We start from the raw sequence: 57,147 nt of genomic DNA, 5'->3' as shown, positions 1-57,147 counted from the left end.
CTCGGGCCGCACGTCGGCAAGTCCCCAGTGGGTTATGGCCTCCAGTGCGCGGGCCTCGAGTGCTAGCAGCAGATGTTGTGGCAGATGCTCGGCCATGGCGCGTTCACAAGCCTGAAAGCACGTCGTCGAGGGTCGACAACATCAGGTCGGCGTTCTCCTTGGAGAACGGCATCGGCGGGCGGATCTTTGTCGCGCATTGATGGATGCCGAGCTTGCCCATCAGCACGCCACGCTCGCGCATGTCGTTGATGACCTTGGTGGCGAGTTCGGCGGCCGGCGTCTTGTTACCCCGGTCGAGCACGAGTTCCGCTCCGAAGAACAAGCCGCTGCCGCGCACGTCGCCGATGATGGCGTGCTTGTGCCTGAGCCGGTCGATGCCGGCCTTGGAATAGGCGCCGACCTCGCGGGCATTATCTACAAGCTTTTCATCCTCGATGACGTCGAGCACGGCCATTGCCGCGGCGCAGGACACCGGATTGCCGCCGAAGGTGTTGAAGTAGCGGAACGCCTTGCGGAACGCGTTCAGCGCATCGCTGCCGGCAACGACGCCGCCGATCGGATGGCCGTTGCCCATCGGCTTGCCTAGCGTGACGATGTCGGGGGTGATGCCGGCCTTCTGGTGGCCCCACATGTGCCCGCCCGTGCGGCCGAAACCGGGCTGGACCTCGTCGGCAATCACCACGCCGCCGGCTTTCCGCACGGCCGCAACGGTCCTGTCGAGGAAGCCCTCAGGTAGATCGGGGAAGCCCTCATTGGCGAAGAACGGGTCGATGATCAGCGCGGAAAAACCAAACGGGCTTTTCTGCAGCTCGGCGATCGCCTTTTCCACTTCGGCCGCAAACGCGATCGAAAAGGCTTCGCCGGAAACGCCGCCGAGTGGCCGGTAGCTATCCGGTGCCGGCACGTGGCGCACATGGCCGCCGGAGCCGCCGACCGGCGGCATCCGGGTGGAAAGCTGCGAAACGGAGGCAGTGTTGCCGTGATAGGTGTGATCGGTGGCGATGACCCCGGTTTTTCCGGTCACCGCCTGAGCCATGCGCAGGGCAATGTCGTTGGCCTCGCTGCCGGTGCAGGTCAGGATCGCTGTGTCTAGACTAGGATCGAACGTCGCGGTCAGTCGTTCGACATAGTCGAGGATACCCTCGTGCAGGTAGCGCGTGTGGGTGTTCAGCGTCGATGCCTGCCGGGTGATCGCTTCGACCACGCGGGGATGGCAATGGCCGACATGCGGCACATTGTTGTAGCAGTCGAGATAGCGTCTGCCGTCGGCGTCAAAGAGCCAGACGCCTTCTCCCCTGATGATATGGACCGGGTCGCTGTAAAACAGCGACATGTTCTTGCCGAGCAGCCGTTCGCGGCGTGCCAGCAGCGCTGCCGTGTCGCTCATGTCATTTGCCCCCGGCAGCACTCAGGCCGGCGTCGAGCGCCGAAAGAATGCGCGTGACATCCTCGGCAGTGATCACGAGTGGCGGCGACAGGATCACGTTCGGGCCGGAGGTGCGGACCATGACACCAGCCTCATAGGCTGCGTCCTGGACCTTCTGCACCACGTCCTTGGCAGCCGGCGATTTCTTTGCCTGGTCCGACACCAGTTCGAGCGCGCACATCAGGCCCTTGCCGCGCACATCGCCGATGAGGTCGTGGTTGGCCTTCAGAGCTTGCAGGCCGGCCATCAACTCCTCGCCGCGCGCGCCCGCATTGGCCGCCACATCAAGGCGTTTTGTTTCCTTGAGGGTTGCAAGGGCGGCAGCCGCACCGACCGGGTGACCGGAATAGGTGTAGCCATGGCCGATCGAACCGGCAGCCGTCCTGTTGGTCTCGAAAGCCTCGGCAACCTTGTCCGAGATCATCACCGCGCCGAAGGGATAATAACCGTTGGTGATGGCCTTGGCCGTCGACATCAGGTCCGGCTTGACACCCCAAAGACGCGAACCGGTCCAGGCGCCGGTGCGGCCGAAGGCGGTGATCACCTCGTCAGCAATCAGCAGGATGCCGTGGCGATCGCAGATCTCGCGCATTAGCGGCATGAAGGTTTCGTGCGGCACGATCACGCCGCCGGCACCGAGCACCGGCTCCATGATCAGCGCGGCGATGGTGTCGGCCCCCTGGAAGGCGATCTCGTCTTCGAAGAGGCGGGCAATGCCCCTGGCGATCTCGGCGCCGTCCGTCGTCGCGAACGGATTGCGGTAGGTATAGGGGGCGGGAAGGTGGAAGACGCCCGGCAGCAGCGGCTCGTAGTTGCGGCGGAAATTAGAGTTGCCATTGACCGACGCGCCGCCGAAATGCGTGCCGTGGTAGCCCTTCTTCAGCGCGACGAATTTGGTGCGCTCCGGCTGGCCGTTGAGCTTGTGGTACTGGCGGGCGAGGCGAAGGCAGGTCTCGACCGAGTCCGAGCCGCCCGAGGTGAAGAACGAGCGGCTGAGGCCATCCTCCTTGAACCATTCGGCAAGTTCATAGGAAAGCTCGATCAGCGGCGAGTTGGTGGTGCCGCGGAAGGTCGAATAATAGGGCAGGTCGTCGAGCTGATCGCGGATCGCCTTCTTCACCGGCTCGCAGGAATAACCGAGATTGACGTTCCACAAGCCGCCGACCGCATCGAGTACCTTCTTGCCGTGGATGTCGACGATCTCCACGCCCTCGCCGGCATTGATGATGCGCGGCGGCGTCGCGTGCATTTCGGCGGGGTGTGCCATCGGATGCCACAGGTGGCGGGCGTTGTTCTCGATGAGGAAATTGGTTTCGCGCATGTCTTGCTCCTGGTCAGTTCAAATGCCGAGCATCCGGAGGGCTCTGGCGTAGCTTTCGGCGGGTCTGGTGACATCGAAGTGCACGTTGGGCAGGGACACTGCCTCGGCGCCCTCAATGTTCTTTTTCTGGTCGTCGACGAAGACGCAGGCCTCTCGCGGCAGGCCGAGCTCGGAAAGTGCGAGTTCGTAGGCCCGCGGGTCCGGTTTCAGGATGCCGGTGTAGGTGGCATCGACGATGACGTCGAAAAGCTGGATCAGCGGGAAGCGCTTGCGAAACTCGACCCCGTAGAAAAGATCGAGCTCGTTGGAAAGAATGGCGAGCCTGATACCGGCGTCCTTGGCCTGTAGGATCGCATCGCGCGCTTCCGGGCGCAGCACCAGTTCCGGCTCGGCGCCGCGCGCGCGCTGGACGAAGGTCTTCATATCCGTCCAGTCTTCACCGACGAGGTGCCCGACTTCGCGGGTGCGCTCCGTCCAATAGTCGCGCTCGGTGATCTCGCGCCTCTGCATCGACACCCAGAGTGGATCGGTGGCGGTGTCGAACGGCCCCCGCCAGGTCAGGCTGCCGGGGGCAAGGCCGAGCGCGCGCTCGGTGACATCGTGGGTTTCAAACAGCGTGCGTGTAACGACGCCGCCGAAGTCGAGGATGAGAGCGCGATCCGTCACGGGCGGCCTCCCGGGATCACGCCGCGGGCGATCCAGTCGTCGAAGATGGCGAGCGCCTTTGCCGAAAACTCCGGTGCGTTGATGTGGCTGTCGATTTCATGAAGGCTGACGGAGGAGGGGACGGCGCGGCGCATCTCGTCGATGAAGGCGTCGAGCGCTTCAGGTTCGTGCAGCGGTTCCTCCGGCTTGTCCCATTCCTGGATGCCCTTGAGCGGCAGGATGAAGGCGACTTCGGCGCTGGTCACGGCGAGCTTGCCGCCGATGATGCGGGCGATCTCGCGCCGGCCTTCTGGCGATGTCGTCACCGAGCCCAGCAGCCGGTTGTGGGCATGATAGGGCCGGCCAGCTAAGGCTGCGGGCAATGCCTGCCAGGCGGGCAGGTCGACCATATCGACTGCTCCCGGTGCTACAAGCTGCGGAATTCCGGCGCGTCCGGCATTTTCCAGCCGATCTGGCCCTGACGTGACGACGGTGCCGTGATGATGGTTGCTGACTTCCTGGATGCAGAAGTCGAAGACGGCGGTAAAGCCGTTCTGTGCGGCAATCGCCTCGAAGGCGCGGCCGCCCATGCCGGTCGCATGAAACACTGCGACGTCATAGCCGCGGCGCTCAAGTTCGGGCTTCAGGTATTTCATGTATTTGAGGCAGCTCGATCCGAGCGAGGTCATGCCGATGAGCGGCCGCTCCTTGTCCGGTTTGGTGCCGAAGCGCGCCGCCCCGACGACGGCGCCACAGGCTTGCGAAAGCACCGATCGGCAAATGCCGTTGAGGCCGTAAAGTCCGCCCGCCCACAGGATCATCATCAGATCGGGCGCGATGCGTTCCGGCGGCAGCAGGTGCGAATAGGCGATCGTCGAGACGACGAACTTCGGCACGCCGAGCGGCAGGGCTGCAGCGACGTCGAGTGCCAGGTCCGTGCCCATCGAACCGCCGAGAATGATGACGCCATCGGCCTGGCCCGCATCGTAGAGGCTGCGGGTGAGGGCCGCCGCACCCTTGGCCATCAACTCCATCGCACTGTTTTCGTCGCCGCTTGCGGCAATCGCTACGATCGACGTGCCTGCCGCCTTGGCGATATCGTGACGGGAATATTCCGGCGCATAGGGCGGATCACCGAGAACGCTGACGTCGATCATCACAGGCAGGCCACCGGCCTCGCGAATGACGGATGCCATGAATTGAAGCTCTTCGCATTTGGTGTCTCCCGTCCCAACGACAAGGATGTTGGGTAGACGGTTCATCGCATTCATCAGCCGGCCCTCCTTGCCAGCGGATTGGCAGGCACCTGCTCCAACCCAAAGAATTTCTCCGAAATGCGTTTCGCGATCGCCGCCGTTGCCGGTCCGAGTTGCTCGATCGTGTCGGCATTGGCGCGCACCTGCGGGGCTGCAACGGCGATCGCGCCGATCGGCACGCTGTCCGGCGCACGGATCGGGGCGGCGACACTGATGACGCCGCTTTCGAGCCCCTGCTGGCTGATCGAATAGCCGCGGTGGGCGGTCTCTACGAGCAGGCGGCGAAGTTCTGTTTTCGACGTGATCGTGTACTCGGTGAAGGCTTCAAGGGGCATGGACAGTGCATCTTCGATCTGCCTTGCCGGGCAGAAGGCGAGGAAGGCGTGGCCGGATGCGGTCGCATGGAAGGGCAACGCGCTGCCGATGTCGACGATGACCCGATGGGCGCGCGGCGAATCTTCCACGTGAACGGTCGAAAGCCGGTCGGCGACGAATTCCGAGAGATGCACGGTCTCGCCTGATGTGCTGGCAAGCTCTTTTACGAATGGAATGGCGAGCGTGAGAAAGGGGAACCGTGCTTCCCGGATGCGGGCAAGCCGGACCGGCGCGCCGCCGATGCGGTAGCGCTTGGTATCCGGATCCTGTTCGACGAAACCGTGTTTTTCAAGCTCGACGAGAAAGCGTCGCGCCGTCGCCTTGTCGAGCACGCAATGCCTGGCGATGTCGCTCAAGCCCACTTCCCTGTCCAGTCGCGAGATCGCGTCCAACAGGGTCAGTGCCTTACCGATGGTGCTCATCCAGTCCTCCGTCGTTGAGCGCCGCCGTCAGTGATCCCGATGCCTGTTCCCTTGATTCCCAGGCGGTTTGGTCGCCCGTATCGCGTTTTTATCCGGCCGAGATACTTAACATGCGAAATAACTTGACAGGTCGCCGTGGCATTTGCAAGTCTATATTTGAAGCAACGGTTTGAATATTGAACCGATTATTGCGCGCGGCCAAGAACAAAAAGCAACATGGTCAGCAGCAGCTTCGCGGAGGATGCCTTTGGAGAGATGGACCTGAGGCGAAGGCAAATAGTGCCAAGAAAAGGGGAGCTAAGAAGCTATGGACAATCAATCGTCGCCCGCAACCGGCGCCAACCAGCTGCGCAGGAATGCGCTCGGAGTCGGTGCCGTCACATTTCTCGTGGTATCGGCCGCCGCGCCGTTGACGGCGGTCGCCGGCGGTGTGCCGCTGGCAATGCTGCTCGGCAACGGCGCCGGCATTCCCGGCACGTTTCTGCTGGTCACGCTGATCCTTCTGATGTTTTCGATCGGCTACGTCGCCATGGCGCGGCATATCCGCAACGCCGGCGCCTTCTACGCCTATACCGCGCAGGGGCTCGGCGGGTTGATGGGCGGTGCCGCCGCGATGATCGCGATCCTTGCCTATAACGCGATGCAGATCGGCGTCTTCGGCCTGTTCGGCGCGGCGACCGCCGGCCTCTTTGCCGGGCTCGGCCTCGACCTGCCCTGGTGGGTCTGGACCTTCATCGGCATCGCGATTGTCGGCGTTCTCGGCTACCGCCGCGTCGACCTGTCAGCGAAAGTGCTGACGGTGCTCGTCATTCTCGAATATCTCGTCGTGCTGGTCATCGACGTTGCGATCATCGCCAAGGGCGGCGACAGCGGCCTGACGATGACGTCCTTCGCGCCTTCGGCCCTGATGTCCGGCTCGCCGTCGATCGGCATCCTGTTCTGCTTTGCAGCCTTCATCGGCTTCGAGGCGACGACGATCTACAGCGAGGAAGCCCGCGATCCGCACAGGACCGTGCCGCGCGCGACCTATATTTCCGTGCTGATTATCGGCGTTTTCTACATGCTGACATCCTGGCTGATGGTGAATGCGGCCGGTGCAGACAAGCTGGTGCCGGAACTGCAGGGCCTTGCCGATCCGACCACCTTCCTCTTCGGTCTCGCCGAGCGCTATGCCGGAGGCTGGCTGCCGCCGATCATGAATGTACTCTTCGTCACCAGCCTGTTTGCCGGCGTGTTGGCGTTTCACAATGGTGTCGCCCGCTATCTCTACGTCGCTGGCCGCGAGCGCCTGTTGCCGGCTTCGATCGGCGTCACCCATCCGGTCTACCATAGCCCGCACGCCGGCTCGGTCATCCAGACGATTACAGCTGTGCTTGTCGTTGCGCTGTTTGCGGCAACCGGACAGGATCCGGTGCTGGCGCTGTTTTCCTGGCTGACCAATGTCGGCACGCTGGCCGTGATGGTGCTGATGGCGTTTACCGCCTTTGCCATCGTCGCTTTCTTCAATCGCAATCCGGGATTGGAATCGAATGCGCTGGTGACCAAGATCATCCCGGTCATCACAGGCATCATCCTGATTGCAGTGATCATCGCCATTGCGATCAACTTCGGCGACCTCGCCGGCGCCACCGGTCTGCTTGCGGTCTTCCTGCCCGGACTTGTCGTTATCGCTGGCGTCATCGGGCTTGGCTTGGCGGCGATGCTCAAATCGGGCCGTCCGCTCGAATTTGCCCGGCTTGGCGCCGGCCAGGAGATCTGATCCGATAGGGGCGGCCGAGCAATCGGCCGCTCTTCTGCCTGACACATGGAACGGAAAACATGCAGGAAAAAATCGACCAGTTGCGCCGCAATGTGGTGCCGCCGCAAAAGCTCTTCATCGGCGGCAACTGGCGCGGCGCCCAGTCCGGCAGGATGCTGGATGTCATTTCCCCGATCGATGGCACGCGCCTCACGACCATCGCCGATGCTGATGTCGACGACGTCGATGCCGCTGCGCGTGCCGCCCGGGCGGCCTTTGAGAAGGGCACATGGTCGAGGGCTGCACCGGCGGAGCGCAAGAAGGTGCTTCTGCGCATAGCCGAACTCATCGAGAAAAATGCTCTCGAACTTGCCGTTCTCGGCGTACGTGACAATGGCACCGAAATTTCGATGGCGCTGAAGGCTGAGCCAGGCAGCGCCGCCGGTACCTTTCGCTACTACGGCGAGGCGATCGACAAGGTCTACGGCGAGATCGCGCCGACCGCTGACAACGTGCTCGGGCTCGTTCTTCGCGAACCCGTCGGTGTTGTCGCCGCTATCGTTCCCTGGAACTTTCCGCTGATGATCGGCGCCTGGAAGATCGCGCCGGCGCTCGCGGCCGGCAATTCGGTCATTCTGAAGCCTGCAGAGGGCGCGTCACTGACCTTGCTGCGGCTCGCCGAACTTTGCGCCGAAGCCGGCCTGCCTGAGGGCGTGTTGAATGTCGTGACGGGCAGGGGGGCGGTCACCGGCGAGGCGATCGGTCTCCATGCGGATATCGACGTGCTCGCCTTTACCGGCTCGGGCGGCGTCGGCCGGCGACTGCTTGAATATTCGGCGCGCTCCAACCTCAAGCGCGTCTATTTGGAGCTAGGCGGCAAGTCGCCCAACATCGTCTTTGCCGATGCCCCGGATCTCGATCAGGCGGCGAAAATCTCAGCCTATGGTATCTTCCGCAACTCCGGCCAGGTCTGCGTTGCCGGCTCGCGCCTGCTGGTGGAGCGATCGATCCACGAGGCCTTTACCGAGAAGGTTGCGGCGATCGCAGCAAACATGAAGGTCGGCGATCCGCTACTGCTGACAACCGAGGCCGGTGCGATCTCCAGCGAAATCCAGCTTAAGAAGAATCTCGGTTTCGCCGAGCAAGCGATAGCCGAGGGCGCGCGGCTGAGGGCCGGCGGCAAGCGTATCCTCGAGGAAACGGGCGGCTTCTACATGCGGCCGACGATTTTTGACGTCGATCCGGGCATGACGCTCGCCAGAGAAGAAGTCTTTGGGCCGATCCTCTCGATCATCCCCTTCGACGATGAAGCCGACGCGCTCCGCATCGCCAATGGCACCGAATACGGGCTTGCGGCGGCCGTCTGGACCGCGAACCTGTCGCGGGCGCATCGCATTGTGCGCTCTATTCGGGCCGGCGTCGTGCACGTCAACACCTATGGCGGCGCCGACAATACGGTGCCGCTTGGCGGAGTGAAGCAGTCGGGCAATGGCCACGACAAGTCACTGCACGCGCTCGACAAATACACCGACCTCAAGACCGCCTGGATCCAGCTCTGAGGGCAGCGAATAATCGCCACCAAACGAAACGGGCCGGAGTTGAACACCGGCCCGTTTCGTTTTTGTATTTCGGTATTCTACCCGCCGAAACTGCCGAGCTGTGTTGGCACGTGCACGTAGTTGCGATCGAAGTAGAGGAGCGCGTTGCCGTCGCTACGCGATCTTATGCCGACGACGCGGCCGATCAGGATGTGGTGGGTGCCGAGCAATCTTGCTTCCGCCAGTTCGCAATCGAGCGAGACGATCGCATCCTTCACAGCGAGACTTCCCGACTGCATCTCGACCCAGTCGGCGGCGGCATAGCGGGTTGCCATGTCCTTGGTGGCGCCGGCGAAATGGCCGGCGAGCTCGGTGTGGTCGTGGCTGAGCACGTTAACGCAGAAGCGCCGGTTGTCGATGAACAGGCCGCATTGCGTCGAGTTCCGGTTCATGCAGACGAGCAGGCTCGGCGGGTCGTCGGTCACCGAGCACATCGCCGTTGCAGTGAACCCGCCGCGCCCGGCGGGTCCATTGGTGGTGACGACATTGACGGGCGCACAGACCCGCGCCATCGCGTTGCGGAATTCGGTCTTGGAGATAGCCGTTTCCATGGCAATCGCCTCACTCGGCCGCATTGCGGATCGGCGCCTCGGCGCCAATTGGCGGCAGCCAGGTGTCGCCGGTCCAGCCATGCTGGTCGTAGTCGCTCATACAGGTGTCGACGAGGGCTTCCATCTCTTTCAGACGCCCGCCGCGCTCGGCGCCCTTCAGCACCTGCAGGCGGACTTCTTCAGGCGCGCCGGCATAGTTGAGTTCATAGAGCGCATGGCGCCCGCCGAACTCGGTGCCGGTCGCGTCCCACAGCAGCTTCATGATCTTGATGCGCTCGATATGCCCCATGTCGTTGGAGCCGCGGACATATTGCGCGAGGTAGCGATCGATCTCGCCATTGCCGAAATCCCTGACCGAGGACGGCAGGTAGATGAGGCCGGACGCGATAACCCGGCGAATGGTGTCGACCACTCGCGGATAGGCTTCCGACATGAACGTTCGGTAAGAGAGTGCGGCTTCGAGATTGGGCAGAACGGCGCCATCCGCCCACGGGATGGGGTTGTAGGCCATGGCATTGGAAAAGCTCCAGAACATGTGCCGAAGCGCGATGACCTCGCCAAGGGCTGCCTGGTTGCCGCGAAACGCGTCGCCGCCGGTTGCCCGCAGCGCTTTGGCCAGCAGGCCGGCGAGGAAGTCGAGCTTGACGGCAAAGCGGGTGCAACCCTGGAAGCAGTAGCCGTGCATGAAGCCCGATGCCGGATGAAACGAAAGGATCTTGGCGGCATCGCGCAGCACGAGCACGTCCTCCCAGGGCACGAACACATTGTCGAGCACCAGGATGGCATCGTTCTCGTCGAAGCGCGACGACAGCGGATAGTCGAAGGGATGGCCGACAGTGTTGGCCGTCTGCTCGTAGGAGACGCGGCAGAACATCTTGATTCCAGGCGCATTCATCGGGACGATGAACATCACCGAGAGCGACGGATCCTCGGTCACTGTTGCCGAGCTCTGGGCAAGGAAATTATAGTGCGTCAGCGCCGACGACGTCGCCACCACCTTGGCGCCGGAGACATAGATGCCGGCATCGGTTTCCTTGGTGATATGAACGAACACGTCTTTCACCGCATCGGCAGGTTTATGCCGGTCGATCGGCGGGTTGACGATCGCGTGGTTCATGAACAGCGCCGCCTCCTGGGCGCGCTTGTGCCAGGCGAGCGCATTGTCCTTGAACGGGCCGTACCAGGAGGCGTTGGCGCCAAGCGTGTTCATCAACGCCGCCTTGTAGTCGGCCGTGCGTCCCATCCAGCCGTAGGACATGCGCGCCCATTCGGCGATGGCGCCCTGCTGGGCAACGAGGTCGGCAGACGATCGGGCGACGCGGAAATATTTGTGAGTGTAGCCGCCGGAGCCGGTGTCAGTGGGGGCGGTCAGGGTCTTTTTCCTCGCCGGGTCGTGCAGCGCATCGTAGAGCCTTGCCAGCGAGCGGGCCGAATTGCGCATGGCGGGGTGGGTGGTCACATCCGCGATGCGCTCGCCGTTGATATAGACCTCGCGGCCATCACGCAGGCTTTCGAGATATTCGGCCCCGGTAAACGGGCGCGCCTTGTCGGCGCGAAAATCCTCAGCTCTCATGGTTCTCCTCCTTGAGTTTCGTCAAGACTAGGCATTGATTGTCGAGGCAGCCATGGACAGAATGCCAAAATGACTTGCACTTTTTCGGGTGGTTGATGGCCGACATCATTCCAAGCTTCTTTGTCTACGGCGAACCGGAACAACAGCTCGAACCGGGGTTCTTCCACGTCGAAACGGTGATGGCTCGGCGTGGACTGCATCAAGGACAGGTCAGGGCCCATAAGCATGATCAACTTGCCCAGGTGACCTACTGGTTTCGCGGACGTGGGTCGTATTTCATCGAAGACAAGGTTTTGGACTTTTCCGCGCCAGCCGTCAGCTTCGTGCCAAGCGGTATCGTGCACGGTTTCTCCGTCGAACCGCTGGAAAGCGATGCTTTCGTAATATCGATCGCCGACGGCTTGATGCTGTCCGCCCGGGAGAGAACAGTCCTGGCGCTCGATGCGCCGATCATGGTTGCCGGCGCCCGGGACGACCGGCAGTGGCAGCGCCTATCGTCATTGATGGACATGATCGCAGAGGAGTACGGCACGGGAGCTTTCGGTACCCAGTCGATGATGGCATCGCTGGTATCGGCGATCCTGACGCAGATCGCGCGCCTTGCCACCGCCGCGCCATCGCCGTCGCAGTCCCCCGATATGATGCTCGCAACACAGTTGCGGCGCATGATCGATGCGCATTTTCGCGAGAACTGGACGGTTGGGCGCTATACGAGTGCTCTTGCGACCACCCCGCACCTGCTTGCCAAGGCCAGCAATGCCGCGTTCGGGATGCAGGTGAAGGAACTGATCAATGAGCGCCGGCTGCTGGAAGCCAAACGTCTGTTGCTTTTCACCGTTCGATCACTGGAAGATATAGCCTACGAGATCGGACTGAAGGATGCCGCCTACTTCTCCCGTTTCTTCCGCTTGCGTACCGGCATGGCGCCAAGCGACTGGCGACGGCTCAAGCTGGCGGACGCGATGGTGCCATCCTGATTACGACTTTGCCTATCTGTCCCGACAATGCGTTCATCCATGCTTCATTACGGACCGCCGAGTGGAAGAAATCCCGATCGGATCCGGCCCGACAAAGTGTCTTTGCCGTGCCGATCAAACAATTTCCGGGATAATCATGATTGGGCCTTGAAAACCCTGAGCCACTGACTATCTAGGGCATCACTACCCGTATCGATGGCGTCCTGCAGCGGCTAAGCCCGCGCGTTTGACGTTGTCCGGGTCAAGAAAAGGCGCTCCCCGTCAAGGGTCGAGCGCCTTTTCTATTTCGGGGCTCTCCCGCATCGGGCGGCGGCGGGCCTGCCGTTCGTCAGCTTGCAGGTGCTGTGGTCACGAGACGTCTGCCGCCCTTCGCGTTTTCCGGGCGGTGAACCGTGTTGTGATGGAACAAACGCGTTTCCGGTGTATTGTTGTTACGGGAGGCCCCAAGATGTCAGTCCGTCACCCGAAAGGCAGACGCACGTCCGCAATGCTGCTGCCGTCAGCGCAATGGCCACGTCACGCGGCGACGGCTCAGGCGCGCCGTGCCTGGCTTCACGCGCTGTTGGGACGACCGGAGCCGGAGGATCGCGTGTTGCGTGAGAGCCAGGTGGCAGATGCCGGCGACGGCGGGATTGTCAGCGCCGGGGTTTATTTTGACGAATCCACAACGGTGAACCGGCAGCCGCGTCCTCACGATTACAGTTCGGCAGTGTCAGCGCAACAAGCGCCGGCGTCTGCGGCAACCACCGACGTCGATGCTTCCGGCGGAGCCTTGTGGAACGCGCTTTTGGGCGACGACACATCCCACGGCATGCAGCGCTTCGCCAGGCTGATCGCCCTTTTCATCCTTCTTTCCGGGCTGGTGTTCTGGTTGCTTGCGCCCTGAAGGGCTTGCAGAAGGTCGGAACCATTTCATTCGCAGCCGGTTCTACCCCTGGGTTCACAAACCGGGAAGGACTTCGCCATGCCATCGATCGACACAGCCAAAATTCTGATCCTCGCTACCGACGGCTACGAGCGCTCGGAACTGCACGTCCCGCGCGACGAACTGTCAAAGCGCGGCGCCAAAGTGACCATCGCATCGCTGGAAAAACGGGCCATCAAGAGTTGGGACAAGGGCGACTGGGGCGACACCGTTGACGTCGACCTGACGGCAAAGGACGTGTTCGTGCGAGATTTTGATGCGCTTGTGCTGCCAGGCGGGCAGATCAACCCGGACCTGCTAAGGAAGAACCCCGACGCGATGCGCGTCGTCACCGATTTCGTGCAGTCGGGCAAGGTGGTGGCAGCCATCTGTCATGCGCCGTGGCTGCTTGTCGAAGCCGACGCCTTGAAGGGGCGCAAGGCAACGTCCTATGCCTCCATCCGCAAGGATGTCGAGAATGCCGGCGCGCAATGGGTCGATCTGAAGGTCGTCAGCGACCACGGTATCGTCACCTCCCGCTCGCCAGACGATCTCGACGCCTTTGTTGCCAAGATCGTCGAGGAGATCGAAGAGGGTCGCCACGATCGGCGTGCCGCTTAAACTCGACAGAAACGAGGGCGACCGCCATCAGGTATCGCCGCATCTCGAGACACCATGGCCGGCCGGCGTTTGCTTCCGGTCGGGCCATTGACGCTCGTTACTGCAGCGCCTTGGCAAGGAAGGGCAGGCTGACATCCATGCGGTAATCGACCGAATTGTGGTTGTCCTCGAACTCCTCATAGGTGTGTTCGATGCCGAGTTGCTTCAGCGTCCGATGGATGCGGCGATTGCCGTAGAGCAGATTGTACTGATCCACAGTGCCGCAATCCATGTAGAAGGCCTTGAGCTTGCCGATGTTGTGCCCATGGGTCTTGGCGAGCTCAACGGGATCGCACGCCATCCAATTCTGCCAGCGGTCGTCGATCAGCTCGCAGGTCTCCAGATCGACCGGGAGCCGCAGGCCTTTGAAGGCCTCGAGGTTGGGATCGGGGTCGTAGCTTGCCGCCTGGGCCAAAACGAGGAGGACGGGGATGTCCTCATCGGCATGTTTCTCCCGGGCCTCATAGGCTCGAAACCAGCTTTCAATCGAGAGATCATGCCGCGCAAGCGCGCGCAGCACCATGGGAAAGTCAGCCGCCATCAGGTCGAAGCCGGCGTCTCCGGAATGGCTCGCTGCCGCAGCCCAGACATCCGGCCGCCGGAAGGCGTGGGAGAACGCGCCGTAGCCACCCGAGCTTTTTCCAAAAACGCCGCGCCGTCCGGTGCCGCCGCAGCCGAAGCGGGTTTCGACTGCCGGAAGCATCTCGTCGATGAGGAAATCCTCCCAACGGCCGACGACCTCGCTGTTGACATATTGGTTGCCGCCAAGAGAAGTGAAGCAATCGGGAAAGGCGACGACCAACGGCGGCATCTGCCCGGTCGCAATCAGCCGGTCCAGGCGCTCCGGGACGTTCTCGAAGAAGGCTTTCCAGGCGGTGTGCAGAGGGCCGCCGGCCGTAAAGCCGACGAGATCGACGAGCAACGGCAGGCCGGCGCCATCATGGTTTGCCGGGATATAGACATCGACGTCGCGGCGGCTCGGATCCCCGAGCCTGTTGCTTTTAAGCACGTCGCTGTCGACGCTGAGACGGGACACCGTGCCCTTGGGATAATCTGACTTCCGCATTCTTTCCTCCTGATCGCTCCCCGGTTGTATCGCGCGCAATCGACACGAGCCACCATTATCGTCGGTTTGAAGACGTCCCTTCGAAAGGACGGCTCTCGGGATCGCGTAGGGCGCTAGCGCAAGATGCTCGTCAAGAACGTCATCACGGCGCCATTGAAAACATCCGGTGCCTGCAATGGGGCAAAATGGCTGAGACCGGGAAGGTCGTGAAGCGTCGCGTCAGGTAGCGTTTTGGCGAGATAGGTCATGTGCTCCTGCTCGATGAATTCGTCAAATTCGCCAAGGACCGCGGCCACGGGCACGGAGATACCGGCAAGTGCTGCCGCCGACAGGTTGGGCTGTGTCCGCTGCATCGTTTCGACGGCTGCCGAGAGCGCGTCGAAATCACCTGGCGTCGCCGAGAATGCGGCGTAGTCCTTCTGATGTTGCTGCCAAATGCGGCCGATAACAGGGGTGAACACGAACGGTTTGGTGCCTGTATCGTCGACGTTGCAGGCGAAGAAGAAAATGCCGGCAACGCGCTCGGGCGTTTCTTGGGCGAGGATCAGGGCAGTATCGGCGCCATCGCTCCAGCCGACGATCGCGGCCTTCTCGATCCCTAGCCGATCCATGACGGCGCGGGTATCGGCGGCCATCAGCTGGTAGCTGTATTCACGTGCGTCGCGTGTGCTGCGGCCGTGGCCGCGGCTGTCGATGACGACAGCGCGATAGCCGGCTTCGACGATTGCCGGGACCTGATAGCCCCAGTTTCCGCTGTTTCCCATGCCACCATGCAGCAGGATGACTGCGGGGCCGGAACCATGGCTCGCATACCAGATGCGTGCGCCTTCGTTTTCGACGAAGCCCTGTTCGTCCGGCTCCGGAAGCGGTGGGATGCCGTGGCTTTCAACATAAGTCAGATCAAGGTCGCGAAAGGTCATTGCATACATCCCATTCAGCGCTGCAGGAACGCCGTCAGATAGAGACCGTGACGATTGCCGCAAGGGTAGCGGGTGCTTGTTCCAATGTTCGGTAGGCTGTTGTCTTCGCCTAGGTTCAATCTGCGCCGGCCATGTGGAGGCGGCCGGCGCGATTGGAAAAACTCAGTCTTTTTCGAGCACTTCCAGTTCCTTGGGCTCGTCGCCCTGCAGATTGGCAAGCAGCGAAGAGACCGCGTTGTCGCCCTCGAAGCCGGCTTCTTTCAGCAGGCGATCGAGGATCGGCTTGTTGGCCTGGTAGGCGAGCAACTGTCCGGCAAGGCCTTCGCCCATGCCGATACCACTTGCGCCGCCCGCACCGGCACCGCCACGACCCAGCATGCCGCCGGTGTCGAAGATGCGGATATCGGAAATCTTCTCGATCGGCTTCACCGCCTCGGCCAGCGCCTGCGGGATGATGCGGATGCGTTCGCGCAGGATCTCGAACTCGATGATGGCGGGGCTGAGCTTGTTGCGCGCCTCGTTGAGCAGCGCCTCGCTCTGGGCTTCCGCCTTGCCGGTCTCCAGAATGCCCTTGGCCTTGATCACTGCGGCCTCAGCCTCGGCGGTTGCAAGGGTTCTGATGGCATCGGCCTGGTCAGTGGCCGCCTGCTTTTCAGCTTCGGCGCCGACGGTGACGGCCGTTGCTTCGGTTTCAGCAGTCTTGCGGGCGTCGATGACGGCGATCTGGCGTTCGCGCTCGGCAATTTCGACGGCCTTGGCGGTGCCGACCTTTTCTTCCGCGGCGATTGCCAGAGCGCGTGCGGTTTCAGCCTGAGCTTTCGCCTCGGACTCCTCGCGGCTCTTGTTGGCGACGGCGATAGCACTTTCCTGGGCGACGATTTGCAGGTCGCGCTTGGCTTCCGTATCGCGCTGCTGGACCGTGCGGGTCGCCTCGATATTGGCGCTTTCGCGCACCTGCTTGGCGGCCGCCTCGCGCTCGGCAATGGCCTGCTCGGTGGCGATGCGGGCCTCTTCTTCGGCGCGCTTGGCGGCCTGCTCCTGTTGGGCGGTCTCGGCGCGGGTCGCTGCAGACTTGTTGGCGATGTCGCGTTCCTGGTTCAGTTCCGCTTCCCGCTTGGTTCGTTCGATCGCCAGCGACTGCTGGCGAGCCTCAAGATCCTTCTGCGCGATGGCGACTTCGGTGTCGCGCACGATCTCGTTGCGCTCCTTCTTGCGGCCTTCGGTGATGCGCGTCAGCGCGGCGAGGCCGTGGGCGTCGAAGAAGTTGTTGGCATTGAAGTGCTTGATATCGGTCTGGTCGAGCCGTGTCAGCGACACGGACTCCAGTTCAAGGCCGTTCGATTGCAGGTCGGCACCAACCGCTTCCTGAACCGCCTTGACGAAATCCATGCGCTGCTCCTGCAGAGCGTCGAGGCTCATGGTGGCGGCGACCGAGCGCAGGCCGTCGACGAACTTCGCCTCGATCAGCACGCGCAGCTGTTCCGCATCGTTGGTGCGGTCGCCAAGCGTCTGGGCCGCAAGCGCGATCGACGACGCGTCGGGCTTCACGCGGACGTAGAATTCGGCGCCGATATCGACGCGCATGCGGTCCTTGGTGATCAGCGCGTCGCCTTCGCCGCGGCGAACTTCAAGACGAAGGGTCTTCAGATTGACCCGGGCGATCGAATGGAAAATCGGCAGGACGATAGAGCCGCCGTCCAGGACGACTTTTTGGCCGCCGAGGCCGGTGCGGACATAGGCTTCGTCCCGGCTCGATCGCGTATAGAGCGATGCAAGCACGAAGCCGATGCCGAGGATCAGGACGACGCCGATGCCGGCGGGCAGGAGAAGATCAAAGATCATTGTTGCTCCATGGAGGTGGTGTTTGGCGAAGTGAGAAGGTCTTCCGGCGCGGGAATGGCGATGAAGACATCCTTGGCGCGGTCGACGATGAGGATCTGTGTACCGATGGCGATGGCAGCTTCGCCCTTGGCGGCTTTGGCACGCAGATTGTGCCAGTTTCCGTGTTTGTCTTTGAGGCGCACGCGCCCCGGCAGGCCCTGATCGAGCGGGCCCACGGCCACTTCGGCGGTCTGGCCGACGAACTCGGAGAGGTCGACGACATAGGTTTCGTCGCGCGGCACGATCCGCGCCACGGCCCGGCTCGATGTCCTGACTGCGGGAAGGCTCAAGAGAAGCGCCGGGATGGAGGCAATCATGGCCGGCAGCGGCAGCCAGACACTGTGGGCGATGCTCTGGATGACGAACCCGGTCATCGAGAACAGGGCCAGCAACAGCATCACCAGGATGAGGATCGGGACGCCGCCGACATTCAGCCAGGAAAGGAGCCCGGCCATGCCGTTGTGCTCATCGAGCCCGGCCTTGTCGATCACCTCGCCAAGGGAAAATCCGAGCAGCAGGCACAGCATCTCGATTGCGGTCAACGCCGCCAGCATGATGGCGGCAATCGCAAAGGGCAAACATTCAGGAGCGAAAAAGAGCTCCATCGGGGTCAGGCCTTTCCGGCTTTGAACTTTGCCAGCCGCGCTTCGATCGCTTGCTCGCGGTGAAGCCGGTCGAGCTCGTCGAGCTCGGCACTGGTCGCGTTGCTGCCGGCGGGAACGCCGGTGACGCGGGAGACGGCGGCAGCGGCTCGCGCGGCACCATCGGCGGGGTTGTTGCGTGCCCTTGCTGCCGCCGGTTCGTCCGGATACTGCGTCAGGCTGCGTTTCAGATCGGCAAGTCTGGCTTCGGCTTCGCGGCGGGTGGCAAACACGGCCTGCAGCGCCTTCTGTCCCTCATCGAGATGGATCCGGGCATCGGCCAGCGCCTTGTCGAGCGCTGCGGTCTGGGATTCCAGGTCGATCTGGCGGGCAACACCGGCCTTGGCGAGATCGTCGCGGCCGGACGAGACCGCCATGTGGATCTTTTCTTCCAACATGTTCAGATCGGCGACGATTTCTTCACGGCGACTTTGAATGCGATATTCCTCAGCCCGCGCCTTGCCGATGTCTGCCTTTGCCTCTTCGGCGGCGGCATCGATTTCCCGCAAGGCTTGTTCGACGACGGCGACCTTGTTGGTGCCTTCCGCTTTGTCGACGGCGGCGTTGGCGATGCCGGCGATCAGCCGGCCCATGCGCGAAAGAATGCCTTCATTCATCATCATGTCTTCCTCCGTTCGATCCGTGTGTGGCGTGACGCCGATGTGAATTTCATAACCGCCGAGATCGGCGACGAGCTGGGCCGAAAAAATGTTGAGCGTGCCGCGCGAATAGCCCGCCACGTCGAAGGGGATGGCGACACGGCCACGCACGGTTGCGACCGTCAGGTCCGCCGGCCCCTTGATCGCAAACAGCTTTTCGTCGAGCGGCAGCCGCAGCGGATCGCTCGGACGTCCGCGGTTTGAGGCGAAATCGCGCAGACCCAGCGTGACGAAGCGCGCCGGAAGGCCCGTGTGCTCCCTGACGGTTTCATAGGCGAGCTCGTGCAGGGTCACGAGATTTGCCCCGCCTTTTTCCGCCGTCAGCTCCTCGAGCAGGGCCAGCATCGCCGCATAGGCGGCGAACGTTTCCACCAACGCGCGCCGGGCCTGGTCGTCGGGCGCGAGACGGTAGCGAAGGATCGCCGTGTGGGTCATTTGCATCATGCATCTGATGTAAAGCACCGATTTGGTGCTTTCAAGGAGGTGGTGACCTCAGGTTGCAAATATTTCTACTATGCGGTGTGACGGCCGGTAACCGAAGCAAACGCCGTATCGATCGGACAGCCGTGTGTTGAGCGGATGGTTCGCATCGACGGCGATCTGCGGTTGAGGATTTAGGCATCTTTACTTAAAGACCGTTAGAATGCACTCAAAGGCGATGCGCCTTGCACGGAACCCTCTCCCCGCGAACCGAGATGGAACAGTAATGACAGGTTCTTCCGACACCAATATTTTTGATCTGGCGCCGATCGCGATGTGGATCGAGGATTTCAGCGGGGTCACAACGCAGTTCGATCGTTGGCGGGCCGAGGGCGTGGTCGATATCCGCGCCTATCTCAGAGAAGACTTGACGCGTGTCGCCGCCTGCTCCAGCCAAATTCGTGTCCTGCAGGTCAATCGCCGGACACTGGACCTGTTTGAAGCCAGGGATCTCGATCACCTCTCCGCGAACCTGTCGAAGGTCTTTCGCGATGAAATGCTCGACAGCCATGTCAATGAGCTTGCCGAATTGTGGGAGGGCAAGACCGAGTTCAGCAGCAGCGCGGTCAACTACACGCTGTCTGGCCGCAGGCTCGACATTCAGCTGCGCGGCTCGGTGCTACCAGGATACGAGAACACGCTCGGCCGGTTGCTGCTGACGACGGAAGATGTCACGGCGCGTGAGGAGGCGCGCCGCAGCGAACTGGCCAACCGCCGTTACGCCGAAGGTATCTTCGAGCATTCGCCGGTGTCGTTGTGGGTCGAGGACTTCAGTCGCATCAAGTTGCTGCTCGAGGATGTCCGTCATCGAGGGATCGTCGATTTTCGCGTGTTCACGGACGTCCATCCGGAGTTCGTGCGCCAGTGCATGAGCGAGATCAGGGTCATCGACATCAACCAGGCGACGCTCGACCTGTTCTGCGCGCCGGATCGGAACACGTTGCTGCAGCGTCTCGGCGACATTTTCCGCAACGAGATGGAGAAGCACTTCAAGGAGCAGTTGATCGAGCTGTGGAACGGCAATCTTCTGCACCACCGCGAGGTGGTCAATTATGCGCTCGACGGTTCCGAGCGCCACGTCCTGCTGCAATTCTCCGTGCTTCCGGGCCATGAAGGCGACTGGTCGCTGGTCCAGGTGGCGTTGACCGATATCACCGCACGCAAGAAGGCCGAGGCCTATCTCGAATATCTCGGCAAGCATGACGTGCTGACCAAGCTGCACAACCGCGCCTTCTACATGGACGAGCTGAACAGGCTGGAGCGCAAGTCGCTTCGCCCGGTCTCGGCCATCGTCATCGATCTTGATGGCCTGAAAGCGGCCAACGACCAGCTTGGCCACGACGCCGGTGATGCCCTCCTGCGCCGGCTCGGCGAAGTGTTGAACGGTGCGGTGTCGCAGCCCAACCATGCCGCCCGCATCGGCGGCGACGAGTTCGCCATCCTGATGCCGGGTGCCGACCGGCTGGCAGCGGCCACCATGGTCGAGACGATCAACGAACTGTTGAAGATCAACAACCAGTTCTATTCCAACGCTCCCCTCAGCATATCGCTCGGCGTTTCGACCAGCGATACCGGCGAATCGATGGAGGCGCTGGTCAAGCGAGCGGACCTCAGCATGTACGAGCAGAAGCGGGCGCGATACGCCACAAAGGAGAGCCGTGACGCCCAATATGCCAAGGCGGCCAGCGAGCGTGGCGGCGCAGCCTCGGCGGCCTAGCACCGTTTCTGCAGGACTGTCGTGCAGGCAAGGCGCCCTACAGCGCCGCGCGTCTTATTAGACGCGCAAATGTCGCTGTAGCGCTTTGGATTGCTGCATGTTTTTATCCTCAAATCGAATAGGATGTAAGGAAACATGCGTAGGAAGAGAGTGGCACCTACCATCTGGCGCCGTCGATGAGCCGGTGGGGTATGTCTTCCCAGACGGATCGATCGAACAGGCGCATGTTGACACCCATGCGCGTCGCGTCAGTGCCGATCGGCGACCAATGGGTGGTGCAACCGCAGGTGCCGCAATGGTGCATCGTCAACGTGGCATCGCCTTGGACGTAGCCGACGAGCTTGCCCTGCGGGTCGCTGATCGAAACCTCTTCTGCGTTGTAATAGCCCCAAAGCGTGCCTAGTCTTGAACACAGCGAACAGTTGCAGCTGCCAAGTGTGTCAGGGCGGACACGGACGGAAAGGCGAACCGACTTGCAATGGCAATGGCCTTCGATCATGCGACCTTCTTCCCGTTTAGTGTCCTCGTGCAGAAATCCGGATGCGGATGATACCAGATCCCTGGAGCGAACTGTCACAGCCACGGTTGTTCATGGCAATGGCAAAAATTTGGTGGTCGCTAGGATGCGGTCATCGGCTGCACTCCGGCTTGTCGCGACCCGGTACTCACTGGGGTAGCGTCGCGGCAATGACAGAGCAATGGTAAGCCGATCGTCTTCGCATTCGAATTGTTCGCCGATCATGATCGTCAGGCGGCGATTGCCCGTGCCGTCCGCACATGTCTATACTCCGGCCAAGGCTTCAATTTCTGAACAAGCCTCAGCCCGCCCGATGGCCGGACTGTTGTCCGCCGCCTGATGCGTGGTGCCTTTGCGAACTTCGATGCCGCCGCCCTTAATCGAGGGCGTCAATTGCCAGCAAAACCTGTTGTCGCGGGAGAAAAGCATGCGCAGTTCCTGCCTGAATGTTCTGTCCTTCACCCTTATCGCCGCACTCGGCTCGGTTTCGCCATCGGCCGTCAGGGCCGCTTCGCCGGAGCCGGTCAAAGCCGAGCACGGCATGGTCGTCACCGCCCAGCATCTGGCGTCGGACATCGGCGTCGAGGTCCTGAAAAAGGGCGGCAACGCCGTCGATGCGGCCGTAGCCGTCGGCTACGCGCTTGCGGTCGTCTATCCGACCGCCGGCAATATCGGCGGCGGCGGTTTCATGACGATCCGCTTCAAGGACGGAAAAACCACCTTCCTCGATTTTCGCGAGCGGGCGCCCGATGCTGCGACCAAGACCATGTATCTCGATGACAAGGGGCAGTTGGTCACTGGCTTGAGCACCAACGGGTATCTGGCCGTTGGCGTTCCAGGTCCTGTCCTGGGGTTCGAAGTGGCGCGTAGCCGCTACGGCACGCGTCCACTGAAAGAGCTGATCGCGCCTGCCATCGCCCTTGCCAAGGATGGCTTTCGGCTGGAGCAGGGCGATGCCGACTCCTTTGACGGCAAAACCGAGAGGCTGGCCAAGGACCCGGCAGCGGCCGCAATCTTTCTGAAGCCCGACGGCAAACCCTTTGCCGTCGGCGAGACACTGGTCCAGGCGGATCTCGCCGCCTCGCTTACAAGCATCTCCGAAAAGGGAACCGACGCCTTCTACAAGGGGGCGATCGCCGACGCCATCGTCAAAGCAAGTGCCGACAAGGGCGGCATCCTCGCCAAGAAGGATTTCGAGCAATACGCCGTGCGCGAGCTTGAGCCGGTCAAATGCAACTATCGTGGTTATGACATCGTCTCTTCGCCGCCGCCGTCCTCGGGTGGCGTCATCATCTGCGAGATCCTCAACATTCTCGAAGGCTATCCGCTCTCCTATCTCGGTTACGGCTCGGCCGAAACCGTGCATGCGATGATCGAGGCCATGCGCCATGCCTATGTCGATCGCAACACGACGCTTGGAGACCCCGATTTCGTCGAGAACCCGGTCGCCAAACTGCTCGACAAGGCTTACGCGGCCGAGATCCGCGGCAAGATCGACCCGTTCAAGGCTGGCGTCTCGCAGGCGCTGATGCCGGAGGGGTTCGCAGAAAGCAAGGAGACCACCCACTATTCGATCATCGACGACGAGGGCAACGCGGTCGCCGTTACCTATACGCTGAACGGTTCTTTTGGCGCCGGCGTGGTCGCTCCAGGAACCGGAATTCTGCTCAACAACGAGATGGACGATTTCACAGCGAAGCCGGGTGCTCCCAATCTTTACGGGCTCGTTCAGGGCGAGGCGAACGCGATCGCACCGGGCAAGACACCGCTTTCATCGATGAGCCCGACCATCGTCTCCAAGGACGGCAAGCCGTTCATGGTGATCGGCAGCCCCGGCGGAGCGCGCATCATTACGATCACGCTCGAGGCGATCCTCAACGTGGTCGATCACGGCATGAATATTCAGGAGGCCGTCGACGCGCCGCGCATCCATCATCAGTGGCTACCGGACAAAGTGTTCATGGAGCCCTACGCCCTTTCGCCCGATACGCGCAAGCTTCTCTCGGAGATGGGCCATGATGTGCAGATCGACAAGAGCTGGAGCATCTGGGGGCAGGCGACCGGCATCCTTGTTGGCGGCGAAAGCCTGGCCGAAATCAAGGACGGCGGTGGCGCCCGCTACAACGGTGCGGTCGACAGTCGCATCGGCGCGGGTGCTGCCAGAGGCTACTGATCGACCGCCACGGGTCGCCTCGACGGTCAGTCCGGCTTGAAATTGCCGAGATGCTCGACCAGGTTGCGGGCGAGCGGCGAGAGGTCTTCATCCGGCCGCAGGCAGATCGACAGGCGACGCGTCGCCCACTTGTCGGTCAGGCGGAGGGCGGAAATCGCCGTGCGACGGCATCGGCGCGCAGCTGTCTGCGGGACGATGCCGACACCGACATCCTGTGCGGCCAGACCGCAGACATCCTCGAAGCTGCGCACGCGCAGGCGGTAGCTCATCCGGCGGCCGATGCGGGTCGCCTGGCCCTCGATATGGGCCTGCAGGGCACTGCCTTCCCCAAGGCCGACGAAGGCGTGGTCGAGCAGATCCGTGAAGCTGATCTGTCTTGTTTCTGCAAGAACATGGTTCTTGGCGACCACGGCAACCAGCCGGTCGATCGCGAAGGGGATGAGGCGCAGGCCGGTCGCGTCGACGGCATCCGAGATGATGCCGATCTCAGCCCGGCCACCTGAGACGGCCTTGACGATGTCCGCGCTCTGGCGCTCCTTCAGGTCGATATCGGTTTGCGAGTGGGCGCGAAGCCAAGGCCCAAGACGGCCGGGCAGGAACTCGGTGATCGCGGCGGTGTTGGCGAGAAGGCGAATGCTCGCCCGCAATCCCCTGGCGTATTCGCCGAGCTCCCCATGCATATGCTCCATCTGGCGCAGTACGAGCCGGGCATGATGGGCGAGCGCATCGCCGGCGGCGGTCGTGGATACGCCCCTGCGGCCGCGCGCCAGAAGTTTTACGCCGCCGTTCTCCTCCATGCCGCGCAGCCGCTCGCTGGCGGCGGCCAGGGAGAGGTTCGCGACCCCGGCGCCGTGGGTGATGCTGCCTGCCTCGACGACGGCAAGAAACAGGCGAAGGTCGATCAGATCGAAGCGCATGCCGGCACGATAGCGGCAAATGTGCCTTCGGCATAGCCGAAGCCAACCTGCGGATCATCCGCATTGCGCTGTCGCAATGCTTCATGACTTTAGAGCCATGATCGAACTCTCCACATGGCTCACCGGCGCAATTGCTGCCGCCTTTTTCCTCGCCGGCGTGGTCAAGGGCGTGACGGGTATGGGGCTCCCCACCGTCGCCATGGGCGCGCTCGGTGCGCTGTTGTCGCCGATTACGGCCGCCAATCTGCTGATCCTGCCGTCCCTCGTGACAAATGTCTGGCAACTGCTGGCGGGTCCGGCCCTCGGCCCGCTCATGCTGCGGCTCTGGCCGATGATGCTGGCGATCGGCATCGGTACCATCCTCGGCACGGCTCTTCTCGCGGGCGGCGATACGGCCCTGTCGACAGCCATGCTCGGGACGGCGCTTGTGGTCTATGCCGGATATACGCTCATGGCGCGCCCGTTCTCAGTGCCGGCAAGGGCCGAGGTGTGGTTGTCTCCGCCTATCGGCATGATTACGGGCGTGGTCACCGGCTGCACCGGCGTCTTCGTCATGCCGGCGGTGCCGTATCTGCAGGCCCTTGGTCTGGAGAAGGACGACCTGATCCAGGCGCTCGGCCTCTCCTTTACCGTGTCGACGATGACGCTTGCGGCAGGTCTGCTGTGGCGTGGGGCGTTGGAGGCCGACAACCTGCTCCTGTCGGTGGTTGCCATCGTGCCGGCGCTGGCCGGCATGTGGGCCGGGCAGGCGATCCGCCGTCTGGTCAGCCCGACCACGTTCCGCCGGTGGTTCCTGGTCGGTCTGCTGCTTCTTGGCGCGGAGCTGGCCCTGCGACCCTTTTTCTAGCCCTAGAGCGTTTCCGATTTAAACGGAGTCACGGAAACGCTCTACCTTTTTGTTTCCAAGCATTTCCTAACGGAAAACCGCTTCGCACTTTTCCTGGAAATGCTCTCCGATCACGCCACATAGATCGGATTGCTGATGGCGCGGCGCACGGTCTGTAGTTGCAGTTCCACTTCGGTTAATTGCCAGGGCAACCCGCCGCCAAGGGCCGCGGTGAAATCGCCGATTATCTGCGGCCGGCTCTTCTCTGCTGCGATTTCGGCGCGCAGGAACAGGCTCGGCCGCCCGGAGAATTGTCCGACCCAGCGGTCGTCTTCGATGAGATGATCGGCAATCTGCCCTGTCGCGTCGAACCAGAGCAGCCGATCGCCTTTTGCTCCGTGAACGTCGGCCTTCGCGTCGACGGGCCCTCGGATCGTCGAGCCCATCGGCTGGCCATCGACCGAAAGTGCCAAATGCGGTCCATCAGGGCTCTCGGTGATATAGCCAAGCCCGGTCTTCATCGCGGCGAGGATCGCGTTTTCAGAAAGTTCGTCGAGCCACAGCACCGTCGTCGGTCGCGCAAGCACGAGCGGCCCTTCGGGCATCAGCCGGGCCGGCTGGTGGAAGTCGCTGCCGCCGATTGCCGAGATTTTCTTGCCCGAAGCCAGCCGCTGCTGATATCGGCCGAGCGATACCCAGTTCCGGGCCATCCAGTGCGATTGCCAGACTTCCATGCAGTCGATCTCCGGCACGTCGTAATCCCAGGGGATCGTCGGCTTGTCGTGGTTGATCGACAGCATGCCGCCGCGCTCATGCACCATGTCGGCAAGCGTGTGCCCATGTTCGGGCCGGGTCATGCGGAAATCGATCCAGTCGTCGACGCCAAAGACGTTGGCATGGCCGACTGCGGTCGTCACCTCCATCGCACGCACAAAGACGAGGTCGGCGGACGAGTTGGGATGGAAATAGCGGCGCTGGCTGATGGTGTTGTGGTCGGCGACGGCGAGAAAGTCGAGCCCGGCCTGCTTGGCGGCTGCGTGCAGCAATTCGGGCGAGCCTGCCGCATCGGAGTGGAAGGTGTGACAGTGCAGATCGCCGCGATACCAGCCGGCCGCCTTCCTGACGGGGAAGGTGCGCGCGGGCTGCGGTTCGAGCGCGAGAGGCGCATTGTCATGGCTGAACGTCAGCGTGACATCGGCACCTTCTGGCGGAAGCTTGTAAAGGCCGAGCATGACCTGCCAGCGACCGGCAGGCATCTCCCCGTGGATGTAGCCGGGCGTGGCGTCGTCCGTTGCGACGAAAAAGCGGTCGCGGGCGCCGCCGCTCCAGCCGCGAAAGCCGGCGCGGGTCGGATAATCGGTCGCGCGCGGATCAAGCATGCCGAGATCGATGATGCAATCTTCCGCTTTTGCATGGGCCATGGTGACATCGATGCGCGTCGTGCCCTCGGGCACGTCGAAGGGCACGTAAAAGTACGGGTTGGCGGCCTGGTCGGCGCGTGTCACGTGAACGGTGGTCGTCATCATTTGCAGCAGTCCGGACTATTCGCCAAGGACGGGAATGCGGGCGCCGGTGCTGTCGAACAGCGTGACGTGTTCGGCGTCGAAGGAAAGTCGCACCGTCTTGTCTACCCTGATCTCGTCGTCGGTAAAAATGCGGGCCGTGACGCGGCCGGCATCTTTCCGCTCGATCGTCACCAGGCTTTCCGGCCCCATGTTCTCGTTGGCGAAAAGCTCGCCGGTGATGATGTTGCCGTCGTCGGGACGGGCAATGCGCAGATGCTCCGGGCGAACGCCGAGCGTTATCGTTTTGGCGCCGACCGCCTTTGCGATGGCGTCGGAAACCGGCAGTGCCGCGACCGACAGCCCCTCGGCGCGAAGCTGCAGCTTTCCGTCGATGATTGCAGCCTGCGCCGGCACGAGGTTCATCGGCGGGTTGCCGACGAAATTGGCAACGAAGGTGGTGGCCGGGCGCCGATAGATCTCGATCGGCGGCGCGAACTGGACGATCCGGCCCTTGTCCATGACCGCGATGCGGGTGGCGAGCGCCATCGCTTCCGCCTGGTCGTGGGTGACGTAGACGGCGGTCATGCCCATGTCGCGCTGCAGGTGGTTGAGAAACCCGCGTGCTTCCAGGCGCAGCTTGGCGTCGAGGTTGGAGAGCGGCTCGTCGAAGAGATAGACCTGGCTCGGATAGACGAGCGCGCGCGCCAGCGACGTGCGCTGCTGCTGGCCGCCGGAGATCTGGCTCGGCAGGCGCTTCATCAGATCGCCGATCTTCAAGACGTCGGCGACCTCCCTGGCGCGGGCATGACGCTTGTCCTCCGCCTCGCCGCGCACCTTCAGCGGATAGGCGATGTTGTCGGCAAGATTCATGTGCGGATAGAGTGCATAGTCCTGAAAGACCATGGAGATCTGCCGATCCTTCGGGTGCAGGTAGGTCACGTCCTTGCCGCCGATCAGCACCTTGCCGGAGGACGGCGTTTCGAGCCCGGCGATCATGCGCAGGCTCGTCGTCTTGCCGCAGCCGGATGGTCCGAGCAGGCAGACGAACTCGCCGTCAGCAATCGAGAAGCTGATATCGGGCAGGGCGTTGAATGCGCCGAAGCTCTTGGAAACGTTCTGGAATTCGACAGAGGCCATGAGACTGGTTTTCCGATTACGACTTGATGCCACCGAAGAACCGGAAACCGAATTTCCAGTTCACGAAGAGGTAGAGCGCGATGACGGGGAGCGAATAGATGAGTGAGTAGGCGGCAAGCAGTGTGACGATCGGCGTGCCGGCCTCGGAATAGAAGGAATAGATGGCGACGGAGGCGGGCATCAGGCTGTCGCTGCGCAAGAGGATGAAGGGGATCAGGAAGCTTCCCCAGATGTTGACGAAGGCCCAGACGACGACCACGACGATACCCGGCCGGATCACCGGCAGGGCGACGTCGAAGAACGCCTGCAGTGGAGAGGCGCCTGCAACCATCGCGCTTTCTTCATAGGAGCGCGGGATGGCGTCGATGAAGTCGCGCAGGATGAACATGGCTGTCGGCAGTAGCCCACCGGCAAAGACGAGAATGACGGCGAGATGCGTGTCGATCAGTCCGGCCGCAGAAACGATCAGGAAGATCGGCACCATCGCGGCCGAGCCGGAGACCACTGACGAGAACAGCAAGAGCACATAGGTGACTGCGCCTTTTCCGGGGATTGGCGAGCGGGAAAGCGCATAAGCCGCAAGCGTTGCTGCCGCGCCGACGAGGACGACGCCGCCGAAGGCCTGCACCAGGCTGTTGAACAGCGCCTGCATGGCGAAGGTGTTCTGAAACACCGTAGCAAAATTGGCGAACGTGAAGGGTTCCGGGATGGCAAGGCCGAGTTCGGCGCGGGCGTTGAACGGCGCGAAGAGGAACCAGACGAGCGGTAGCGCGAAGATGGTGCCGAGCAGGGCGGCGACCACCGAAAAGCCCATGCGGCGGAAGTAGATACGGGAAGAGAACGGCATCATTCGGCCTCCGCCGGCTTCTTGTGGGCAAGCCTCAGATAGACGAGTGCGAAAGCCAGATTGATGAGCATGATGACCACGCCGACGGCCGCGCCCTTGCCGAACTCGAAATCCTTGAAGGCGATGCGGTAGGTGTAGATCGACAACAGTTCGGTCCGATAGGACGGCCCGCCATTGGTCAAGAGGAACGGCGTGAAGACATTGAAGGTCCACATGGTGATGAGGATCAGATCGGTGACCACATGGCCGCGGATCAGCGGCAGGGCGATATCGCGCAGCTTCTGCCAGGAGGTTGCGCCGGCGACATCCGCCGCCTGGAAATAGCTCGGCGGGATCGACTGGAATGCCGAGTTGAACAGCATCATCGAGAAGGCAGCCCCCCGCCAGGTGTTGAAGAACACGATGACCCAGAAGGGCTGCTGCAGCAGCCAGTCTCCCGGCGGCAGGCCGAGACCGCGCATGATCATGTTCAGCGTTCCGCTGTCATAGTCGAGGAATGCGAACCAGGCGAAGCCGATGACCACTTCCGGCAGGATCCAGGCGGCAATGACGGTCGTCTGCAGAAAGGACTTCATACCGGGCGACACGGACTGGCTGAGCCAGGCGAGGATCAGCCCGAGCAGCGCCTGGCCGATGAGCGCGGAGAGCAGCACGAACTGGATCGTCAGGATCAGCGAAAAGCCGAACTGGCCGCGGGTGAAAAAGGTGGCAGGATTGAAGAGGGCGAAATAGTTCTGGAGACCCACGAAATCCGGGTCGAGCGCGGTCCGTCCAAGCAATGTCCTGTTGGTGAAGGAAACGAAGATCACCCAGAAGAAGGGGATGATGACGAAAACACCGACCAATGCCGTTGCGGGAGCCAGAAAAAGGGCGCCCGCCCGCGTGGACAGTAGCGAGAATTTCTTCATGCGTTGAGTTTCCCATTGCAGGGCGAAGCGGTTCGGCAAGATCACCGGCCGGCCGATCGGCCGACCGGTGATATTAGGCCCGATCAGAGACGGCTGACCGTGTTCTCTTCACCGACGATGGCGATCACGGCGGCCTTGTACTGGGCCATCGCGTCTTCCGGCGACAGTTCGCCCGAGACGACGCTTTCGGTCATGCGCTGGATTTCGGTCGAGACTTTGTTGTAGTTGGCGTCATTGGGACGTGCCGTGGTGATGGGCAGCAGGACCTCGGCGGTCTCGGTCAGGAACGGCGAGTTGGGGATGGTGACGTCGTTTCGAATGCGGATCGCCGGCTGGATCTCCTGGAAGGCGGTGAGCTGCTCCTGGCTGTTCATGAAAGACAAGAGCTCCCAGGATTCCTTCGGGGCGTCGGTATGCGGGTTGATGACGAAGCCGGTGCCGCCGGACATGGTGACGAAGTCCTGGCCGCGCAGGCCCTTGCCTGGTTGCGCCGCCGGCATCTTCTTCCAGGTCATGACATTGTCACGGTCGGCGACCGCGAACTCGGCGTCCGGTGCGGTGACGGAACGATAGAACCAGTCGCCCTCCACCAGCATCGCGGTCTTGCCGTCGCGGAAGTTGGCGAAGGTTCGATTGCGCCCGTCGGCCAAGAGCTGGGCGCGCTGGTCGCCGAGCTTGTCGTCGACATAGATGGTCTTGTAGAGCTTCAGTGTATCGAGGATGCCCTGGCTGGAGACGATGTATTTGCCGGCATCGTCTGTGACCTGCTCGCCGGTGCCGAGCAGCGCCATCCAGTAGCCCTGCATGGTGGTGGCCTCGCCCATGGAGACGCCGGCATTCAGCTGCAGCGGGAAGGAATCCGGCGCCGCCGCCTTGATCTTGCGCGCGGCGTCGAGCAGTTCGTCCCAGGATTTCGGCTGCCACGTCGCCGCGTCGAGGCCCGCCTTCTGGAACAGGTCCTTGCGCACGAAGATCATGCGCGCGTCGGTGCCGAGCGCGATGCCGTAAGGCTTGCCCTGATAGCTCATCAACGCCTTGGTGCCGTCGGAAATGTGGCTCCAGCCTTCCCAGGCATTGACGTCGGCGCCGGCCACTTCTTCAAGCGATTTCAACAGCCCGCCCTGGACGAAGCTCGGGATCAGGAAGCCATCGAAGCCGGAGACATCCGGGCCAGCACCGGTGGAGAAGTCAAGCGCCAGCTGCTGTGTCAGCTGCTCGTCCTCGCCGCCGAACTGATTGAGCTTGACGGTGACGTCCTTGCCTTCGGCCTTCATCTTGGCGGTAAAGGCCGGAATGACCTTGTTTTCGATCCACTCGGCCATGCCGCTGTTGACCCCTCCGACAACGCATCGGCAGGTGATGTTGAGCTCGGTTGCCATCGCCGGCCCGGACAGGGCCATGATGGCCGCCGCGCTCAGCAAATATGACTGAATCCTTCTGCGCATTGAAACTCCTCCCACGGTGGTCCGGTTCTCCGGACCGTTTCGGCTGCGGTGCATCCGGGCTGGAATCGGCCTCCTCCGGTCAATCCCATCCCGTCTGAACTTAAGAATGAACACGCTTTCATTTTTGTCAACACGCCATGAAGTGGATTCTGGTGATGAGGCTTATACGAGTTCATGCTCTCCGGGTTTTGCCGTCTATGAGGTGATTTCTACTGACATCTTGACGGAAGCGCGATCATTGGTGCAGGTTGAATTGAACACGTTTTCATTTTTGCGCAGAGCACTACCCCATGAGCGAGAAAACCGACAGGAAAGCAGGACGCGCCACGGCCGATCTGGTGGCACGAGAGGCCAATGTCTCGCGCGTCGCTGTCTCGCGCGCCTTCAATCCGAATGCGTCCCTGAAGCCGGAGAAGCGAGATCGCATCCTGAAGGTGGCACGTGAGTTGAACTATACGCCTGACATGGCCGCGCGTTCGCTGGTAACCAGGCGCTCGCATCTCGTCGGCATGATCGTTCCCGATGTCTGCAGCCCCTGGGAAAGCCAGGAGATCGACGCCTTGACGACCGCGCTGCAGGCAGAGGGCTTCGCGACACTTCTGTTCAAGGCGAAAGCCGATTTCAGCATGGACCCGATGCTGCTGACCTATATGCGCGGCTTCAATCCCGACTCGGTCATCGCCTTTACCGAGAATATCGAGCCTGATGTTCTGAGCGGCTTTCTCGATCGTGCCGTTCCGATCTACGTGATCTATGACGACGCGGATGCGTTTGCCGGCAGGGCGTCCGAAACACTCTATGACCGTCTTCTCGTGCGGCAGAAGGACGGCATCGAACAGGCGGTCGCCTTGCTGCAAGGCTATGGTGCCCGTCGCATCGCCTATCTCGGCGGCAAGAAGCAATCCCTTGCCAATACCGAACGCGAGCGGATGATCGCGCAGGTGCTGGCCGAGCGCGGCATGGCGCCGCCGGTTATCGTCCCCGGTGACTACACCTACGACACCGCCTATCGCTCGACGCTTGATCTCTTCCGGGTCGGATCCGGCGCCGATGCGATCTTTGCGGCCAACGACGTCGGGGCGTTCGGCGCGATCGATGCCCTCAGGCACGAACTCGGCCTTTCAGTGCCTGGCGATGTCAAGGTCGTCGGCTTCGACGACATCCCGCAGGCACATTGGAAAAGTTACAATTTGACCACCGTCCGCATCGATCTCGACGATCGCGTTCGCGCCCTTGTCCGGTTGATCCTTCGACGTCTCAAGACGCCGGATGCCGACTCCCTGGTCGAAACCCTGACCACCCGCCTCGTCGTTCGCGGCACCGTCGGCTGAATGGAAGAACATGACAGAAAAACGCGTGCATCTGGTCTTCAAGACCCATCTCGACATTGGCTTCACCGATCACGCGGAAAAGGTGCGTCGCCAGTACCACGACCGGTTCATTCCGCAGGCGATCGAGACGGCCGAGCATTTTTATGCCGAGGATCCGCGAGATCCGAAGTTCGTCTGGACGACCGGTGCCTGGCTGATCTGGGATCACCTGACGTCGCGTTCGGCCGCGGAGGTGAAGAAGCTCGAGCGGGCAATCGATCTCGGACTGATCCGCTGGCATGGCCTGCCGTTCACCACACATACGGAGTTGATGTCGCCGGAGCTCTTTCGCGCCGGCCTTTCCTATTCACAGGAACTCGATCGGAGGTTCGGCAAGAAGACGATTGCGGGCAAGATGACGGACGTGCCGGGGCATACGCTCGGCATGGTGCCGCTGCTGGCCGAGGCCGGCATTCGCTTCCTGCATCTCGGCGTCAACACCGCGTCGCCGCCGCCTGAAACACCTGACATCTTTCGCTGGCGTGCGCCCGGCGGCGCAGAAATCGTCGTCATGTATCAGCGATCCTATGGGGAGACTTATTTCCCCGAAGGTTTTGCCGACGGCCTGAGCTTTGCCCACACAAGCGACAATATCGGTCCGCAAAGCGTGCCGCAGACCGCCGAGGTCTATCGCGACATGCGCCGCGAACAGCCGGATGCGACCGTCCGCGCGGCAACGCTCGAAGATTATGGCGCGTTGATCTGGGATGCGCGGGAAGCTTTTCCCGTCGTCGAGCACGAGCTTGGCGACAGCTGGATCCACGGCAGCGCCTCCGATCCGGTAAAGACCGCCCGTTTCCTAGCGCTTCAACGGCTTTACGACCGGTTCGCAGCCGAAGGCCTGACCGCCAGCCGCCTGGCTTTCGGGCAGAAGCTGACGATGGCGGCCGAACATACCTGCGGCGTCGATATCAAATCCTATCTGCGCGACGACACGGCCTGGTCTCGGCCCGACTTTGAGGCCGCCCGCAAGACCGACCACCGCTTTGCCTATACGGAAGCCTCCTGGCGCGAACAGCGCGCCTATCTTGATGACGCTCGCTCAGTGCTCGACGGCCCGGACGCAGCGGCAGCCGATGCCGCCTTGGCCGAATTGACCGTACCGGCCCTGATAGCCAGAGGAGACAGGCGGACCAGTCTCGCCTGTGGCAGCTGGTCGATCGAGCTCGAACCTTCGACCGGAGACATTCTTTCGCTGACTGCCCCGTCCGGGAAGTACATGGCTGGCCGGTCAGGTCCGCTGATCGCCTATCGCTACGAGAGCTATGACGCTACCGACGTCAACAGGCACATGGACACCTATCTGACTCATCGCCAGGAATGGGCGATCCTCGATCACGACAAGCCGGGTCTTGCCCGGTCCGGCGCGGCTCTGTCCCGTGTCTTTACGCCGACCTTTCAGGCAGCGGACGCATCCGGCCTGCTCCTGTCCATGCCTGAGCAGGCGGTTGCCGGTTACGGCGCGCCGCGCCATGTCGCTCTCGCCTTCTCAGGCGAAGACGACACGCTCGAACTTCACCTGACCTTGCACGAAAAAAGCGCCAACCGCATGCCGGAGGCGAGCTTTCTCTCCTTTATGCCAGCAGGCGATGTCGCGTGGAGCCTGCGAAAAATGGGGCTCTGGCACAAATCCGGCAACGCCGCTGCCGGTGGCGGCGCGCAACTTCAGGCGGTCACCGGCGTTCGCGGCGATCTTGCTTCGGGTGGTTCGTTGTCGATCGAGCCGCTCGACACGCCCCTGGTCGCGCCCGAGGCTTGGGACTTTATGACGTTCTGCAAGACATTGCCGGACTTCAGCGAAGGCGTTCGTTTCAACATCCACAACAACAAGTGGGGAACGAACTTCCCGATGTGGTGGGAGGGCGATTTTTCCGCCCGCTTCCGGCTGCGATTGGACGACTGAATGCGAAGCCGACGGGCGGCGATTGAGATGAGAGCGCTGCTGCCCGGGCATGCGAGCTAGCCCGTTCGAATGCCTACGTTGTGCGAGGTCGGGTTGTATGCCCGGAAACCTCGGCGCCCGCCTCCCGAGGCAGGCCAAGAAAACGCAAGCTCGAGACGATGCCGATCGACGCAACCACCAGAAACGCCCAGCGGAAGTCCGCAAGGGCTGCCGTTTCGCCGCCGCGAAGGGCTTGCGACAGATTGAGAACGGCGGCGGCAACCGCAACGCCCAGAAGCATGGCCACCTGCTGGAGCATGCTCGACAGGGTTGACGCCGAGCTGCGCTGGCTCGCGTTGATATCGGCAAAGCCAAGGGTATTGAGTGCGGTAAACTGCATCGAGCGGAAGAGCCCGGCAGCAAATAGCAGCAGAAGCGTCAGCAGTTGTGGCGTATCCGTTGAAAGCATCGCGCAGGCGCCGATCGCCAGTGAGGCGAGCAGGCCATTGCCGACGAGTATGCTGCGGAAGCCGAAACGGCGCAGCAACGGCGTGGTCGCCGTTTTCATCGCGAGATTTCCGGCGAAGTAGGCGAGCACATAGATGCCGGTCTGGATCGGAGCGAGGCCGAAGCCGACCTGGAAGAGCAGCGGAATCAGAAATGGCGTCGCATTGATCGCGACCCGGCAGGCGGTGCCGGCCGACAGTGTCGACATAGCAAAGGTCTGAACCTTCAAGGCGGAGAGATTAAGCAGCGGATTGGTGATTGACTTGAAGTGCCGTGTCGCCAAGACCCCGATGGCAGCACCTGTTGCCAGCAGCAGGACGATCGCCAATGCATTGGCTGTGCCGTGGACGAAGGCTTCGAGCCCGGCCAGAACCAGTGTGAGGCTGGTCGACGACAACCCGAAGCCCTTGGCGTCGAGGCGGCGCGTCGCTTCCTCGCGCTGATCCGGAACGAAACGCAGCACCAGCGCCAGGCCGATCAGTCCGATCGGGATGTTGATCAGAAAATTCCAGTGCCAGCTGAAGTAAGTAGTGATGACGCTGCCGAGAAGCGGGCCTACGACCGGGGCAATCAGTGCCGGCCAGGTGATGAGCGCGATCGCGCCGACAAGCTCCGACTTGCGGGCGTTCTTCAACACGATGATCCGGCCGACCGGCGTCATCAACGCGCCGCCGATGCCCTGCACCGCGCGTGCAGCGATGAACTGGCCGAGGCTTCCCGACAATCCACAAAAGAGCGACGCGAGGGTAAAAATGGCGATCGCGACGAGGAAGACGTTGCGCGCCCCGAAGCGATCGCCGAGCCAGCCGGAGAGCGGAATGAAGGCCGCCATCGTCAGCATATAGACGGTGATGCCGATGCTCATGGCGACGGGCTGGACGCCGAAGGAAGCCGCCATCTGCGGCAACGAGGTAATGACGATCGTCCCGTCGAGCATCTGCATGAAGAAGGCGATGGCGACGACGAGTGCGACGATGCGGGAATTGAAGCTGGCGGATGCGTCGGAAGCGTCCGTGCCGGAGGGGATCGTCGTCATCTGATCAGCACCGGCCTGTGTTGCGAACAAGGATTCGGATAACCGACGGGAAGGAAGGGGAGCGCTCGATTGTAGTGGAATACGACATCATAGGGGCGGTTCAGAGCTGATCACGGTTTCGCCGATCCACGGCTTTAAATGCGGATCGCGGTGATAGAAGGGCGGGCCACTCTACCGGTTGGCGCCAACGCCCTATATGCCTCGTCCGACGTGTGGATGTCGATGCATTTGTCGCAATCGATGCAGTCTTTGAAACACTTTACCTCGGACATGAACTTCTGCGCGCCCATAGCGACGCACAAGCTGAACACCCGGCGGGAAGGCGTATGCTGGTCTTGCACCGGCCGTAATCATTCTCATAGCGTGTCGAGCATGAAATCGAGACCCGGTCGGATTCGAAACTGTTTTGCAAGTTGGCCGCCACGAGACGTCCGCTCATGTCACGTGAAAGTCGGCGGCAACCCGCCGAAGCCTGAGGAGACACGCAGCGACCTGCTGAGATGCGGCGTTGCTCCATGCGGTACTGTAGAGCGGGCACATTTTGTGGGCTGCCGTGGTCAGTTCGCAGCGAAGCAGTAAAAGAGGCCGTCGCCGCCCGTTCCCTTGAAGGCCTCCTGGGTGCAGCCACCGCGGGTCGCATGCGAGGCGTTCCAGGACTTGGCTTCGGCGCTATCGTTGAGGCCGGTTCGGTCGCTGTGGCCGACAATGGCCGCGCCGTCGGTCCCGCCCAGGGTCCAGTTGCCGCAGGTCTCCGGCGCGGCAGTGCCGTCCGCCTTGGAGCCGGTCAGAATGTCGTGCCGGTTCGGCGTGTCGCCGCGGCCGTTGATGACCTCGCCCTTCTCGTTGAGTGCGGTTTGCTTCGTAAGGTTGTTCTTGTCGCTATGCAGAGAGGCGACATCGTCGGCGATCTTTTCGCCCTTGGCATTGTACCAGGGGCCTGCGCCGATACGGTCCTTGGCATTTTCCGCGTCGGTGGAAAGATAGGCCTTCCAGGTCTTGCCGGTCGAGCCGCTCGTCGTGGCCAGCGTGTTGCAATAGGCATCGGCACCGGCAAGACCGCCAAGATTGCCGCCCTTGCCCGGATTTGCACTGGTGACGAAGAAACTCATCGTCGTGTCTTGGGCGTGGGCCCCGACGATAGAGCAGGCCAGAGCGGCCGCGACAAGTACGAGCCTGCGTTTCATGGCGTTTCCTCCCGGTGCTGTTTGAACCGGATGAAGCCTAGGGGCAGCCTGGATCGGAGTAAAATCGAAATCTTGTGAACCGTCCGCCGACAAGCGTCGTCGCGATGTCCATTCGACGTCCCGGCCAAAAGGGGACATTGTTGTCAGTCCACCTTTTCCGTCGGCTCCGGTTGCCGACGCCGAAGAAAATGTGTGAAGGGAAAGGCCGGTTTCGGCGCAGAAAGGCGTTGGCGCCTACAGCGCCGCGCGTCCTACTAGACGCGTAAAGGTCGCTGTAGCACTTTGAATTGCTGCATGTTTCCTTAAATCGAATAGGATTTAAGGAAACCGCAGTAGGTCAAGCCGGGCATTTGCCCGGATGACCGCAGGCAGCCTGTGCAAGAGACAGGCTGGCAAATCGCGGCTCAGTTCAGCCTGAGGTCGATGCCGGGATGGAGCTTCTTGAGATTGGGTAGGGACTTCGACTGCCACGGGATCTCGGAGGTTCCGCGCACGGTCAATTGCACGTTCGGACGGTTGCGCGCCTCGATCGTCAGTTTTGCGAGCAGGTTGATCCCCGACGAGTTCAGGAACTGCAACTCCGTCAGGTCGATCGTCATGCGATCGGGCTCGGCCTCAAGCACGCCCATGGCAAGGGAGAAGATAGGGGCATAGGCTTCCGTACCGGGAAGCCGCATGGTTCCCTCGAAGTGTATGTCATTGCCCTCGGACCAAATGCGGTAGTCCTCGTCCTTGATTTCCATGTTCACCTGCTTGTCAGTTCGAGATATCGGGGACGGGGATCGAGGCATAAGTCTCGAGCGCGATGCCGCCTCCGTCGCCGTTGGGTCCGAAAACCCAAGCGAAACGGACGCCATAATCGCTCATCAGTGTTAATAGACCAAGACCAGATCCACTCTTGCCTGTGCCGATTGCGTTGGCTTCGATGCGTTCGATCAGAAGGTCGCCCGGATCACCTGTCGTGATCTCGGAAAGCAGATCCTGGAAGCGGGCTGCAGTCTCACCATCGACGAAATTCGACACCTTGGCACGGAAGTTGCTGTCGTCGATCGAGGCCTCGACCATGATGCCGCCGGTGGCACGGAACTTGACCGCGTTTTCGACCAGCTCGTTTGTCAGGTAGCCGATATTGTGGCGAACTTCCTTGTAGGCATTGCGCGAGGCGCGGTAGCGCATGGCGATCAGCTCGGCGACGAAATCCGAGGCGATGGCGCAATGTTTCCAGCTCAGATTGAGCTGGCCGTCATAGAGGCGCAGCCGCGTCACGCTTTCGTTGGCACCCCTGGTCAGGTCCGCCGGTCCGTACAAAGTCGTCATCTGCTCACCTGTGTCTCATGACCACGAGGGTAATGTCGTCGTGTATTTTCTGCTTGCCGATATGCGCCATCAAGTCTTCGATGATACCTGATTTCGCATCTTCGGCGCTGCGTCCGTAGAACTGCCGCGCACTGTCGCAAAGCCGCTCGATGCCGAACAATTCGCCCGCCGCGTTCTCTGCCTCGGTCACACCATCTGTGTGCAGGATGATCATGTCGCCGCGGGCAAATGCGACCTCGCGCGTGGCGACGAAACGCGAGATATCCGACTCCAGACCGATCGGCAGGCCCAGATCCAGCGTATCGATGCGCTCCACCTCTTTGCTGTTGCGAACGACGATCAGTTCCTCGTGCTGCCCGGAAAGCGTCAGGCGGCCACCATCATAATCGAGGAATGCGAGGGAAAGGTGCTTGTCGGTGTTGGTGCGCACGATGTTCTTGTAGATCGCCCGGTTCAGGCGGTTCAGGAATTGATTGGGATCCATGTCGCCGGCTTCCTGCAAGGCACGAGCGACAGATTGGACCATCAGCATCAATACGCCGCTTTCAAGGCCGTGGCCGGTCACGTCGCCGATGCCGATCTTCAACCGTGCGCCATCGCGCAGAACATCGTAATAGTCGCCACCCACTTCGTCGGCGGGACGCATATAGGCGGCAATTTCGAGTTCTGCGATCTCGTCGAGCTCGCCGGCTTTCGGCAGCACCATCATCTGGATTTGCCGGGCGACCGCCAACTCGGCGCCCAGGCGCAGGTTCTCACTGCGCAACTGCTTATTCAGGGCGGAGATCTGCTGATTGGCCTCCTCGATCTGCTTGGTGCGCTCTTCGACGAGATGCTCGAGGTTCTCGGTGTGGAAGCTGATCTCTTCGGCCATCCGGTTGAAGGCCGTGCCGGCTTCGCCCACTTCGTCGCGCGTCGAGATAGGCACCCGGACCGAGTAGTCCTTCGCCTGGATGCGCTTGGCGGCGCCGGCAAGCGCACTGATGCCGGCGGTCACGCGCTTGGAGATGCCGAACACCGCCGCCGTCACGAAGAGCAAGGACGCAAGCAGCGCCAGGATCTGATAGGCGAGAATGCGGTTGGTCGCCTGCGAGATACCTGTCTGGGCGGCAAACAGCGACGCATAGATTTCCCGCTCGGGAACCACGATGCCGAGCGACATCGTCTCCTTGCGAACCGGGCCGGACATCCAGAAATTCTCCGGCAGCAGCTGCTTCAGGAGAACGAGATAAGGCACTTTCTCGCCGGCCTCGTCGAGCATGACGCGCTGGATCACGCCGTCCTGCCCGAGCGGTAATTGCGCAATGGCCTGCTGAGCACTCTTGCGCAGCGAGCGGTCGGCACCGGTCACACCTTGTGTGCCGGTATCGCTTGAGGTCTGCAGCCCGATCGTCTTTTCGCCGGCAGGGTTGATGGCGAGCACATTGCCGTCGGACATTGCCAGGAAGCCAAAACCGCTTTCGGCGACCTTGACGTTCTGCACGACCTCGGCCAGCTGGTCGAGCGTGATGTCGGCGCCGGCGGCGCCTGCCACCGTCTTTCGATCGCGGGACCACAGCGGCTGGAAGAAGCTGACGATGAGCTTGCCGGTGATCGCGTCGGTATAGGGCGCCGTCTGGGTAATATCGCTCGCCACCGGCCTGAGGCTCGGATCCTTCGCCCATTGCTCCCAGGATTCATAGATGCCGGGGAAGAAGAACGTCCAGAATTCAGCCTGATTGTGACCGGGATAAAGCCGATCGAAGGTTTGCGCCTGATCCGTATAGGGCGCGGTCCGGAAAATCGGCCGCTCCTTGGGGCCGATGTAGTACATCTGCAGTTTGGAGCGCCCGCTTTCCAGCAGGCTCGGCGCAACGAGGTCGAGTACCGCGCTGTTCTCAATATCCGCCTGGACGTCAGGAAGCGGATGGTGGTCCGGCCCCAGAAGATATCCCCAGACGCTGATCACAGAGAGCGGGCCGGGCAGGTTCTGAGCCCATCCGCCCTTCTCGTCGTAGACGACGGTGACGGCGCCGGGTGCGCCGCGGGCAAGGGCCTCGCCGATTTGCGATTTGCGCACCGGCCGATCGATCTGCGACTGCAGAACGCCTGCGAGCGTTCCGACATCGGTATGAACCTGGCCAAGAAGCAGGTTGACGCGGGCGGCGGTCGATTCCGCGTAGGAGCGCATATAGTCTTGGTTGGCCTTTTGCAGGCCCTGACCGACTTCCGTCGCGGCATCCCGCGACAGCCTCTGCACGTTCCAAAGGGCAAGGCCGCCGGTCACCATCAGGTCGAACAGCACGGCGCCGCCGACAACGAGCACGAACTTGGCGCGGAAGGATCTCAAGCCGAGGCGGGAGCTTGGGGTACTGGGCTCCTTCATGTCGGCTTGCGTCCCGATGCGACCCAGATCGGCCAGCCGGCATAGCCCTTGGGGTGCAGCGCGGCAAAGATGTGATCCCTGAACCCCTGCCGGAAGCGTTGGATGAACTCCGGCGGATCACCGCGCCGGACAGCCATTTCGCCGGCATAGACGTGTTCCCAGGCGGCGATCACGTCGGCGAAGTCCTGCGGATCGCCGTCGTGATTCGTCACCATGAACGATTCGACCAGGATGTCGTCGAAACCTGCATCGGCAAGGTAACGGCGGCTTTTCGGTCCGAGTTCGACGTCCATTTCAAAATGACTGAACAGTTTGGCAACTTCGTTGTAGGTCCACTGGATGCTTTGAGCGCGGGGCTCGCCGAGGCAATGGGAGTTTTTTTCATTGGTGATGTAGACACGTCCGCCGGGTTTGCAGATCCGGTAGAGCTCCTTCAGGAGCAGCTCCCGTTCGTTGAAAATCTGCAGCGAATGCCGGCAACTCACGAAGTCGAACTGGTTGTCCTCGAGCAGCATTTCTGATGCATCGCCGTAGGTGTACTCGATATCGGTGATGCCGAAGTTGGTCGCCACTTCGCGTGCATAGGCAAGACTGGCCTTGGAGTGGTCGAGGGCGACGATCCTTGCCGGCTGGAATTCCTTCTGGACGAGAACAGCAAAGTCGCCGATGCCGCAGCAGACGTCGGCCATGGCAATGCCGGGCCGCAGCCCGTGCCGAGGCAGGATCGAACGCTCGTGCCGCCAGGTCATCTTCGTCTGGGTTCTCAGGATCGGGATGAAGCTGGTGTCTTCGACGAAGCTCTGTCCGGGATAGAACGTCGAATCGTACACCTCGACTGTAATCTGCGGCTCGATCTCGTTGAGATGGCCGAACATTCTGGTGGCCCAGCCGACGACGCTCGACGTTACGATCACCACGCGCAAGTCGGCGCGGGCACGGCAGGCGTCGAGGGCAACCCGCACGAAGGCATGGAATGCGGTGTTATTCATCTGGATCAGGCGTTTCACGTCGACGTAGAGTACGCCGCGCACGCCGTCGATCGCCTGCTTGAGCATTGCGATGCTATCGGCGATCTCGTCGACCGACCGCGGCCGGATGACGCCGGCGAGCGAAAACACCTGGCTGTTGGCGTCGAACGCCGCCTTGAAACTGGGAGAAAGGCCCGCGACGCTCAACTCACCAGCCCTTCCAGCGGCAGGTCGACGATCAGCGTGACAGCGTGCAATGTGCTTTCCTCAATGCGGATGCTCGCGTCGAAATTGATGGCGAGATCAAGTAGGATGGACTCGCGACTGGGCGCCATGTCGGTCGATATGGAATCGAGATAGCGGGCATGTGCATCGCTGCGATCAACCTTCGACACCGCCTCGCGGTAGAACGGGACCTGTTCGGCTGGGCATGGGAACGTGATTTGAACCCGCTCGATCGGGCCATGTCGGTAGATCGCCAGACCGATGTGACCGCTGGCGGCGCCGCTGCGGAACGAAACTTCAAGCAGTTCGTTGAGCGCCGACGAGAAGAAGTTCGAATGCCTTACCGGATCGGTCCTGTTGTGGCTGATCATCCGGGCCAGATAGCTGGAGAGATGGTCGCAATGCTGCCACTCCGAGAGAAATGTTCCCATCTCCATTTCGAACTGGAGCAGGGGCTCAAAAATCGCTTCAGCTGGAACACTGTTACCGACGTCCATGCTTGCTTTGTCCTCCATCTGCGGAACTTTGCCACGGCCCGCAGGCACTTCTAGGCTGATTTATCAGGCACGCAAACCGGTGAGCGGCCAGGCGGCCCTTGCGCCGGTGGCCGACCCGACAGCATAGCCCCTCGCCGTGTTATGATATTTCCATCGTCGACGATTGGCGCAAGTAACTGTCGATTGTATTGGGCGGCATCGGAACACCAAGGAAATACCCCTGCAATCGATCGCAGCCTTCGTGGTCCAGCCATAGGGCCTGCGCCCGCGTTTCGACGCCTTCCGCGGTCACTGACATTCCCAGCCCGTGCGCGAGCGCGATTATCGAACGCACGATCACCTGGCTCTTCTCGTCGTTCTCCAGATCCTTGATGAAATAGCGGTCGATCTTGATCGTGTCGAACGGGAAGTTCTTGAGATAACTCAGCGATGAATAGTAGGTACCGAAATCGTCGAGCGAGATCTGAATGCCGAGGACGTTCAGCGTATTGAGCGTGTCGAGATTGTTGGTCGTCTTCTCAAGCAGAACCGATTCGGTCACTTCGAGTTCGAGCCGGTCCGCCCGCAATCCGACCATATCCAGCGTCTGCGACACGCGATCAGTGAAGCCGTCGTGCAGGAACTGCGCCGGAGACAGGTTGACGGCTACGGTAAAATGCGAGGGCCATTTGGTTGCTTCGCGGCAGGCCTGCTCAAGCACCCACTGGCCGATATCGCTCATCAGCCCATCGGCTTCGGCCATCGGCACGAAGACATTGGGCGGAATGATGCCCACCAAAGGATGACGCCACCGCACCAACGCCTCGAAACCGACAATGGTGAAAGGCGGCTTCACCAGAGGCTGATACTCGAGGGAGAACTGGTTTTCCTGAAGCGCGGTGCGCAGGCTTCGGCGCAGCATTTCCCGTTGTTCCAGCACGATCAGCATCGAACGGCTGAAGGTTTTGGCGCGGCCGCGGCCCTCCTTCTTGGCCGCATAAAGGGCGATGTCGGCGGCCTTCATCAACTGTTCGCCCTCGTTGCCATCGGGCGGGGCAACGGCGATGCCAATGCTCGCACCCACGAACGCCGAAATGCCGTCGACCGTGAAAGGCTCCTTGAAGGCGTTGACCACAGCATTGGCCAGCCGCTCGGCTTCCATAGGCTGATCGGCGTCGCGCTGAATGATCGCGAATTCGTCTCCGGCAAGCCGGTAGGCGACCTCCCCGTCGCGCAGAACGCTGCGGATGCGTTCGGCTGCCATCCTCAGTACCGCATCGCCGGCACCGTGTCCGAGCGTATCGTTGATCGGTTTGAAGTCGTCGAGGTCGATCTGCATCAGCGCCGGCTTCTTTTCATGAACCGCCGGCAATACGCTTCGCAGATCATCGCTGAACTGACGCCGGTTGGGCAAACCAGTCAGGGCATCGTGCGTCGCCTGGTGAAGCAGCAGCGCACGCTCGTTTTCGCCCTGGCTCGCGGCTTCCCGCCGGACCGATGCCCCGTCCGTCTCGATGACGCCGATGCCATGTCCGGCGCGAAAGACGAGCAGTGTCCGCCGTGATCGTTTGGGCGCATCGATGATTTCGATGCTGCGTGGAACGCCATTGGCAAGAACGGATTCTGCCATTGCCTTCGAGGCCGGCTCCAACAATTCGGGGTAGACGTGCCAGAGCGTTGCATCGACCAGTTCAGCCACCTCGTAGCTTCGCTGAAGCGCGACCGAGGCCCCGACGAGATGAAGAGCCTCGTCATAAAGCGAGATGACCTCATCGGTATTGCCAAGGACGGTATCGTCCACGGAAGACGCAGCAGACAACGTCGAGTCAGTACCTGACATTCTAGCCTTTCCCTTTCCGTCGCGGTTTTGACTGGACCGCCTGTGACCATTGATATGATCGAGACGCCGTGCTCGAAATACATGGTCGTACTATTTCAGTCGACCCTTATGCATAGCTATCGCGAAAAGTGTCGCGGTCAATGCTGCTCGCCTATGGTGCGGCTGGACACCGAAGCTCCGAGCGTCGAACCGGGTGTACAAGCACAAGAATCTTCTCTGTTCGGTTGCAATTCTGTAGCTCTTTCTATCACTTGCGGACGACGCAGGCAATTTTCGTTCGACTCAATAAGCATAGCGATATCTAGCGATCTGAAGGCTTTGCTCATCGGTCGTGGTTAAAATAGTGTTATCTTGCCAACAGCGCGGATCGTCAGCATTAACCATTTTTGGTTTGACCGGCAGGACGTTCGCATGGCTTTGCGCATCACGCAAACGCCTGGCAGTTCACGCGTTCGATCGGTTTCCAAGCAATACAGTGTAACGCTCCCACCAATGGCATAACCTCAGGTTATGCGGCTCTGCAATTTTTGTCGTCTGCCGACCAGACGTCGAATCGTTATGGTGATCCACAAGAAAAGAACGGGAACGACTGTCGTTCGCCCCGCGGCGCACGACAAACATCAAAATACATTCAGCGAACAGGACGCGGCCTGCCCGGCGCAGGGTCGATCCGTGCCTGCAGTGGAGCGAAATCGTCATGGATGGCGCTGTCTTGCACTTGGGGAGTGGCAAACCGACAATGACTGAAGACGATGCTCTGGCCGCCAAAAGGATGCCTTCCGCAAAAGGCCGGGCGCGAAAGCCGCTTATCAAGCTCGACAAGTTGAGCAAACACTACGGCAATCACACGGTGCTCGACGGCATTGACCTTGAGGTGATGCCCGGAGAGGTGCTGGCGATCATCGGCCCGAGCGGCTCCGGCAAGAGCACGCTGCTGCGCTGCATCAACTATCTCGAGCCGCCGGATGGCGGCCATGTCACTATCGGCGACATCTCGCTCAACGCGGCCGCACCCGCCGGGCGATTGGAACTTTCGACCCTGCGCCGCAGCGTCGGCATGGTCTTCCAGTCCTTCAACCTCTTTCCGCATATGACGGTGTTGCGAAATGTCAGCCTGGCGCAGGAGCGCGTGCTCGGACGCAGCCGCTGAAACGCCGACGACCGGTCGATGCAATTGCTGAAGCGTGTCGGCCTGGCCGACAAGGCGCAACAGTATCCCGGCCGCTGTTCCGGCGGCCAGCAGCAGCGCATCGCCATTGCGAGAGCGCTCGCACTCGACCCTGAAGTGATGCTGTTCGACGAGCCGACCTCTGCGCTCGATCCCGAACTCGGCCTCGAAGTCCTCGCTGTCATGCGGGAACTGGCAGAAACCGGCATGACGATGATCGTTGTCACTCACGAAATGAGCTTTGCCGAGAATGTTTCCGACACGGTGATGATCATGGCCGATGGCAAGATCATCGAGAAGGGGCCGTCGGCAGACGTCATGCGCAATCCGCAGCAGGAGCGCACCAAGCGCTTCCTTCGGGCGGTGCACGACCGATGAGCACGGCCGACGTCTTCGCCATATTGCGCGGGCTCCCCTGGACGGTCGCCCTGACGCTCGGCGCGTTCTTGGCCGGCGCCGTGCTTGGGATGCCGCTGGTGGCGGCCAGGCAGAGCCGCATCCTGCCGCTGCGGATCGTGGCGATGGTGCTCATCCAGATCGTGCGCGGCATTCCGCCGATCCTCTGGCTGTTCATCATCTTCTTCGGCCTGGGAATGAGCGTCTTCCCGATCAGCCCGTTCAACGCGGCGCTGGCCGGGCTCGGCTTGATCGCGGCTGCCAACATGGCGGAAATCTACCGCGGCGCGCTGGCCTCGATACACTTCGGCCAATGGGAGGCGTCGTCGGCGCTGAACCTTGGCCGCTGGTCCACGCTGACCGACGTCGTCGCCCCGCAGGCCTTCCGCGTCGCTCTGCCTTCGGCGGCGAGCTACCTGATCGGCCTGATGAAAGAGACGGCCGTGGCTTCGACCATTGGCGTCAGCGAACTTGCCTTCCAGGGCAACCAGCTGTCGCAACTGACATTCCGCGGTCTCGAAGTCTTCGCTCTGGTCGGCATGTTCTACATCCTTTTGAGCCTGCCGGTCGCCTGGCTGTCGCGCGTCGCCGACAGCTATCTGCAAGCAAAGGTGGCCCGCTGATGTTGCCGAGCTACGAAGAACTCTCCGCCTGGCTCCCCGATCTCCTGTCGGGTCTGTCGATCAGCCTGCAGGTCACGGTGCTCAGCCTCTTGATCGGCATTCCGTTCGGGCTGCTGCTTGCACTTGGCGTGCTCGCCAAGAGCCGGTTGACAAAGATACTGGCTCTGTTCCTGGTCGAGGTCGGCCGCGGCGCGCCGGCGCTGGTGCTGCTGCAGTTCATCTATTTCGGCCTGCCGACATCGGGCCTGACGCTCGGGTCCTTCACCGCGGCCGTCATCGCGCTTGCCTGGAACACCGGCGCCTATACCAGCGAGATCATTCGCGCCAGCCTGCAGTCGATCCCGCATGGCCAGCGCGAGGCGGCCGTCGCAATTGGTCTCAATCGACTGGATGCCTTGCGCTACGTCCTGCTGCCGCAGGGCTTGCGCGTCGCGCTTCCGGCGCTGCTCGCCTTCTCGATCCTGATCTTCCAGGGCACGTCGCTGTGCTTCACCATCGCGCTGCCGGAACTCGTCAGCCGCGCCTATGAAATCGGCTCGAACACCTTCCGTTATTTCCCGGCGCTGCTAGCCGCCGGCGTTCTCTACGCCTCGATCTCCATCCCCGCCGCTCTCCTCGTCAGTCATGTCGAAAAGCGCGCCGGCTCCTACGCGCAACGCTGAACCAACACCACGAAAGGGCATTCAGGCATGACCACATTTGCGACCAAAACCCGCCTTCTGCTGACCGGCATCGCCGGCCTCCTCGTATCGAGCCAGGTGGCGCTTGCGCAGGATTGCACACCGAAACACACCTTCGCCACCATCGAAGAGGGTACGCTCACGGTTGCCGTCACAACCTATGTGCCGCATTCCTACCTGGACGACAGCGGCAACATGAAGGGCATCGACGGCGATATCGCTGCGGAATTTGCCAAGCGCGAATGCCTGAAGGTGAAGGCGGTCGCCGTCGATCCGGCCGCCGCCATCCAGTACGTGCTTTCGGGTCAGGCCGATATCGCCACCGGCGACTGGTACCGCACGGCCGAGCGCGCCAAGGTCATGAACCTCTCGGCGCCGCTCTACACCGATCAGATGGCAATCTATTCCAAGAACGGCTTCGCGGATGTCGGCGACCTTGAAGACAAACAGGTCGGCACAGTGCAGGGCTATCTCTGGGTCACCGACCTGAAGACCATGCTCGGTTCCAAGCTGAGGCTCTATCCGAATTCGGTCAACATGCAGCAGGACCTGTTCTCCGGCCGCATCGACGTGGCGGTGGACGGCTATTCGACCGGCGTCGTCGCTGAAAAGAACGGTGCGCTCAAGGACGTCAAGGTCAAGGTCGCTGCCTCCGACGACCGGGTGAGGGCGACCAAGGAAGCCGCACAGGCCGCGTTCCCTTATTCCTTCAACGCCAAGGAACTGGGTGTCGCGCTGGATGCCGGGATCGAGGCGATGCATGCGGATGGCACCATCGTCGGCATCCTGAAATCCTACGGCCTTGACGGTACGGCGGCCGAGACCGGCGCGCCGCGCCTGGTCCAGTAATATAGTTGCCAGCCGCAACAGGTTGCGGGAGCCGCTAGGCTCCCGTCCCCCCTCCCGGCAGGTATGCCGGTTAGCGAACAATTTGATATCGGAGACAAGACGATGACTGTCTACACAGTCACGCGGAAGACGCAGTCGTGGTACGGGGAGCAGATCGGCATCCTCATCCTCGATGCTGCGTACCCCTGCGTGCCCGGCAATGTCGGCAACGCCACCACCTATGACTTTCCGGTCCGCTTCCAGGAGGTGCGCGGCGCCTCGATCGACCGGCTGCTCAACCAGCGCGATCCCGCACTTCGCGACGTCTTCATCGAAGCGGCCGTCGAATTGCAGAACCGCGGCGTCAAGGCGATCACCGGCGCCTGTGGTTTCATGGCCTATTTCCAGGAAGAGGTTGCAGCCGCGGTCGATATTCCGGTGTTTCTGTCGAGCCTGATGCAGATCCCGTTCATGCATGCGGCCGCCGGCGGCAGCGTCGGCATCATCACGGCCAATGCTAGCCGACTGACGCCGCGCCACTTCGAGGCGAGCAACGTGCCAGGGCATATCCCTCTTGCGATTGCCGGCATGGAAGGGCAGACGGAATTCCGCGAAGCCATTCTTGAGGAGAAAGGCACGCTCGACAGCGCTCAGATCGAGCGGGAAGTGACCGAGGTTGCCCGCAAACTCGTCGAGGATAACCCGGATGTTCGCTCCATTCTGCTCGAATGCAGCGATCTGCCGCCCTATGCTCATGCGGTGCAGACGGCGACCGGTCGACCGGTCTTCGACTTCATAACCATGATCAACCACGTCCAGCAAAGCGTCGCCCGCCGGAGCCACCACGGCCACATGTGATCGGCGCCAGCGGCAAACACGTGCGATAAACCAGGAACCACTGATGTCCATGGACCACTATTACCTTCTCGGGCGCTCGGGCTTGCGGGTCAGCCGGGTCGCGCTCGGAACGATGACCTTCGGCAATGGCGGCATTCGGGGTATCGGCGGTTCGTGGGGATCGGACGAGGATGCCGCGCGCGCGATCTTCAACCGTTACCTCGAGATCGGCGGTAACTTCATCGACACGGCCGATTCTTACGCGGCTGGCGTCAGCGAGGAACTGATCGGCAAGTTCGTCGCCGAGGCGGGCATACGCGACCGGGTGGTGATTTCCACCAAGTTTTCCAACAACGTCGAGCCCGGCAATCCGAATGCCGGCGGCAACGGCCGCAAGAACCTGATGCGCGCCGTCGACGCCTCATTGCGGCGGCTGAAAACGGACTACATCGACCTCTATCTGCTGCACACCTGGGATCGGATCACACCGGCCGAAGAGGTCATGCGGACATTCGACGATCTCGTGCGCGCGGGCAAGATCCGCTACGCCGGGCTTTCCGACGTGCCGGGCTGGTATGCGGCACGCGCCCAGACCTGGGCGGAGGCGCATGCGCTGACGCCGCCGATCTGCCTGCAGCTACCGTATTCGCTGGCCGAACGCAGCATCGAGAACGAATTCGTGCCGCTCGCCCAGACGCTTGGCCTCGGCATCACCGCCTGGAGTCCACTCGCCATGGGCTTGCTCTCCGGCAAATACCGGGCCGGCCAGCAGGCCGCAGGGCGGCTTTCGCTCGACGCCTCCGGCAGCGGGCTCGGGCTCTTTACCGAACGCAATAGGCGCATTGTCGCTGCGCTCGAAGCGGTTGCCGGCGAGGTCGGCCGCAGCATGGCGCAAATCGCCCTGAACTGGGTGGTGACGCAGCCCGGCGTCGGTGCTGCCATCATCGGCGCAAGCCGGATCGAGCAGCTCGACGACAATCTGGCTGCACTGGATTTTTCGATTCCCGTCGAGTTGCGCCGGCAGTTGCAGGCGGCAAGTGCGGTTGAACCCGTCTACCCTTATTCGCTGTTTGCCGACGATTACCAGGCCGGCATTCTCAATGCCGGCGTCGCGGTCGGCGACAAGCCGCGCGGGTATTACAGCGAGACCTTTCTGCCCAGGGTCACCGACTACGTCTTTGGCCAGTCGAAATCCAAGAGCTGAGCCGCAACGGCGCGCCATTCCGGCCACCGTTATCACGAAAGGAAAGAGGCATGACCGTGATGCCCGCAAACCTGACATCAACAGGCACCGCTGCCTCATTCGTCCTGACGCTCGCCTGCGACGACCAGCCCGGCATCGTTGCCGCGGTGACGACCGAGCTTGCGGCGATCGGCGGCAACATCGTCGAAAGCAATCAGTTCCGCGACGTCGAGACCAACTGCTTCTTCATGCGCATTGCCTTTACCGGTCCGTTGGGCATGTCGCGAGACGGTGTCGAGCGGGCGCTGAAACCGGCGATCGATCGCTTCGGCATGAGGGCCACGGTTGCCGACGCGACACGGCGGCCGAAGATCATCGTGATGGTCTCGAGGTTCGATCATGCGATGCTGCATCTGCTCTACCAGATCCGCGTCGGCTGGCTGAATGCCGAGGTGGTCGCCATCGTCTCCAATCATGACGACAGCGCAAGGACCTCCGAGCTCGGAGGTATCCCCTATCACCACTGGAAAGTGACGAAGGACAACAAGGCCGAACAGGAGCAGCGGCTGATCGATCTGGCGCGTGAGACGGAGGCCGACCTCGTTATCCTCGCCCGCTACATGCAGGTCCTTACGGACAACCTGTCGAACCGGCTCTACGGCAGGATCATCAATATCCACCATTCGTTCCTGCCGTCCTTCAAGGGCGCCAAGCCCTATCACCAGGCCCATGCGCGCGGCGTCAAGCTGATCGGGGCGACCGCGCATTATGTCACGCCCGACCTCGACGAGGGCCCGATCATCGAGCAGGAGACGGAGCGGGTCAGCCATTCGATGAGTGCCGAGGATTTTGTCGCCACCGGCCGCGATATCGAAAGCCGGGTTCTCGCCCGGGCGGTGAAGATGCACCTGGAAAACCGCGTCATGCTCAACGGCCACAGGACGGTGGTCTTTACACAGTGATGGCGGCGTTATCATTGTCATGATTGATGGAAGTTGCGGGAAAAGACGAGCGACACCCCCGCACGAAGGACCTGAACGATGCTGAATGATCCCCGCTCCCATGGGCTTTGGGAAAAGACCGCCCCGCCGCCGCCGGTCACCGGCCCGCTTGCCGCTGACGCATTCGCCGATGTGGTCGTCGTCGGCGGCGGCTTCACCGGCATTTCGGCTGCCCTGCATCTGGCGGAAGCCGGCCGCAGCGTCATCCTGCTCGAGGGGGCGGAGATCGGCTTTGGCGGTGCGGGCCGAAATGTCGGTCTGATCAATGCCGGCATGTGGGTGATGCCTGACGATCTACCAGGCGAGCTCGGCGATGTGCATGGAGAGCGGCTGCTGGATCTGCTCGGCAACGGGCCGCGCGTCGTGATCGACCTGATCGACAAGCACGCGATCGCCTGCGAACTCGAACGCAACGGCACGCTGCACTGTGCCGTCGGCGATGCCGGCCTGAGGGAGATCAAGGACCGTGCGTCGCAATGGCAAAAGCGCGGCGCGCCGGTCGAACTTCTCGATGCGGCCGAGACCGCCGCAAGGATCGGCACGGCCGCCTATGCCGGCGCCCTGCTCGACAGACGGGCGGGCACCTTGCAGCCGCTCGCCTATGTGCGCGGCCTGGCGCATGCGGCCCAGCGCGCCGGCGTTGTCCTGCACACTTCGAGCCGGGTCGTCTCGACGGAGCGGATCGGCAGTGGCTGGAAGGTGGTGACCGACAGGGCGTCCGTGACGGCGGACTGGATCATCGTCGCGACTGATGCCTATAGCACCGGCCCATGGGAACGGGTGCGGACCGAGCAGGTGTATCTGCCCTATTTCAATCTTGCGACGCGGCCGCTCGCACCCGACTTGCTCTCGAGTATTCTGCCCAACCGCGAAGGCGTTTGGGACACCAAGGAAATCCTTTCGTCCTTCCGCATGGACAAGGCGGGCAGGCTGGTGTTCGGCAGCGTCGGTGCCTTGCGCAACGGCGGTGCGGCCGTCCACAAGGCCTGGGCCCGCCGCTCGCTTGCCCGGCTTTTCCCGCAATTGGGCAAGGTCGATTTCGAGTGCGAATGGTACGGCCAGATCGGCATGACCACCAATGCATTGCCACGGTTCCACCGCTTCGCGCCGAATGTCGTCGGCTTTTCCGGCTATAACGGTCGTGGCATCGCGCCGGGAACGGTGTTCGGCCGGGTGCTGGCGCGTCACATCCTGGGCGAGATCACCGAGGCGGAGCTGCCGCTGCCGCTCAGCGACCCGAGCGATCCGCCGATGCGGCGTCTGAAGGAAGTCTATTACGAGGCAGGAGCCCAGGTCGCCCACTTCGTCGGCGAGCGGTTCTAACCAACCTCGTCGGCGAAAATGTCGGCGTCGGCATTCTGCTCCATCAGCCAGTCGCGAAAGATCTCGGTGCCCCGCTTCGGCGGGCGCTGGGAAGGCATGACGATATGGATGCTCTGGCCAGAGTGATAGCTCGCCCGGATCGGGCAGACGAGCTTGCCCGCCTTCAGGTGGTCGTGCACCAGATGCTTCCAGCCGAGCGCGACGCCTTGCCCGTGCACGGCTGCCTCGATCGAATTGAGTGCATCGGTGAAGACGAAATCCTGCGTCAGCTTGGCGGCCGAGACTTCATTGCGCTCGAGATATTCCCGCCAACCGACGCGTGAGCGATGTCGCTCCTCGAAATGCAGCAGCGTGTGGTTGAGCAGGTCGGCTGGGGTTTCGATCGGCCCATGCTCTCTCAGATAGGCGGGGCTGCACACCGGCCAGACTTCCTCGGTGACGAAATGCCAGGCGTGAATACCCGGCCATTTGCCGGTCCCGAGCCGGGCAGAAAGATCGATATCCTCCTCCAAGAGGTCCTGGTCGTCGCGGCTGCTTTCGGCAATGCGCAAGGCGATATCAGGATGCTGCGCCTTGAAGGCCTTCAGCCTGGGAAGAAGCCACAATTGCACGAAGGATGCGGAGAACGAGACGCGCACGATATCACGCGAGTGCTTTTGCCTCAGCGACGAGATCACCATGTGCAGATGGTCGAACGCTTCCTGGGTTTCCTTGTAGAGCCGTTTGCCCTCGGCCGTCAGTTCCAGCCGGGCGTGTTCGCGGCGGAAGAGTTTCAGGCCGGTCGCCTCTTCCAGGAGTCGGATCGTCTTGCTGACGGCCGGCTGGCTGACATTCAGCTCTTCCGCAGCACCGGTAAAGCTCTGCCGCCGGGCGGCGGCCTCAAAGACGAAGAGATAGTTGGCGGAGGGGACGAGCGAGCGGAGTCTATGCATAAACTGAGGTTATGCCCCCGGACAATTTTTAGCAAGATTACAAGCGTGCCAGCCGTTTGTAAGTTGCTGAAAATTCCACATAAGGGAACCTCTTTATGCAAACTCATGCACGGGCTGTGGTCATCGGTGGCGGTTGCGTCGGCGCAGCCATTCTCTACGGTCTGACGAAGCGCGGCTGGACCGATGTCGCGCTGCTCGAACGCACGCAGCTGACAGCCGGCTCGACCTGGCACGCCGCCGGCCTCATTCCGTCCTATGCCCGCAGCATCAATATCGGCCGCATGATCGCCAAGACCATCGAGATCTACGAGGGCCTCGAAGCCGAAACCGGCCAGCATGTCGGTTGGCACAAATGCGGCCAGTTGCGCATCGCCAATACCCGCGACCGTTTCGACGAGTACAAGAGCTACATGAGCGTTGCCGAGGTTCAGGGCATTCGCGCCGAACTCGTCTCACCGGCGGAAGCCCGCGAACTCTGGCCGCTGCTTGAGAACAACAAGGAGATGCTCGGCGCGCTCTATCATCCTGATGACGGTCACATCGCGCCGGCCGACGTCACCCAGGCGATGGCCAAGGGCGCGCGCGATCGCGGCGCCAAGATCTATCTCAACACGGAGGTGCGCGGCTTCGAGCGCATGCCGAGCGGCGAATGGAAGATCAAGACCAACCAGGGCGAGATCATCTGCGAACATATCATTTCGGCGACGGGCAACTATGCGCGCCAGACCGGCGCGATGCTCGGACTCGAAATCCCAGCGATCCCGATCGTCCACCAATACTGGATCACCGATGCCGTCCCTGAAGTGATCGAGCGCAAGCGCCAGGGCCTGCCGGAGATGCCGATCCTGCGCGACGAGGGGTTCGAGGGCTACCTGCGCGAGGAGGGCGACGGCCTGATGTTCGGTCCCTACGAGAAGACAGAGCATCTGAAGCTGTTTGCCGAAAACGGCGTGCCGGAATGGTTCGGCGCCGACCTGCTGGAAGAGGATTTCGATTCGGTCGCCTGGAACTGGGAGCGGGCAATGGACCTCGTGCCGGCGCTCGGTCGCGTCGGCATCAAGGCCAATGTCCGCGGTCCCTTCCAAATGACTGCCGACGAACTGCCGCTGGTGGGGCCGGCCTGGGGGCTCGACAATGTCTGGATCGCCGAAGGCGTGCCCGGCGGCATCCTCTGGGGTGGCGCGATCGGTTACTATCTCTCCGAGCGTATCGTCGAAGGCGGCAACAGCCTCGATACCTCCGAGCTCGACCCGCGCCGCTTCGGCGACTACGCCAACAAGAATTGGACGCGCGAAAAGGTGCGCGAAGCCTGGGGCACCCATGCCGAACAGCACTATCCCGGTCAGGACATGCCGGCCGCCCGGCCGCAGAAGACTGCACCGTCCTATGATCGGTTGACCGAGAAGGGCGCCGTCTGGAGTGTACTCAACGGCTGGGAAATGCCGAACTGGTTCGCGCCTGAGGGCGTAGAAGCTAAGGATCAGTACAGCTGGCGCTGGACCGAGAAGGGCAAATATGTCGGCGAGGAGGTTCACGCCGTCAGAAATGCCGTCGGCCTCGTCGAAATGACGCCGATGACGAAGTTCGAAGTGAGTGGCCCCGGCGCCGAAGCCTGGCTTGACGGCATCCTTGCCAACCGTTTGCCGAAGACCGGCCGCGTCAACCTCAGCCATCATCTGACCCCGAAGGGTGGTGTCCAGGCGGAATATGTCGTCGCCCGGCTGAAAGACGGCTCGTTCTACCTGATTTCGACGCCGCGAGCCGAGCGCTGGAATTTCGACGATCTGTCGAAGCTTCTGCCTAGGGATGGCAGCGTCCAGCTTCGCAATGTCACCAACGATCGCGGCTGCTTCACCATCGTTGGCCCGAAGGCGCGCGACGTGCTGCAATCGCTGACCGAGATCGATCTCTCCAACGAGGCGTTCCCATGGTTCGGGGTGCAATCGGGCACGGTGGGGCTCGCCAGCGACGTCCGCCTGCTGCGCGTCAACTACGAGGGCGAACTCGGCTGGGAACTCTATCATCCGCTCTGCTACCAGCGACACCTGCTCGATGCGCTGCTAGCCGCCGGTAAGGCCCATGGCCTGAGGCTGATCGGACTGCAGGCGCTGGAATCGCTGCGTCTCGAAAAGTCCTACCGGGCGATGTATCGCGACATGAACCCGGAACTCAGCGCCTGGGAAAGCAGCCTCGATCGCTTCGTGCGCCTCGACAAGGGCGAGTTCATCGGCCGCGACGCTCTGGCAAAGGCAAAGGAAGAGGGCATTGCCCGTCGTTCCTTCACCATCGCGATCGACACCGATGGCGCAAGCTCGCTGATTTATGAGGGCGTCTACCACCAGGGCAAGCTGGTCGGGCGCATCACCTCGGGCGGTTATGCCTACACGCTCGGCCACGACGTCGCCTTCGCATTACTGCCGGTCGAGCTTGGCGTTCCGGGGACGGAGCTCGAAGTCCCGATCCTCGGCGAGCGGCGCAAGGCCCGCGTCATCGCGGAATCGCCCTATGATCCCGAAGCTAAGCGCGGGCGGATGTAACCACCGTCAGCAGACAACGAAAATTGCCGGAAAGGGTTGGCCATGAAAATACTTGTGACGGTTAAGCGGGTGGTTGACTACAACGTCAAGATCCGGGTGAAGGCTGACGGCTCGGGTGTCGAGCTTGCCAACGTGAAGATGTCGATGAACCCGTTCGACGAGATCTCGGTGGAAGANCTACAACGTCAAGATCCGGGTGAAGGCTGACGGCTCGGGTGTCGAGCTTGCCAACGTGAAGATGTCGATGAACCCGTTCGACGAGATCTCGGTGGAAGAGGCGCTGCGGCTGAAGGAAGCCGGCAAGGCCGACGAGGTCGTGGTCGTCTCGGTCGGTCCGGCCAAGGCCGAGGAAACGCTGCGGACGGCGCTCGCCATGGGCGCCGATCGGGCGATCCTGGTCGAGACCGACGACCAGGTCGAGCCGCTCACTGTTGCCAAGATCGTCAAGGGTGTGGCCGAGGCCGAACAGCCGGGGCTGATCATCGTCGGCAAGCAGGCGATCGATGACGATTCGAACCAGACCGGCCAGATGCTGTCGGCGCTTCTGGGCTGGGCCCAGGGCACCTTTGCCTCCAAGGTCGAGATCGGTGACGGCAAGGCAACGGTGACGCGYGARGTCGACGGCGGCCTGCAGACGATCGACATCAAGCTGCCGGCGGTGGTGACCACCGACCTGCGCCTGAACGAGCCGCGTTATGCCTCGCTTCCCAACATCATGAAGGCGAAGAAGAAGCCGCTCGACAAAAAGACCCCTGCCGACTTCGGTGTCGACACGACCGCGCGGCTGAAGGTGCTGAAGACCGAGGAGCCGGAAGGCCGCAAGGCCGGCATCAAGGTCAAGTCGGTGGCCGAACTGGTCGAAAAGCTCAAGACCGAAGCCGGCGTNCCCAACATCATGAAGGCGAAGAAGAAGCCGCTCGACAAAAAGCCCCCTGCCGACTTCGGTGTCGACACGACCGCGCGGCTGAAGGTGCTGAAGACCGAGGAGCCGGAAGGCCGCAAGGCCGGCATCAAGGTCAAGTCGGTGGCCGAACTGGTCGAAAAGCTCAAGACCGAAGCCGGCGTATTGTAAGTTCAGGAAAGGGAGATTTCATCATGGCTATTCTGCTTCTGGCTGACCACGACGGCAGCCACCTTTCCGACCAGACCGCAAAGGCGCTGACGGCGGCCGCCAAAATYGGCGGCGACGTGCATGTGCTGGTGGCCGGTGCCGGTGCCAAGGCGGCCGCCGACCAGGCGGCCAAGCTTTCCGGCGTTGCCAAGGTGCTGGTGGCCGAGGATGCAAGCCTTGCCAACAATCTGGCCGAACCCTTGGCGGCGCTGATCGTTTCGCTGTCGGGCAATTACGACACCATCCTGTTGGAGGCGATCGGCCGTTCCTGGC

At 62.0% G+C, this 57,147-nt stretch carries 48 protein-coding genes and 4 pseudogenes (1 of these 52 only partly in view); 22 read left to right on the top strand and 30 right to left on the bottom strand.

Features of this window, described 5'->3' with window-relative positions; all coding sequences use genetic code 11:
* The 6 genes in view from ASD52_RS17965 to ASD52_RS17940 are tightly spaced (at most 18 nt apart) and all read right to left on the bottom strand, a layout consistent with a single transcriptional unit that may run on beyond the window.
* Window positions 1-96, bottom strand: the beginning of a protein-coding gene (locus ASD52_RS17965; protein WP_057225042.1) for a phosphotransferase. It extends 918 nt beyond the left edge of the window; only the first 96 of its 1,014 coding nucleotides appear in the window; it begins with the start codon at window positions 94-96; its stop codon lies beyond the left edge, outside the window.
* Between the two features lie 7 nt (window positions 97-103).
* Window positions 104-1,387, bottom strand: a complete 1,284-nt coding sequence (locus ASD52_RS17960; RefSeq protein WP_057225040.1) for an aminotransferase class III-fold pyridoxal phosphate-dependent enzyme — start codon at window positions 1,385-1,387, stop codon at window positions 104-106.
* Window position 1,388: 1 nt separating this feature from the next.
* On the bottom strand, window positions 1,389-2,747 hold the full coding sequence (locus ASD52_RS17955) for an aspartate aminotransferase family protein (RefSeq protein ID WP_057225038.1): 1,359 nt from the start codon (window positions 2,745-2,747) through the stop codon (window positions 1,389-1,391).
* Window positions 2,748-2,765: 18 nt separating this feature from the next.
* Entirely contained in the window at window positions 2,766-3,413 is a 648-nt protein-coding gene (locus ASD52_RS17950; RefSeq protein WP_057220701.1) for an HAD-IA family hydrolase, read from the bottom strand.
* A complete protein-coding gene (locus ASD52_RS17945) occupies window positions 3,410-4,663 on the bottom strand; it encodes a Tm-1-like ATP-binding domain-containing protein (protein WP_057225035.1) in 1,254 nt (417 codons plus the stop codon). Before ASD52_RS17945 ends, ASD52_RS17950 begins: the two co-directional genes overlap by 4 nt.
* Complete coding sequence (locus ASD52_RS17940) at window positions 4,663-5,445, bottom strand: IclR family transcriptional regulator (protein WP_057225033.1); 783 nt, start codon at window positions 5,443-5,445, stop codon at window positions 4,663-4,665. Before ASD52_RS17940 ends, ASD52_RS17945 begins: the two co-directional genes overlap by 1 nt.
* A gap of 307 nt (window positions 5,446-5,752) precedes the next feature.
* On the opposite strand from ASD52_RS17940, the gene ASD52_RS17935 reads away from it, so the two are divergent.
* Window positions 5,753-7,204: an APC family permease gene (locus ASD52_RS17935; RefSeq protein WP_057225031.1), complete on the top strand. Its 1,452-nt coding sequence runs from the start codon at window positions 5,753-5,755 to the stop codon at window positions 7,202-7,204.
* A 59-nt stretch (window positions 7,205-7,263) separates the two neighbouring features.
* Window positions 7,264-8,742: an aldehyde dehydrogenase gene (locus tag ASD52_RS17930; RefSeq protein WP_057225029.1), complete on the top strand. Its 1,479-nt coding sequence runs from the start codon at window positions 7,264-7,266 to the stop codon at window positions 8,740-8,742.
* Window positions 8,743-8,819: 77 nt separating this feature from the next.
* Here the strand turns inward: ASD52_RS17930 and ASD52_RS17925 are convergent, their stop codons facing one another.
* Window positions 8,820-9,332, bottom strand: coding sequence for a flavin reductase (locus ASD52_RS17925; protein WP_057225027.1), 513 nt, complete (start codon window positions 9,330-9,332; stop codon window positions 8,820-8,822).
* Window positions 9,333-9,342: 10 nt separating this feature from the next.
* Entirely contained in the window at window positions 9,343-10,905 is a 1,563-nt protein-coding gene (locus tag ASD52_RS17920) for a 4-hydroxyphenylacetate 3-hydroxylase N-terminal domain-containing protein (RefSeq protein WP_057225025.1), read from the bottom strand.
* Window positions 10,906-11,000: 95 nt separating this feature from the next.
* Between ASD52_RS17920 and ASD52_RS17915 the strand changes: the two genes are divergently transcribed.
* From ASD52_RS17915 to ASD52_RS17905, 3 genes are all read left to right on the top strand, one after another.
* Window positions 11,001-11,882: a helix-turn-helix domain-containing protein gene (locus tag ASD52_RS17915; RefSeq protein ID WP_057225023.1), complete on the top strand. Its 882-nt coding sequence runs from the start codon at window positions 11,001-11,003 to the stop codon at window positions 11,880-11,882.
* A gap of 592 nt (window positions 11,883-12,474) precedes the next feature.
* On the top strand, window positions 12,475-12,768 hold the full coding sequence (locus ASD52_RS17910) for a hypothetical protein (protein ID WP_128090486.1): 294 nt from the start codon (window positions 12,475-12,477) through the stop codon (window positions 12,766-12,768).
* 78 nt (window positions 12,769-12,846) lie between these two features.
* Window positions 12,847-13,407: a type 1 glutamine amidotransferase domain-containing protein gene (locus tag ASD52_RS17905; protein ID WP_057207356.1), complete on the top strand. Its 561-nt coding sequence runs from the start codon at window positions 12,847-12,849 to the stop codon at window positions 13,405-13,407.
* 97 nt (window positions 13,408-13,504) lie between these two features.
* Here the strand turns inward: ASD52_RS17905 and ASD52_RS17900 are convergent, their stop codons facing one another.
* The 5 genes from ASD52_RS17900 to ASD52_RS17880 all read right to left on the bottom strand — a co-directional run bounded on the left by ASD52_RS17900 (window position 13,505) and on the right by ASD52_RS17880 (window position 19,054).
* Complete coding sequence (locus ASD52_RS17900) at window positions 13,505-14,512, bottom strand: alpha/beta hydrolase-fold protein (protein WP_057225021.1); 1,008 nt, start codon at window positions 14,510-14,512, stop codon at window positions 13,505-13,507.
* 113 nt (window positions 14,513-14,625) lie between these two features.
* Window positions 14,626-15,432, bottom strand: a complete 807-nt coding sequence (locus ASD52_RS17895) for an alpha/beta hydrolase (RefSeq protein ID WP_057225118.1) — start codon at window positions 15,430-15,432, stop codon at window positions 14,626-14,628.
* A gap of 162 nt (window positions 15,433-15,594) precedes the next feature.
* Window positions 15,595-17,274, bottom strand: a complete 1,680-nt coding sequence (locus tag ASD52_RS17890; protein ID WP_057207354.1) for a flotillin domain-containing protein — start codon at window positions 17,272-17,274, stop codon at window positions 15,595-15,597.
* Window positions 17,271-17,918 (bottom strand): OB-fold-containig protein, encoded by a 648-nt coding sequence (locus ASD52_RS17885; protein ID WP_057207353.1) that lies wholly within the window; start codon window positions 17,916-17,918, stop codon window positions 17,271-17,273. Before ASD52_RS17885 ends, ASD52_RS17890 begins: the two co-directional genes overlap by 4 nt.
* Before the next feature lie 5 nt (window positions 17,919-17,923).
* Complete coding sequence (locus ASD52_RS17880; protein WP_057225116.1) at window positions 17,924-19,054, bottom strand: PspA/IM30 family protein; 1,131 nt, start codon at window positions 19,052-19,054, stop codon at window positions 17,924-17,926.
* Window positions 19,055-19,319: 265 nt separating this feature from the next.
* On the opposite strand from ASD52_RS17880, the gene ASD52_RS17875 reads away from it, so the two are divergent.
* Window positions 19,320-20,810 carry a sensor domain-containing diguanylate cyclase gene (locus ASD52_RS17875; protein ID WP_057225019.1) on the top strand — a complete coding sequence of 497 codons (1,491 nt, stop codon included), beginning with the start codon at window positions 19,320-19,322 and terminating at the stop codon, window positions 20,808-20,810.
* Window positions 20,811-20,967: 157 nt separating this feature from the next.
* On the opposite strand, the gene ASD52_RS17870 is transcribed toward ASD52_RS17875, so the two are convergent.
* Together ASD52_RS17870 and ASD52_RS38515 are read right to left on the bottom strand one after the other, a co-directional pair.
* Complete coding sequence (locus tag ASD52_RS17870; RefSeq protein ID WP_025428289.1) at window positions 20,968-21,309, bottom strand: GFA family protein; 342 nt, start codon at window positions 21,307-21,309, stop codon at window positions 20,968-20,970.
* Window positions 21,310-21,591: 282 nt separating this feature from the next.
* On the bottom strand, window positions 21,592-21,756 hold the full coding sequence (locus ASD52_RS38515; RefSeq protein ID WP_156408417.1) for a hypothetical protein: 165 nt from the start codon (window positions 21,754-21,756) through the stop codon (window positions 21,592-21,594).
* Between ASD52_RS38515 and ggt the strand changes: the two genes are divergently transcribed.
* Window positions 21,755-23,500: a gamma-glutamyltransferase gene (gene ggt / locus ASD52_RS17865; protein ID WP_057225017.1), complete on the top strand. Its 1,746-nt coding sequence runs from the start codon at window positions 21,755-21,757 to the stop codon at window positions 23,498-23,500. The two genes, ASD52_RS38515 and ggt, sit on opposite strands and share 2 nt — an antisense overlap.
* A 26-nt stretch (window positions 23,501-23,526) precedes the next feature.
* Here ggt and ASD52_RS17860 read toward each other — a convergent pair whose 3' ends face one another.
* On the bottom strand, window positions 23,527-24,417 hold the full coding sequence (locus ASD52_RS17860) for a LysR family transcriptional regulator (RefSeq protein ID WP_057225015.1): 891 nt from the start codon (window positions 24,415-24,417) through the stop codon (window positions 23,527-23,529).
* A gap of 97 nt (window positions 24,418-24,514) precedes the next feature.
* Here ASD52_RS17860 and ASD52_RS17855 point away from each other — a divergent pair, with 97 nt between their 5' ends.
* Window positions 24,515-25,264, top strand: a complete 750-nt coding sequence (locus ASD52_RS17855) for a sulfite exporter TauE/SafE family protein (RefSeq protein WP_057207406.1) — start codon at window positions 24,515-24,517, stop codon at window positions 25,262-25,264.
* Between the two features lie 110 nt (window positions 25,265-25,374).
* Here the strand turns inward: ASD52_RS17855 and ASD52_RS17850 are convergent, their stop codons facing one another.
* The 5 genes from ASD52_RS17850 to ASD52_RS17830 all read right to left on the bottom strand — a co-directional run bounded on the left by ASD52_RS17850 (window position 25,375) and on the right by ASD52_RS17830 (window position 31,085).
* On the bottom strand, window positions 25,375-26,769 hold the full coding sequence (locus tag ASD52_RS17850; protein ID WP_057225013.1) for a CehA/McbA family metallohydrolase: 1,395 nt from the start codon (window positions 26,767-26,769) through the stop codon (window positions 25,375-25,377).
* 15 nt (window positions 26,770-26,784) lie between these two features.
* A complete protein-coding gene (locus ASD52_RS17845; protein ID WP_057220694.1) occupies window positions 26,785-27,885 on the bottom strand; it encodes an ABC transporter ATP-binding protein in 1,101 nt (366 codons plus the stop codon).
* 16 nt (window positions 27,886-27,901) lie between these two features.
* Window positions 27,902-28,732: a carbohydrate ABC transporter permease gene (locus tag ASD52_RS17840; protein WP_025428295.1), complete on the bottom strand. Its 831-nt coding sequence runs from the start codon at window positions 28,730-28,732 to the stop codon at window positions 27,902-27,904.
* Complete coding sequence (locus ASD52_RS17835) at window positions 28,732-29,640, bottom strand: sugar ABC transporter permease (RefSeq protein WP_025428296.1); 909 nt, start codon at window positions 29,638-29,640, stop codon at window positions 28,732-28,734. Before ASD52_RS17835 ends, ASD52_RS17840 begins: the two co-directional genes overlap by 1 nt.
* Before the next feature lie 83 nt (window positions 29,641-29,723).
* Complete coding sequence (locus tag ASD52_RS17830) at window positions 29,724-31,085, bottom strand: extracellular solute-binding protein (RefSeq protein ID WP_025428297.1); 1,362 nt, start codon at window positions 31,083-31,085, stop codon at window positions 29,724-29,726.
* Window positions 31,086-31,375: 290 nt separating this feature from the next.
* Here ASD52_RS17830 and ASD52_RS17825 point away from each other — a divergent pair, with 290 nt between their 5' ends.
* Window positions 31,376-32,416: a LacI family DNA-binding transcriptional regulator gene (locus ASD52_RS17825; RefSeq protein WP_025428298.1), complete on the top strand. Its 1,041-nt coding sequence runs from the start codon at window positions 31,376-31,378 to the stop codon at window positions 32,414-32,416.
* Between the two features lie 10 nt (window positions 32,417-32,426).
* Window positions 32,427-34,358, top strand: coding sequence for a DUF5054 domain-containing protein (locus tag ASD52_RS17820; protein ID WP_057225011.1), 1,932 nt, complete (start codon window positions 32,427-32,429; stop codon window positions 34,356-34,358).
* 73 nt (window positions 34,359-34,431) lie between these two features.
* On the opposite strand, the gene ASD52_RS17815 is transcribed toward ASD52_RS17820, so the two are convergent.
* The 8 genes from ASD52_RS17815 to ASD52_RS17775 all read right to left on the bottom strand — a co-directional run bounded on the left by ASD52_RS17815 (window position 34,432) and on the right by ASD52_RS17775 (window position 44,255).
* Window positions 34,432-35,880 carry an MFS transporter gene (locus ASD52_RS17815; RefSeq protein WP_057225009.1) on the bottom strand — a complete coding sequence of 483 codons (1,449 nt, stop codon included), beginning with the start codon at window positions 35,878-35,880 and terminating at the stop codon, window positions 34,432-34,434.
* Between the two features lie 557 nt (window positions 35,881-36,437).
* On the bottom strand, window positions 36,438-37,064 hold the full coding sequence (locus tag ASD52_RS17805) for a DUF1554 domain-containing protein (RefSeq protein ID WP_025428302.1): 627 nt from the start codon (window positions 37,062-37,064) through the stop codon (window positions 36,438-36,440).
* Window positions 37,065-37,468: 404 nt separating this feature from the next.
* Complete coding sequence (locus ASD52_RS17800) at window positions 37,469-37,807, bottom strand: hypothetical protein (RefSeq protein ID WP_025428303.1); 339 nt, start codon at window positions 37,805-37,807, stop codon at window positions 37,469-37,471.
* Between the two features lie 13 nt (window positions 37,808-37,820).
* Window positions 37,821-38,381, bottom strand: coding sequence for an ATP-binding protein (locus tag ASD52_RS17795; RefSeq protein WP_025428304.1), 561 nt, complete (start codon window positions 38,379-38,381; stop codon window positions 37,821-37,823).
* Between the two features lie 4 nt (window positions 38,382-38,385).
* Window positions 38,386-40,746, bottom strand: coding sequence for a SpoIIE family protein phosphatase (locus tag ASD52_RS17790; RefSeq protein ID WP_025428305.1), 2,361 nt, complete (start codon window positions 40,744-40,746; stop codon window positions 38,386-38,388).
* Window positions 40,743-41,921, bottom strand: a complete 1,179-nt coding sequence (locus ASD52_RS17785) for a class I SAM-dependent methyltransferase (RefSeq protein ID WP_025428306.1) — start codon at window positions 41,919-41,921, stop codon at window positions 40,743-40,745. Before ASD52_RS17785 ends, ASD52_RS17790 begins: the two co-directional genes overlap by 4 nt.
* Window positions 41,918-42,436 carry a hypothetical protein gene (locus ASD52_RS17780; RefSeq protein ID WP_025428307.1) on the bottom strand — a complete coding sequence of 173 codons (519 nt, stop codon included), beginning with the start codon at window positions 42,434-42,436 and terminating at the stop codon, window positions 41,918-41,920. The genes ASD52_RS17785 and ASD52_RS17780 overlap by 4 nt, the downstream gene beginning before the upstream one ends.
* 139 nt (window positions 42,437-42,575) lie before the next feature.
* Window positions 42,576-44,255 carry an EAL domain-containing protein gene (locus tag ASD52_RS17775; protein WP_025428308.1) on the bottom strand — a complete coding sequence of 560 codons (1,680 nt, stop codon included), beginning with the start codon at window positions 44,253-44,255 and terminating at the stop codon, window positions 42,576-42,578.
* Window positions 44,256-45,027: 772 nt separating this feature from the next.
* Between ASD52_RS17775 and ASD52_RS17770 the strand changes: the two are divergent.
* The 8 genes and pseudogenes from ASD52_RS17770 (at window position 45,028) to ASD52_RS17735 (ending at window position 52,294) form a co-directional block, all read left to right on the top strand.
* Window positions 45,028-45,801 (top strand): annotated as a pseudogene (locus ASD52_RS17770) (amino acid ABC transporter ATP-binding protein).
* Window positions 45,798-46,442, top strand: a complete 645-nt coding sequence (locus ASD52_RS17765) for an amino acid ABC transporter permease (protein ID WP_025428310.1) — start codon at window positions 45,798-45,800, stop codon at window positions 46,440-46,442. The pseudogene ASD52_RS17770 and the gene ASD52_RS17765 overlap by 4 nt, the downstream one beginning before the upstream one ends.
* A complete protein-coding gene (locus ASD52_RS17760; RefSeq protein WP_025428311.1) occupies window positions 46,442-47,104 on the top strand; it encodes an amino acid ABC transporter permease in 663 nt (220 codons plus the stop codon). Before ASD52_RS17765 ends, ASD52_RS17760 begins: the two co-directional genes overlap by 1 nt.
* A 27-nt stretch (window positions 47,105-47,131) precedes the next feature.
* Entirely contained in the window at window positions 47,132-47,971 is an 840-nt protein-coding gene (locus ASD52_RS17755) for a transporter substrate-binding domain-containing protein (protein ID WP_057207345.1), read from the top strand.
* 102 nt (window positions 47,972-48,073) lie between these two features.
* Window positions 48,074-48,808, top strand: coding sequence for an aspartate/glutamate racemase family protein (locus tag ASD52_RS17750; protein WP_025428313.1), 735 nt, complete (start codon window positions 48,074-48,076; stop codon window positions 48,806-48,808).
* Between the two features lie 43 nt (window positions 48,809-48,851).
* The gene (locus ASD52_RS17745) at window positions 48,852-49,991 is read left to right on the top strand and encodes an aldo/keto reductase (RefSeq protein WP_057225007.1); all 1,140 of its coding nucleotides are present in this window, start codon (window positions 48,852-48,854) and stop codon (window positions 49,989-49,991) included.
* A gap of 50 nt (window positions 49,992-50,041) precedes the next feature.
* Complete coding sequence (purU, locus tag ASD52_RS17740) at window positions 50,042-50,932, top strand: formyltetrahydrofolate deformylase (protein ID WP_025428315.1); 891 nt, start codon at window positions 50,042-50,044, stop codon at window positions 50,930-50,932.
* Window positions 50,933-51,010: 78 nt separating this feature from the next.
* Window positions 51,011-52,294: an FAD-binding oxidoreductase gene (locus ASD52_RS17735; protein ID WP_057225005.1), complete on the top strand. Its 1,284-nt coding sequence runs from the start codon at window positions 51,011-51,013 to the stop codon at window positions 52,292-52,294.
* On the opposite strand, the gene ASD52_RS17730 is transcribed toward ASD52_RS17735, so the two are convergent.
* Complete coding sequence (locus tag ASD52_RS17730; RefSeq protein ID WP_057207341.1) at window positions 52,291-53,226, bottom strand: LysR substrate-binding domain-containing protein; 936 nt, start codon at window positions 53,224-53,226, stop codon at window positions 52,291-52,293. The two genes, ASD52_RS17735 and ASD52_RS17730, sit on opposite strands and share 4 nt — an antisense overlap.
* 95 nt (window positions 53,227-53,321) lie before the next feature.
* Between ASD52_RS17730 and ASD52_RS17725 the strand changes: the two genes are divergently transcribed.
* The 4 genes and pseudogenes from ASD52_RS17725 to ASD52_RS17715 all read left to right on the top strand — a co-directional run.
* Window positions 53,322-55,763, top strand: a complete 2,442-nt coding sequence (locus ASD52_RS17725) for an FAD-dependent oxidoreductase (RefSeq protein WP_025428318.1) — start codon at window positions 53,322-53,324, stop codon at window positions 55,761-55,763.
* A 177-nt stretch (window positions 55,764-55,940) separates the two neighbouring features.
* Window positions 55,941-56,648, top strand: a pseudogene (locus ASD52_RS17720) (electron transfer flavoprotein subunit beta/FixA family protein); the annotation flags it as partial.
* A 1-nt stretch (window position 56,649) separates the two neighbouring features.
* Window positions 56,650-56,835: pseudogene (locus ASD52_RS39570) on the top strand (electron transfer flavoprotein subunit beta/FixA family protein); the annotation flags it as partial.
* Between the two features lie 23 nt (window positions 56,836-56,858).
* Window positions 56,859-57,147: pseudogene (locus tag ASD52_RS17715) on the top strand (electron transfer flavoprotein subunit alpha/FixB family protein); the annotation flags it as partial.

Origin of the sequence: Ensifer sp. Root142 (assembly GCF_001426785.1) — a bacterium.
GTDB lineage: Bacteria > Pseudomonadota > Alphaproteobacteria > Rhizobiales > Rhizobiaceae > Ensifer > Ensifer canadensis.
Note: the sequence above shows the minus strand (reverse complement) of the source record. Positions and strands in the feature narration are given on the sequence as shown.

Bases quoted from the DNA above. Each gene is read 5' to 3' on its own strand.
- ASD52_RS17935 (WP_057225031.1), top strand. From the start codon at position 5,753: ATGGACAATCAATCGTCGCCCGCAACCGGCGCCAACCAGCTGCGCAGG.
- ggt (WP_057225017.1), top strand. From the start codon at position 21,755: ATGCGCAGTTCCTGCCTGAATGTTCTGTCCTTCACCCTTATCGCCGCA.
- ASD52_RS17940 (WP_057225033.1), bottom strand. From the start codon at position 5,445: ATGAGCACCATCGGTAAGGCACTGACCCTGTTGGACGCGATCTCGCGA.
- ASD52_RS17885 (WP_057207353.1), bottom strand. From the start codon at position 17,918: ATGGAGCTCTTTTTCGCTCCTGAATGTTTGCCCTTTGCGATTGCCGCC.
- ASD52_RS17925 (WP_057225027.1), bottom strand. From the start codon at position 9,332: ATGGAAACGGCTATCTCCAAGACCGAATTCCGCAACGCGATGGCGCGG.
- ASD52_RS17955 (WP_057225038.1), bottom strand. From the start codon at position 2,747: ATGCGCGAAACCAATTTCCTCATCGAGAACAACGCCCGCCACCTGTGG.
- ASD52_RS17960 (WP_057225040.1), bottom strand. From the start codon at position 1,387: ATGAGCGACACGGCAGCGCTGCTGGCACGCCGCGAACGGCTGCTCGGC.
- ASD52_RS17830 (WP_025428297.1), bottom strand. From the start codon at position 31,085: ATGCGCAGAAGGATTCAGTCATATTTGCTGAGCGCGGCGGCCATCATG.
- ASD52_RS17765 (WP_025428310.1), top strand. From the start codon at position 45,798: ATGAGCACGGCCGACGTCTTCGCCATATTGCGCGGGCTCCCCTGGACG.
- ASD52_RS17790 (WP_025428305.1), bottom strand. From the start codon at position 40,746: ATGAAGGAGCCCAGTACCCCAAGCTCCCGCCTCGGCTTGAGATCCTTC.
- purU (WP_025428315.1), top strand. From the start codon at position 50,042: ATGACCGTGATGCCCGCAAACCTGACATCAACAGGCACCGCTGCCTCA.
- ASD52_RS17850 (WP_057225013.1), bottom strand. From the start codon at position 26,769: ATGATGACGACCACCGTTCACGTGACACGCGCCGACCAGGCCGCCAAC.
- ASD52_RS17870 (WP_025428289.1), bottom strand. From the start codon at position 21,309: ATGATCGAAGGCCATTGCCATTGCAAGTCGGTTCGCCTTTCCGTCCGT.
- ASD52_RS17860 (WP_057225015.1), bottom strand. From the start codon at position 24,417: ATGCGCTTCGATCTGATCGACCTTCGCCTGTTTCTTGCCGTCGTCGAG.
- ASD52_RS17820 (WP_057225011.1), top strand. From the start codon at position 32,427: ATGACAGAAAAACGCGTGCATCTGGTCTTCAAGACCCATCTCGACATT.
- ASD52_RS17760 (WP_025428311.1), top strand. From the start codon at position 46,442: ATGTTGCCGAGCTACGAAGAACTCTCCGCCTGGCTCCCCGATCTCCTG.
- ASD52_RS17825 (WP_025428298.1), top strand. From the start codon at position 31,376: ATGAGCGAGAAAACCGACAGGAAAGCAGGACGCGCCACGGCCGATCTG.
- ASD52_RS17735 (WP_057225005.1), top strand. From the start codon at position 51,011: ATGCTGAATGATCCCCGCTCCCATGGGCTTTGGGAAAAGACCGCCCCG.
- ASD52_RS17840 (WP_025428295.1), bottom strand. From the start codon at position 28,732: ATGCCGTTCTCTTCCCGTATCTACTTCCGCCGCATGGGCTTTTCGGTG.
- ASD52_RS17795 (WP_025428304.1), bottom strand. From the start codon at position 38,381: ATGACGACTTTGTACGGACCGGCGGACCTGACCAGGGGTGCCAACGAA.
- ASD52_RS17880 (WP_057225116.1), bottom strand. From the start codon at position 19,054: ATGCAAATGACCCACACGGCGATCCTTCGCTACCGTCTCGCGCCCGAC.
- ASD52_RS17945 (WP_057225035.1), bottom strand. From the start codon at position 4,663: ATGAATGCGATGAACCGTCTACCCAACATCCTTGTCGTTGGGACGGGA.
- ASD52_RS17755 (WP_057207345.1), top strand. From the start codon at position 47,132: ATGACCACATTTGCGACCAAAACCCGCCTTCTGCTGACCGGCATCGCC.
- ASD52_RS17835 (WP_025428296.1), bottom strand. From the start codon at position 29,640: ATGAAGAAATTCTCGCTACTGTCCACGCGGGCGGGCGCCCTTTTTCTG.
- ASD52_RS17890 (WP_057207354.1), bottom strand. From the start codon at position 17,274: ATGATCTTTGATCTTCTCCTGCCCGCCGGCATCGGCGTCGTCCTGATC.
- ASD52_RS17875 (WP_057225019.1), top strand. From the start codon at position 19,320: ATGACAGGTTCTTCCGACACCAATATTTTTGATCTGGCGCCGATCGCG.
- ASD52_RS17895 (WP_057225118.1), bottom strand. From the start codon at position 15,432: ATGACCTTTCGCGACCTTGATCTGACTTATGTTGAAAGCCACGGCATC.
- ASD52_RS17905 (WP_057207356.1), top strand. From the start codon at position 12,847: ATGCCATCGATCGACACAGCCAAAATTCTGATCCTCGCTACCGACGGC.
- ASD52_RS17855 (WP_057207406.1), top strand. From the start codon at position 24,515: ATGATCGAACTCTCCACATGGCTCACCGGCGCAATTGCTGCCGCCTTT.
- ASD52_RS17745 (WP_057225007.1), top strand. From the start codon at position 48,852: ATGTCCATGGACCACTATTACCTTCTCGGGCGCTCGGGCTTGCGGGTC.
- ASD52_RS38515 (WP_156408417.1), bottom strand. From the start codon at position 21,756: ATGCTTTTCTCCCGCGACAACAGGTTTTGCTGGCAATTGACGCCCTCG.
- ASD52_RS17930 (WP_057225029.1), top strand. From the start codon at position 7,264: ATGCAGGAAAAAATCGACCAGTTGCGCCGCAATGTGGTGCCGCCGCAA.
- ASD52_RS17725 (WP_025428318.1), top strand. From the start codon at position 53,322: ATGCAAACTCATGCACGGGCTGTGGTCATCGGTGGCGGTTGCGTCGGC.
- ASD52_RS17915 (WP_057225023.1), top strand. From the start codon at position 11,001: ATGGCCGACATCATTCCAAGCTTCTTTGTCTACGGCGAACCGGAACAA.
- ASD52_RS17750 (WP_025428313.1), top strand. From the start codon at position 48,074: ATGACTGTCTACACAGTCACGCGGAAGACGCAGTCGTGGTACGGGGAG.
- ASD52_RS17805 (WP_025428302.1), bottom strand. From the start codon at position 37,064: ATGAAACGCAGGCTCGTACTTGTCGCGGCCGCTCTGGCCTGCTCTATC.
- ASD52_RS17920 (WP_057225025.1), bottom strand. From the start codon at position 10,905: ATGAGAGCTGAGGATTTTCGCGCCGACAAGGCGCGCCCGTTTACCGGG.
- ASD52_RS17780 (WP_025428307.1), bottom strand. From the start codon at position 42,436: ATGGACGTCGGTAACAGTGTTCCAGCTGAAGCGATTTTTGAGCCCCTG.
- ASD52_RS17900 (WP_057225021.1), bottom strand. From the start codon at position 14,512: ATGCGGAAGTCAGATTATCCCAAGGGCACGGTGTCCCGTCTCAGCGTC.
- ASD52_RS17800 (WP_025428303.1), bottom strand. From the start codon at position 37,807: ATGGAAATCAAGGACGAGGACTACCGCATTTGGTCCGAGGGCAATGAC.
- ASD52_RS17775 (WP_025428308.1), bottom strand. From the start codon at position 44,255: ATGTCAGGTACTGACTCGACGTTGTCTGCTGCGTCTTCCGTGGACGAT.
- ASD52_RS17815 (WP_057225009.1), bottom strand. From the start codon at position 35,880: ATGACGACGATCCCCTCCGGCACGGACGCTTCCGACGCATCCGCCAGC.
- ASD52_RS17845 (WP_057220694.1), bottom strand. From the start codon at position 27,885: ATGGCCTCTGTCGAATTCCAGAACGTTTCCAAGAGCTTCGGCGCATTC.
- ASD52_RS17730 (WP_057207341.1), bottom strand. From the start codon at position 53,226: ATGCATAGACTCCGCTCGCTCGTCCCCTCCGCCAACTATCTCTTCGTC.